The 55,452-nt window shown below is 61.6% G+C and carries 54 protein-coding genes and 4 tRNA genes (1 of these 58 only partly in view); 39 read left to right on the forward strand and 19 right to left on the reverse strand.

Features of this window, described 5'->3' with window-relative positions; all coding sequences use genetic code 11:
• Positions 1-319: 319 nt before the first annotated feature.
• From M5B99_RS13875 to greB, 3 genes are all read left to right on the forward strand, one after another.
• Complete coding sequence (locus M5B99_RS13875) at positions 320-628, forward strand: class I SAM-dependent methyltransferase (RefSeq protein WP_248804557.1); 309 nt, start codon at positions 320-322, stop codon at positions 626-628.
• Positions 629-781: 153 nt separating this feature from the next.
• Positions 782-1,078, forward strand: a complete 297-nt coding sequence (locus M5B99_RS13880) for a helix-turn-helix domain-containing protein (protein WP_248804558.1) — start codon at positions 782-784, stop codon at positions 1,076-1,078.
• Positions 1,079-1,165: 87 nt separating this feature from the next.
• The gene (gene greB, locus M5B99_RS13885; protein ID WP_248804559.1) at positions 1,166-1,639 is read left to right on the forward strand and encodes a transcription elongation factor GreB; all 474 of its coding nucleotides are present in this window, start codon (positions 1,166-1,168) and stop codon (positions 1,637-1,639) included.
• 99 nt (positions 1,640-1,738) lie between these two features.
• On the opposite strand, the gene M5B99_RS13890 is transcribed toward greB, so the two are convergent.
• Both M5B99_RS13890 and M5B99_RS13895 read right to left on the reverse strand, forming a co-directional pair.
• Positions 1,739-4,243, reverse strand: coding sequence for an ABC transporter permease (locus M5B99_RS13890; RefSeq protein ID WP_248804560.1), 2,505 nt, complete (start codon positions 4,241-4,243; stop codon positions 1,739-1,741).
• Entirely contained in the window at positions 4,243-4,926 is a 684-nt protein-coding gene (locus tag M5B99_RS13895; protein ID WP_248804561.1) for an ABC transporter ATP-binding protein, read from the reverse strand. The genes M5B99_RS13890 and M5B99_RS13895 overlap by 1 nt, the downstream gene beginning before the upstream one ends.
• A gap of 10 nt (positions 4,927-4,936) precedes the next feature.
• Between M5B99_RS13895 and M5B99_RS13900 the strand changes: the two genes are divergently transcribed.
• The 3 genes from M5B99_RS13900 (at position 4,937) to M5B99_RS13910 (ending at position 6,983) form a co-directional block, all read left to right on the forward strand.
• A complete protein-coding gene (locus tag M5B99_RS13900) occupies positions 4,937-5,542 on the forward strand; it encodes an arylesterase (protein WP_248804562.1) in 606 nt (201 codons plus the stop codon).
• Positions 5,543-5,596: 54 nt separating this feature from the next.
• The gene (locus M5B99_RS13905; protein ID WP_100940825.1) at positions 5,597-5,890 is read left to right on the forward strand and encodes a hypothetical protein; all 294 of its coding nucleotides are present in this window, start codon (positions 5,597-5,599) and stop codon (positions 5,888-5,890) included.
• A 127-nt stretch (positions 5,891-6,017) separates the two neighbouring features.
• On the forward strand, positions 6,018-6,983 hold the full coding sequence (locus M5B99_RS13910) for a L,D-transpeptidase family protein (RefSeq protein ID WP_248804563.1): 966 nt from the start codon (positions 6,018-6,020) through the stop codon (positions 6,981-6,983).
• Positions 6,984-7,117: 134 nt separating this feature from the next.
• Here the strand turns inward: M5B99_RS13910 and oprI are convergent, their stop codons facing one another.
• Positions 7,118-7,369: an outer membrane lipoprotei OprI gene (oprI, locus tag M5B99_RS13915; protein ID WP_100940823.1), complete on the reverse strand. Its 252-nt coding sequence runs from the start codon at positions 7,367-7,369 to the stop codon at positions 7,118-7,120.
• A gap of 684 nt (positions 7,370-8,053) precedes the next feature.
• Between oprI and M5B99_RS13920 the strand changes: the two genes are divergently transcribed.
• Positions 8,054-8,335 (forward strand): GNAT family N-acetyltransferase, encoded by a 282-nt coding sequence (locus M5B99_RS13920; RefSeq protein WP_100940822.1) that lies wholly within the window; start codon positions 8,054-8,056, stop codon positions 8,333-8,335.
• A 61-nt stretch (positions 8,336-8,396) separates the two neighbouring features.
• Here M5B99_RS13920 and M5B99_RS13925 read toward each other — a convergent pair whose 3' ends face one another.
• Positions 8,397-9,473 (reverse strand): 3-deoxy-7-phosphoheptulonate synthase, encoded by a 1,077-nt coding sequence (locus tag M5B99_RS13925; protein WP_248804564.1) that lies wholly within the window; start codon positions 9,471-9,473, stop codon positions 8,397-8,399.
• Positions 9,474-9,602: 129 nt separating this feature from the next.
• Positions 9,603-10,049, reverse strand: a complete 447-nt coding sequence (locus tag M5B99_RS13930; RefSeq protein ID WP_248804565.1) for a PilZ domain-containing protein — start codon at positions 10,047-10,049, stop codon at positions 9,603-9,605.
• On the opposite strand from M5B99_RS13930, the gene M5B99_RS13935 reads away from it, so the two are divergent.
• From M5B99_RS13935 to cysB, 4 genes are all read left to right on the forward strand, one after another.
• Complete coding sequence (locus M5B99_RS13935) at positions 10,048-10,434, forward strand: thioredoxin family protein (protein WP_248804566.1); 387 nt, start codon at positions 10,048-10,050, stop codon at positions 10,432-10,434. The genes M5B99_RS13930 and M5B99_RS13935 overlap by 2 nt on opposite strands.
• Complete coding sequence (locus M5B99_RS13940) at positions 10,431-11,396, forward strand: putative 2-dehydropantoate 2-reductase (RefSeq protein WP_248804567.1); 966 nt, start codon at positions 10,431-10,433, stop codon at positions 11,394-11,396. Before M5B99_RS13935 ends, M5B99_RS13940 begins: the two co-directional genes overlap by 4 nt.
• Positions 11,397-11,627: 231 nt before the next feature.
• Positions 11,628-12,128: a universal stress protein gene (locus tag M5B99_RS13945; protein WP_248804568.1), complete on the forward strand. Its 501-nt coding sequence runs from the start codon at positions 11,628-11,630 to the stop codon at positions 12,126-12,128.
• 111 nt (positions 12,129-12,239) lie between these two features.
• The gene (gene cysB, locus M5B99_RS13950) at positions 12,240-13,214 is read left to right on the forward strand and encodes an HTH-type transcriptional regulator CysB (RefSeq protein ID WP_040065465.1); all 975 of its coding nucleotides are present in this window, start codon (positions 12,240-12,242) and stop codon (positions 13,212-13,214) included.
• Positions 13,215-13,297: 83 nt separating this feature from the next.
• Here cysB and M5B99_RS30250 read toward each other — a convergent pair whose 3' ends face one another.
• The 6 genes from M5B99_RS30250 to M5B99_RS13975 form a co-directional block, all read right to left on the reverse strand.
• Positions 13,298-13,480 carry a pentapeptide repeat-containing protein gene (locus M5B99_RS30250; RefSeq protein ID WP_412548731.1) on the reverse strand — a complete coding sequence of 61 codons (183 nt, stop codon included), beginning with the start codon at positions 13,478-13,480 and terminating at the stop codon, positions 13,298-13,300.
• A gap of 55 nt (positions 13,481-13,535) precedes the next feature.
• Positions 13,536-14,270: a phosphoadenylyl-sulfate reductase gene (locus tag M5B99_RS13955; protein ID WP_248796952.1), complete on the reverse strand. Its 735-nt coding sequence runs from the start codon at positions 14,268-14,270 to the stop codon at positions 13,536-13,538.
• Positions 14,271-14,471: 201 nt separating this feature from the next.
• Positions 14,472-15,815: an aminodeoxychorismate synthase component I gene (gene pabB / locus M5B99_RS13960; protein WP_248804569.1), complete on the reverse strand. Its 1,344-nt coding sequence runs from the start codon at positions 15,813-15,815 to the stop codon at positions 14,472-14,474.
• A gap of 191 nt (positions 15,816-16,006) precedes the next feature.
• Positions 16,007-16,993, reverse strand: coding sequence for an alpha-L-glutamate ligase-like protein (locus tag M5B99_RS13965; RefSeq protein ID WP_248804570.1), 987 nt, complete (start codon positions 16,991-16,993; stop codon positions 16,007-16,009).
• Positions 16,993-18,525, reverse strand: coding sequence for an inactive transglutaminase family protein (locus M5B99_RS13970; protein WP_248804571.1), 1,533 nt, complete (start codon positions 18,523-18,525; stop codon positions 16,993-16,995). Before M5B99_RS13970 ends, M5B99_RS13965 begins: the two co-directional genes overlap by 1 nt.
• Before the next feature lie 5 nt (positions 18,526-18,530).
• Complete coding sequence (locus M5B99_RS13975; RefSeq protein WP_248804572.1) at positions 18,531-19,070, reverse strand: ATP-dependent zinc protease; 540 nt, start codon at positions 19,068-19,070, stop codon at positions 18,531-18,533.
• 304 nt (positions 19,071-19,374) lie between these two features.
• On the opposite strand from M5B99_RS13975, the gene M5B99_RS13980 reads away from it, so the two are divergent.
• The 6 genes from M5B99_RS13980 (at position 19,375) to prpD (ending at position 27,945) form a co-directional block, all read left to right on the forward strand.
• Positions 19,375-20,097, forward strand: a complete 723-nt coding sequence (locus M5B99_RS13980) for a GntR family transcriptional regulator (RefSeq protein ID WP_248804573.1) — start codon at positions 19,375-19,377, stop codon at positions 20,095-20,097.
• Complete coding sequence (gene prpB, locus M5B99_RS13985; RefSeq protein ID WP_103497645.1) at positions 20,094-20,993, forward strand: methylisocitrate lyase; 900 nt, start codon at positions 20,094-20,096, stop codon at positions 20,991-20,993. Before M5B99_RS13980 ends, prpB begins: the two co-directional genes overlap by 4 nt.
• A 126-nt stretch (positions 20,994-21,119) precedes the next feature.
• A complete protein-coding gene (gene prpC / locus M5B99_RS13990; protein ID WP_248804574.1) occupies positions 21,120-22,247 on the forward strand; it encodes a 2-methylcitrate synthase in 1,128 nt (375 codons plus the stop codon).
• A gap of 236 nt (positions 22,248-22,483) precedes the next feature.
• Positions 22,484-25,078 carry a Fe/S-dependent 2-methylisocitrate dehydratase AcnD gene (gene acnD, locus M5B99_RS13995; protein WP_248804575.1) on the forward strand — a complete coding sequence of 865 codons (2,595 nt, stop codon included), beginning with the start codon at positions 22,484-22,486 and terminating at the stop codon, positions 25,076-25,078.
• A gap of 165 nt (positions 25,079-25,243) precedes the next feature.
• The gene (gene prpF, locus M5B99_RS14000; protein WP_248804576.1) at positions 25,244-26,434 is read left to right on the forward strand and encodes a 2-methylaconitate cis-trans isomerase PrpF; all 1,191 of its coding nucleotides are present in this window, start codon (positions 25,244-25,246) and stop codon (positions 26,432-26,434) included.
• Positions 26,435-26,460: 26 nt separating this feature from the next.
• Positions 26,461-27,945, forward strand: coding sequence for a 2-methylcitrate dehydratase (gene prpD / locus M5B99_RS14005; RefSeq protein WP_248804577.1), 1,485 nt, complete (start codon positions 26,461-26,463; stop codon positions 27,943-27,945).
• 168 nt (positions 27,946-28,113) lie between these two features.
• Here the strand turns inward: prpD and M5B99_RS14010 are convergent, their stop codons facing one another.
• Complete coding sequence (locus M5B99_RS14010; RefSeq protein WP_248804578.1) at positions 28,114-28,932, reverse strand: pyruvate, water dikinase regulatory protein; 819 nt, start codon at positions 28,930-28,932, stop codon at positions 28,114-28,116.
• Positions 28,933-29,112: 180 nt separating this feature from the next.
• Here M5B99_RS14010 and ppsA point away from each other — a divergent pair, with 180 nt between their 5' ends.
• The 13 genes from ppsA (at position 29,113) to M5B99_RS14075 (ending at position 41,031) form a co-directional block, all read left to right on the forward strand.
• The gene (ppsA, locus tag M5B99_RS14015) at positions 29,113-31,488 is read left to right on the forward strand and encodes a phosphoenolpyruvate synthase (RefSeq protein ID WP_248804579.1); all 2,376 of its coding nucleotides are present in this window, start codon (positions 29,113-29,115) and stop codon (positions 31,486-31,488) included.
• A gap of 225 nt (positions 31,489-31,713) precedes the next feature.
• The gene (locus tag M5B99_RS14020) at positions 31,714-32,703 is read left to right on the forward strand and encodes an alpha/beta fold hydrolase (protein ID WP_248804580.1); all 990 of its coding nucleotides are present in this window, start codon (positions 31,714-31,716) and stop codon (positions 32,701-32,703) included.
• A gap of 153 nt (positions 32,704-32,856) precedes the next feature.
• Positions 32,857-33,348 carry a ribonuclease E activity regulator RraA gene (gene rraA, locus M5B99_RS14025; protein ID WP_248804581.1) on the forward strand — a complete coding sequence of 164 codons (492 nt, stop codon included), beginning with the start codon at positions 32,857-32,859 and terminating at the stop codon, positions 33,346-33,348.
• Positions 33,349-33,373: 25 nt separating this feature from the next.
• Positions 33,374-34,369: a zinc transporter ZntB gene (locus M5B99_RS14030; RefSeq protein WP_248804582.1), complete on the forward strand. Its 996-nt coding sequence runs from the start codon at positions 33,374-33,376 to the stop codon at positions 34,367-34,369.
• A 64-nt stretch (positions 34,370-34,433) separates the two neighbouring features.
• Complete coding sequence (locus tag M5B99_RS14035) at positions 34,434-34,679, forward strand: CrfX protein (protein WP_248804583.1); 246 nt, start codon at positions 34,434-34,436, stop codon at positions 34,677-34,679.
• A gap of 2 nt (positions 34,680-34,681) precedes the next feature.
• The gene (locus M5B99_RS14040; RefSeq protein WP_248804584.1) at positions 34,682-35,506 is read left to right on the forward strand and encodes a mechanosensitive ion channel family protein; all 825 of its coding nucleotides are present in this window, start codon (positions 34,682-34,684) and stop codon (positions 35,504-35,506) included.
• 91 nt (positions 35,507-35,597) lie between these two features.
• Positions 35,598-36,188 carry an RNA polymerase sigma factor SigX gene (gene sigX, locus M5B99_RS14045; RefSeq protein WP_100940799.1) on the forward strand — a complete coding sequence of 197 codons (591 nt, stop codon included), beginning with the start codon at positions 35,598-35,600 and terminating at the stop codon, positions 36,186-36,188.
• Positions 36,189-36,295: 107 nt separating this feature from the next.
• Positions 36,296-37,279, forward strand: a complete 984-nt coding sequence (locus tag M5B99_RS14050) for an OmpA family protein (RefSeq protein WP_248804585.1) — start codon at positions 36,296-36,298, stop codon at positions 37,277-37,279.
• Between the two features lie 122 nt (positions 37,280-37,401).
• Positions 37,402-38,211, forward strand: a complete 810-nt coding sequence (locus tag M5B99_RS14055) for a helix-turn-helix domain-containing protein (protein ID WP_318654570.1) — start codon at positions 37,402-37,404, stop codon at positions 38,209-38,211.
• Positions 38,212-38,256: 45 nt separating this feature from the next.
• A complete protein-coding gene (locus tag M5B99_RS14060; RefSeq protein ID WP_248804586.1) occupies positions 38,257-38,712 on the forward strand; it encodes a SycD/LcrH family type III secretion system chaperone in 456 nt (151 codons plus the stop codon).
• Entirely contained in the window at positions 38,709-39,002 is a 294-nt protein-coding gene (locus M5B99_RS14065; protein ID WP_248804587.1) for an acyl carrier protein, read from the forward strand. Before M5B99_RS14060 ends, M5B99_RS14065 begins: the two co-directional genes overlap by 4 nt.
• Positions 39,003-39,289: 287 nt before the next feature.
• Complete coding sequence (locus tag M5B99_RS14070; protein WP_248804588.1) at positions 39,290-39,922, forward strand: winged helix-turn-helix domain-containing protein; 633 nt, start codon at positions 39,290-39,292, stop codon at positions 39,920-39,922.
• A gap of 86 nt (positions 39,923-40,008) precedes the next feature.
• Positions 40,009-41,031, forward strand: coding sequence for a quinone-dependent dihydroorotate dehydrogenase (locus tag M5B99_RS14075; protein WP_248804589.1), 1,023 nt, complete (start codon positions 40,009-40,011; stop codon positions 41,029-41,031).
• Positions 41,032-41,147: 116 nt separating this feature from the next.
• Here the strand turns inward: M5B99_RS14075 and rmf are convergent, their stop codons facing one another.
• Positions 41,148-41,363 (reverse strand): ribosome modulation factor, encoded by a 216-nt coding sequence (gene rmf / locus M5B99_RS14080; protein ID WP_002553055.1) that lies wholly within the window; start codon positions 41,361-41,363, stop codon positions 41,148-41,150.
• A gap of 618 nt (positions 41,364-41,981) precedes the next feature.
• Here rmf and rlmKL point away from each other — a divergent pair.
• Positions 41,982-44,249 (forward strand): bifunctional 23S rRNA (guanine(2069)-N(7))-methyltransferase RlmK/23S rRNA (guanine(2445)-N(2))-methyltransferase RlmL, encoded by a 2,268-nt coding sequence (rlmKL, locus tag M5B99_RS14085; RefSeq protein ID WP_248804590.1) that lies wholly within the window; start codon positions 41,982-41,984, stop codon positions 44,247-44,249.
• A 38-nt stretch (positions 44,250-44,287) separates the two neighbouring features.
• Here rlmKL and dacB read toward each other — a convergent pair whose 3' ends face one another.
• Complete coding sequence (gene dacB, locus M5B99_RS14090; protein WP_248804591.1) at positions 44,288-45,742, reverse strand: D-alanyl-D-alanine carboxypeptidase/D-alanyl-D-alanine-endopeptidase; 1,455 nt, start codon at positions 45,740-45,742, stop codon at positions 44,288-44,290.
• 231 nt (positions 45,743-45,973) lie between these two features.
• Here dacB and M5B99_RS14095 point away from each other — a divergent pair, with 231 nt between their 5' ends.
• Positions 45,974-46,318 carry a YggL family protein gene (locus M5B99_RS14095; protein ID WP_248804592.1) on the forward strand — a complete coding sequence of 115 codons (345 nt, stop codon included), beginning with the start codon at positions 45,974-45,976 and terminating at the stop codon, positions 46,316-46,318.
• Between the two features lie 67 nt (positions 46,319-46,385).
• Here M5B99_RS14095 and M5B99_RS14100 read toward each other — a convergent pair whose 3' ends face one another.
• A complete protein-coding gene (locus tag M5B99_RS14100) occupies positions 46,386-47,144 on the reverse strand; it encodes a hypothetical protein (protein ID WP_248804593.1) in 759 nt (252 codons plus the stop codon).
• A gap of 343 nt (positions 47,145-47,487) precedes the next feature.
• Between M5B99_RS14100 and M5B99_RS14105 the strand changes: the two genes are divergently transcribed.
• The 4 genes from M5B99_RS14105 (at position 47,488) to M5B99_RS14120 (ending at position 47,901) form a co-directional block, all read left to right on the forward strand.
• Positions 47,488-47,563: transfer RNA gene (locus tag M5B99_RS14105), tRNA-Glu, on the forward strand.
• A 2-nt stretch (positions 47,564-47,565) separates the two neighbouring features.
• A tRNA-Gly gene (locus M5B99_RS14110) sits at positions 47,566-47,641 on the forward strand.
• A 105-nt stretch (positions 47,642-47,746) separates the two neighbouring features.
• Positions 47,747-47,822 (forward strand) — tRNA-Glu (locus M5B99_RS14115).
• Positions 47,823-47,825: 3 nt separating this feature from the next.
• A tRNA-Gly gene (locus tag M5B99_RS14120) sits at positions 47,826-47,901 on the forward strand.
• A gap of 306 nt (positions 47,902-48,207) precedes the next feature.
• On the opposite strand, the gene M5B99_RS30255 is transcribed toward M5B99_RS14120, so the two are convergent.
• Together M5B99_RS30255 and M5B99_RS14125 are read right to left on the reverse strand one after the other, a co-directional pair.
• Positions 48,208-48,543 (reverse strand): PoNe immunity protein domain-containing protein, encoded by a 336-nt coding sequence (locus M5B99_RS30255; protein ID WP_412548733.1) that lies wholly within the window; start codon positions 48,541-48,543, stop codon positions 48,208-48,210.
• An 830-nt stretch (positions 48,544-49,373) separates the two neighbouring features.
• Positions 49,374-50,012 carry a LysE family translocator gene (locus tag M5B99_RS14125; protein ID WP_248804594.1) on the reverse strand — a complete coding sequence of 213 codons (639 nt, stop codon included), beginning with the start codon at positions 50,010-50,012 and terminating at the stop codon, positions 49,374-49,376.
• A gap of 103 nt (positions 50,013-50,115) precedes the next feature.
• Between M5B99_RS14125 and M5B99_RS14130 the strand changes: the two genes are divergently transcribed.
• On the forward strand, positions 50,116-51,066 hold the full coding sequence (locus tag M5B99_RS14130; protein WP_248804595.1) for a LysR family transcriptional regulator: 951 nt from the start codon (positions 50,116-50,118) through the stop codon (positions 51,064-51,066).
• Positions 51,067-51,197: 131 nt separating this feature from the next.
• Here the strand turns inward: M5B99_RS14130 and M5B99_RS14135 are convergent, their stop codons facing one another.
• Positions 51,198-51,605, reverse strand: coding sequence for a PA2817 family protein (locus M5B99_RS14135; protein ID WP_248804596.1), 408 nt, complete (start codon positions 51,603-51,605; stop codon positions 51,198-51,200).
• Between the two features lie 102 nt (positions 51,606-51,707).
• The gene (locus M5B99_RS14140; protein WP_248804597.1) at positions 51,708-54,155 is read right to left on the reverse strand and encodes an acyl-CoA dehydrogenase; all 2,448 of its coding nucleotides are present in this window, start codon (positions 54,153-54,155) and stop codon (positions 51,708-51,710) included.
• 308 nt (positions 54,156-54,463) lie between these two features.
• Between M5B99_RS14140 and M5B99_RS14145 the strand changes: the two genes are divergently transcribed.
• On the forward strand, positions 54,464-55,087 hold the full coding sequence (locus M5B99_RS14145) for a glutathione S-transferase (RefSeq protein WP_248804598.1): 624 nt from the start codon (positions 54,464-54,466) through the stop codon (positions 55,085-55,087).
• 133 nt (positions 55,088-55,220) lie between these two features.
• Positions 55,221-55,452, forward strand: partial view of an ABC transporter ATP-binding protein gene (locus tag M5B99_RS14150; RefSeq protein WP_248796982.1) — the beginning only. Its footprint extends 701 nt past the window's final position; 232 of the gene's 933 nt are visible here — the first part of the coding sequence; it begins with the start codon at positions 55,221-55,223; its stop codon lies off the right edge, out of view.

Here is a 55,452-nt window from a genome sequence, read left to right on the forward strand (position 1 = left end):
CTTTCACCTTGGATATAGCGCATAAGAAAAATGCCCGTATCTTGCGATACGGGCATTTTCTTTAACCGGCCAGCAGATTGCTAGGTTTTCGCACAGTCTGGTCTTTGCGGGCTTTTTCGTTGTGGGGGATTCTTGACAGCTTGCTACCGGCTTCTCTAGGATAAATACATGCGCCGATTTAAACAGCTACTTGCGGGGCGCCAGGCCGGTCGAGAGACCGCCGACAGAAGCTTGCGACAGGCTTCGAAATACCGCTAAAGCGCTGGTTCGGTGTTGCCTCACACCTGCCCGGCAGATCGTTGAGGCGGAGACACGCACTTTGAACAACCCACGCCCCGTTGTACGTCTTGCGCCGATTACGGCGAGCCTGCCTTTACGCAACCCTAAAATCCTCCTCGGCGGTCAACATCAGCCCACGCTACTGCGTTATCTCGACGGCTGGCCGCGACGCAAGGGCCGTGCTTCGGCCTTCCTGATCCAGTTTGTCAAGGATGGCGATTCCCTGGCCCGTTTCGCGGATAACAGCTTTGATCTGGCGGTGATCCAGGCACCGGACACCGAGCACGCCGAAGCCGTGATCCGCCAACTGACCCGCGTGGCGCGGCAAGGTTTGATCACTCGGCGCTAGTGGTTGTTTCAGGGCATTCGCGCGGGGTTTAGAAACGAGCAATCTGCTGGCGTCGGTTTGCCGTTCTCTGACTACTGGTCAAAATCGACCTTTTACAGTTTTATTTGTGTAATAGTGGGTCGGTTTTGACCAATAGCCTGTGAGGGTTAAGCGATGTCACTCATGCATTCTCTGTACTCCCCAGGGCAGATCGCCCGTGAGTTGGGGAAAAATGCCGAGTCATTGCGCCTGTCCAAGAATCTTTCCCGCAAGACCTTGGCCGAGCAATCCGGGGTCTCTGAGTCCTCCATCAAGCGGTTCGAGTACACCGGCTCCATCACCCTTGAGTCGATGATTCTTCTGGCCACGGCGCTCGACGAACTGACCCCGATGCTGAGTTTGTTCAAGCCGTCGAACCCGGACTCAATCGATGAGCTGAAAAACCTCAAGCGAAAACGGGGTAACACATGAGTTCACTCACCCCCAGGTTCAAGCCCACCGAGTGACTCACCGTCACCGCTAATGGCATGAGGATGATTCATCAGTGAGAATCCGGTCTTGAGTACCAATATCATCACCCAGGCAGGCCATGAAGCTCTGAAGCAAGAGCTTGATTACCTTTGGCGAGAGAAACGTCCCGATACCACCAGAAAGGTCACCTGGGCCGCATCGCTGGGAGACCGTAGCGAAAATGCCGACTACCAGTACAACAAGAAGCTGCTTCGGGAAATCGATCGGCGAGTCCGCTACCTTCGCAAGCGTCTCGAGGATGTCCGTGTAGTCGCGTACTCACCTGAGCAGGAAGGCCGGGTTTTTTTCGGGGCTTGGGTCGAGATCGAAAACGAGGCGGGTGAAACCAAGAAGTTCAGGGTCGTGGGCTACGACGAAATCTACGGCCGCAACGACTACATCTCGATCGACTCGCCGATGGCGCGCGCGCTTTTGAAAAAAGAGGTGGGCGATGAGGTCGTTGTGCAGACCCCAAGTGGTGAAGTGTTGTGGTGGATCAACGAGGTCTTTTACGAAAAATAAGCTCGGCGCGCAGGCCGGCCGGGCGCTTGGACGTGATCGGGACGGGACGCGGAGAGTACTGATGACTCATCCGCTGTCCTGGAGTCTTGACTGACTCCATCAGCCCTCGCGCAGCACTGTCAGCGGGCTGACATTCAGTGCCCGGCGGGTGCCGAACACACCGGCGCCGCCAACCATCAGCGCGCCGATCAACGGCAGCAACAACAGCCACGGATGCAGGTGCCAGGGCAGGTCGAAGGCGAACCGGTACAGTACCCAGCTCACCAGCTCCGTGCCGAGGGCCGCGAGCAGGCCGCTGGCCGCGCCGAGCAGGCCGAACTCGATCCGCCGGGCCTTGACCAGCAGCTTGCGCTCGGCCCCCAGGGCCCGCAGCAGCGCGCCTTGGCGGATGCGTTCATCGAGCGTCGCCTGCAAGCCGGAGAACAGCACCGCCATGCCCGCCGCGAGGACGAACAGCAGCACGTACTCCACGGCAATGGTGACCTGAGCCAGGATGCTGCGCAGTTGCTCCAACAGCGCCTCCACCTGCAGGATGGTCACCGCCGGGAAGGCCCGGGACAGTTCGACGATGTCCTTGTCGTGCCCCGGTGCCAGGTAGAAGCTGGTCAGGTAGGTCGCCGGCAGGTCCTGCAGGGTGCCGGGCTGAAAGATCATGAAGAAGTTCGGCTGGAAGTTGTCCCAGTTGATGGTGCGCAGGCTGCTGACCACCGCTTCGCGGTTGACCCCGCCGACGCTGAACACCAGGTGATCACCGAGCTTGAGCTTCAGGCTCAGGGCGACCTTGGCTTCCACCGAGACGCCGGGAATGTCGCCCGTGGGCTTGTCCGGCCACCAGCTGCCTTGCGTCAGGATATTGCCCGGCGGCAGGTCGGCGGCCCAGGTCAGGCTCAAGTCGCGCTGGGTCGCGCGATCGCCGCCGGAATCCTTGCTGACGATCTCCTGCACCGGGGTGCCATTGATGCTGATCAGCCGGCCGGGCACCACCGGATAGATCGGCGCCGAGGTGGCCGCGAGCTGGATCAGGTGCTCGCGGAAACCGTCCTTGTCCGCCGGCAGGATGTTCAGGGCGAAATAGTTCGGCGCATTTTTCGGCAACTGGTTCTGCCAGGTGTCGAGCAACTCGCCACGCAGCAGGGCGATCAGCGCCATGGACAGCAGGATCAGGCCGAACGCCAGGGATTGCCCGGCCGCCGCCAGCGGGTAGCGCAGCAACTGGCCCAGGCCCAGGCGCCAGGGCAGCGAGGCCCTGGCCAGCAGCCGACGCAGGCTTTGCAGCACGAGCAGCAACAGGCCGCCGAGCAGCAGCGCGGCGATCACCCCGCCGCCCAGCAGGGCGAAGGTCAGCAACAGGTCCAGGCTCAGGCGCCACATGATCAGGCCCAGCGCGAGCAAGGCGGTGCCGTAGACCAGCCAGGTGCTGGCCGGGATCGGCAGCAGGTCGCGGCGCAGGACCCGCAGCGGCGGTACCCGGCCGAGGCCGGCCAGGGGCGGCAGGGCGAATCCGGCCAGGGCCACCAGCCCGGTACCGACACCGGCGAGCGCCGGCATCAACCCGCCCGGAGGTACGTCGGCGGGCAGCAGGTCATGCAGCAGGGCGAACAGGCCCAGTTGGGCCAGCCAGCCGAGCAGGGCGCCGCTGACACTGGCCAGCACTCCGAGCATCGCCAGTTGCAGGCTGAACAGGGTCATGGTCTCCCGGCGCGACAGGCCCAGGCAGCGCAGCAGCGCGCTGGCATCGAAGCGCCGGGCGGCGAAACGGCTGGCGCTGAGGGCCACGGCGACACCGGAGAGCAGCACCGCCACCAGGCTGGCCATGTTCAGGTAACGCTCGGCCTTGCCCAGGGCACCGCCGATCTGCTGGTTACCGTCGCGGGCATCGAGCAGGCGCTGGTTCGGTGCCAGGCCGGGCTTGATCAGCTCGCGATAGGTCGCCAGGGTGTTGGCCGAACCGCGCCACAGTTCGCGGTAGTCGACCCGGCTGCCAGGCTGGACCACACCGGTGGCGTCGAGGTCGGCGAGGTTGATCAGCACCCGTGGGGTCAGGCTGTAGAAGTTGCCGGCGCGATCCGGCTCATAGGTCAGGACCCGGGCCAGGCGCACGCTCTTCATCCCGACATCGATGTGGTCGCCGATCTTCAGGTCCAGCGCGGTCAACAGTCGCGCTTCGACCCAGGCCTCGCCCGGTGCCGGTCCGCCGCCGACGGTCTCGGCGCCGAAAGGAGCGGCGGCGCTCTTCAGTTCGCCACGTAGCGGGTAGTGTTCGTCGGTGGCCTTGATGCTCGACAGCTGGATGCCGGTGTCGGTGGCGATCACGCTGGAGAACTCGACCGCCCGCGCATGGGCAAGGCCCAGCTCGCGACCGGTCTGGAGCTGTTCCGGACGGGCGCTGGAGGTGCCGTCGAGCACCAGGTCGGCGGCGAGGAATTCGGTGGCCCGCAGCTGCATCGCGCCGTTCAGGCGGGCGCCGAAGTAACCGATGGCGGTGCTGGCCGCGACCGCCACCAGCAAGGCGAAGAACAGCACCCGCAATTCCCCGGCGCGGGCGTCGCGCAGGAGCTGGCGGGTGGCGAGGCTGAACAGGCGCAACAGCGGCAGGCGTGCCATCAAGGCTCCAGAGGGCCGACCAGATGGCCGGCGTCAAGACGGATCAGGCGCCGGCAGCGATGGGCCAGGCGTTCGTCGTGGGTCACCAGCACCAGGGTGGTGCCGCGCTCCTGGTTCAGTTCGAACAGCAGATCGCTGATGCGCTGGCCGGTGTGACTGTCGAGATTGCCGGTGGGTTCGTCGGCGAACAGTACGTCCGGCTCGGCGGCGAAGGCCCTGGCAATGGCCACCCGTTGCTGCTCGCCACCGGACAGTTGGCGTGGCGAGTGCGTCAGGCGCTGGCCCAGGCCGACCCGTTCGAGCAGGCCGCGGGCGCGTTCGCGGGCATCGCTGCGGCCATCCAGCTCCAGGGGCAGCATGACGTTTTCCAGGGCGTTGAGGCTGTCCAGCAATTGGAAGCTCTGAAACACGAAGCCGACATGTTCGGCGCGGATCCGCGCGCGCTGGTCCTCGTCCAGGGTGCTCAGGGCCCGTCCGGCGAGGATGACTTCGCCGGCGCTGGGCAGGTCGAGGCCGGCGAGCAGGCCCAGCAGGGTCGATTTGCCCGAACCCGAGGCACCGACGATGGCCAGGCTGTCGCCCTTGTTCAAGGTCAGGCTCAAAGGGTGCAGGATGGTCAGTTCACCTTCCGCGCTGGGAACCACTTTGCTAAGGTTCTGCGCGGTGAGAATACTTTCGCCCATGGAGAATCCGATGCGAGTGTGGTTTTTGAGTGCCGGTCTGGCCTTGATGTGCATGGCCCAGAACGCGGCGGCGGGTACAGTGCTGATCGTGGGCGATAGTATCAGCGCAGGTTTCGGCCTGGATACCCGCGTGGGCTGGGTCGCCCTGCTGGAAAAGCGCCTGAAGGCCGAAGGTTTCGCCGACCAGGTGGTCAATGCGTCCATCAGTGGCGACACCAGTGCCGGTGGCCAGGCGCGGCTGCCGGCGCTGCTTGCAGAGCATAAACCGCAGGTGGTGGTGCTCGAATTGGGCGGCAATGATGGCCTGCGTGGGCAGTTGCCGACGCAATTGAAACAAAATCTTGCATCAATGATCGACAAGTCCCAGGCCGTGGGTGCAAAAGTCCTGCTGCTCGGGATGCAGATTCCGCCCAATTATGGCCCGCGTTACACCCAGGCCTTTGCCAAGGTCTACGGTGAGCTGGCCGCGGAAAAAAACATCGCGCTGGTGCCGTTTTTCCTCGAGGGCATCGGCGGACACCCCGAGTTGATGCAGGCCGATGGGATTCATCCGGCGCCCGCGGGCCAGGGGATGTTGCTCGATAACGTCTGGCCGAGGTTGAAACCGCTGCTTTGAGCTTTTCTAGCGGCCGGCTTTCGGCTAAGGTGGCGCCCCGATTTGGAGCCCCCGATGCAGCGTCCCGCCTGGTCCTTGTTTGCCTACCAACTGATCGAACCCGACGAGCAGCTCGATCTGTTCGCCTGTCAGGAAGTACGCGTGCACCTGGTCACCCGGCAGTTGGAACTCGGCGGTTCGGCCGATCGCACGCTGTGCGGTACCCTGTTGCCGGCCCAGCCGCGTTGGTCGGGGGTGGACCGCTCGATTTTCCAGGACCAGCGCCTGTGTCCCCTGTGCCGGGCGATTCTCGAATCGCAGAAGCGCGGCACGCCGCCGATCTGGCCGGAGCTGCGCTTCGAGCTCTGAGCCCGGCAACCTGTACCGGACCTGTCTCGTTACGATTGTCCCGGCGGGTCGTCTCCCTGGCTGGCGCGGTGTCGGTGTACAATCGCTGTCTATTTACTTACGTCGATCTATGCGAAGGATGTCCCGGATGTTGTCGCGCTTTCCTGCCGTTGCCCGTTGCCTGTCTGTTGCCGCCCTCTGTGTGGCGGGTCCCGTTTCGGCATTGGAACTGCCGTTGCCTCCTCCTGGCGAGGATATTGTCGGCCAGGTCCAGGTGATCAAGGCCAAGTACGAAGATACCTTCGCCGACCTCGGAACCACCTACGACCTGGGTTATTCGGAGATGGTCGCGGCCAACCCGGGCGTCGATGCCTGGTTGCCGGGCGCGGGGACCGATATCGTCCTGCCGACCCGCTTCATCCTGCCGCCGGGACCGCGCGAAGGCATCGTGATCAACCTGGCAGAGTACCGCCTGTACTACTTCCCCAAGGGTCGCAACGTGGTCTACACCTTCCCGTTGGGGATCGGTCGTGAAGGCTGGGGCTCGCCGGTCGCCCACACCACCATTACCGCCAAGATCCCCAATCCGACCTGGACTCCGCCGGCTTCGATCAAGGCCGAGCACGCCGCCGAAGGTGATCCCCTGCCCAACGTGGTCCCGGCCGGTCCCGACAATCCGCTGGGCCCGTTCAAGTTCACCCTGGGTACGCCGGGGTATCTGATCCATGGTTCGAACATGAAGTTCGGTATCGGCACCCGTACCAGCCACGGTTGCTTCCGCATGTACAACAACAACGTGCTGGAAATGGCCGGCATGGTGCCGGTAGGCACGTCGGTGCGGATTATCAACGAGGCCTACAAGTTCGGCGTGAGCGGCGGCAAGGTGTTCCTCGAAGCCCATACGCCGCTGGACGACAATGGCAACCCTTCGGTGGTCGACAAGCACACCGCGGTGATCAATGCCTTGCTCAAGCGTGAAGACCTGGCGAACAACCTGCGGGTCAACTGGGACCAGGTGCGTGACGTGGTGGCGGCCGAAGACGGCCTGCCGACGGAAATCGCCATGCCGGGGGCACCGTCGATGGTCTCCAACGCGCCCGATCTGCAGCAGTAAGGGCGTTGTAAACGACCCGTCCAGGCCTTGAGGTCCGGGCGGGTTTTTTTATGCCGGCGCGCCGGCCACTTTCTGCCAGGCAAAAAAAAGCCGATCCAGTGATGGATCGGCTTGATAACAACCCCGAAGGGTTATTACTTCTTGCTTGCTTTTTCGAGCATACGCAGAGCGCGCTCGTTAGCTTCGTCAGCAGTCTGTTGTGCTTTTTGAGCAGCAGCCAGAGCTTCATCAGCTTTGCGGTAAGCTTCGTCAGCACGAGCCTGGGCACGAGCAGAAGCGTCTTCAGTAGCTGTCAGACGAGCTTCGGTTTCTTTGGAAGCGCTGCTGCAACCAGTGGCCAGAACGGCGGCCAGGGCCAGAGCAGAGAATTTCAGAACGTTGTTCATCGTGTTCCCCTTCAAGGACTTTCTATTAATAACCATCTCCCCAGAGTGGGGATATAGTCGGCATACATACTACCCATTACTTGTAGTAAGTAAACTGACGTAGCGCAAGAAGCAAAAAAAATTTTTGGAAGAGAATGTTTTCAGCTAACTTTTCATCATCCTGTATGAAAAATGTGCAGCAACCGGGCGCGATTCGGGCGCTTTGGGCAAGTCCGATCTGCACTAGTGTGCCAGTCACGGAGACTGTCCGCTGCTCATACAAGCGTCGCGCTAGTCGCGGCGAATGACTCTTTTCTTCTACCGTCGGCAGGGCGGGGAGGCATCTTTGCCAATTGAAAAGTGACTTTAAGAAGCACTGTTCGTCTTACAACATAACATTCCGGCGATCTGCAGCCGCCGTTCAGGTTTTTCAGCGAAAGGGCCCAGGCGGCCGGGCTACCATGAGCCGGCCGGAGCATATGACGAGCGTGTCTTGAGCAGGGCAGGCAGGACGCCTACTATCTGTCAGGTGCCCACTTGTTCAAGAGCTGTCGGCTCTTCTCGTTGTCCAACCAGGCACGGGGTGGCGTAGGATATTTGTGATTATTTGGCTGCTGTAGCGATTTTTCGTAGGAAGCCAGGTGGTCCCTTCGCCGGAAAAACATGTAAGGTAGGGTCAGAACCCAAGACCCGCGAGGAGTAGCGATGAGCGAGGCGTTGTCCATCCACCATGACCAGGCAGGTCATCAATTCGAGACCAATGTGGACGGTCATCGTGCCTACCTGACCTATATGGACCTGGGTAAGCAGACCCTGGATATCTACCGTACCTTCGTGCCCAACGCCTTGCGCGGCCGAGGCATCGCGGCGGCGCTGACCGAGCACGCGCTGGCCTATGCCGATCAGATGGGCTACACGGTGATTCCTTCCTGCTCCTATGTCGAGCGTTACATGGAACGCCATCAGCGGCACGCCGCGAAGATCTGAGTCCATGACGCACACAAAAACGCCGGGCGATGCCCGGCGTTTTTGCGTCTGCCTGTCGCGATCAGTCGCGCTGGCGCTTGGGCAACACGTCCTTGAGCTTGGCATGCATGCTGCGCAGGGTTTTTTCGGTGGTGTTCCAGTCGATGCAGGCATCGGTGATCGACACGCCGTATTGCAGGTCGGCGAGGTCTTTCGGAATTGCCTGGCAGCCCCAGTTCAGGTGGCTTTCGACCATCAGGCCGATGATCGACTGGTTGCCTTCGAGGATCTGGTTGGCGACGTTCTCCATCACCAGCGGTTGCAGGGCCGGGTCCTTGTTGGAGTTGGCATGGCTGCAATCGACCATGATGTTGGCCTTGATCTTGGCCTTGGCCAGCGCCTGTTCACAGACCGCGACACTGACCGAGTCGTAGTTCGGCTTGCCGTTGCCGCCGCGCAGGACCACATGACCGTAGGCGTTGCCCTTGGTGGTGACGATGGACACGCCGCCTTCCTGGTTGATGCCGAGGAAACGATGTGGACTGGACACCGACTGCAAGGCGTTGATCGCCACGGTCAGGCCGCCGTCGGTGCCGTTCTTGAAGCCCACGGCCGAGGACAGGCCCGAAGCCATTTCGCGGTGGGTCTGGGATTCGGTGGTGCGCGCGCCGATGGCCGACCAGCTGATCAGGTCCTGCAGGTACTGCGGCGAGATCGGGTCGAGGGCTTCGGTGGCGGTGGGCAGGCCCATTTCCGCCAGGTCCAGCAGCAACTGGCGACCGATGTGCAGGCCGTCCTGGATCTTGAAGGAGTCATCCAGGTAAGGGTCGTTGATCAGGCCCTTCCAGCCGACGGTGGTGCGCGGCTTCTCGAAATACACGCGCATCACCAGGTAGAGGCTGTCGGACACTTCGGCGGCCAGGACTTTCAGGCGCTCGGCGTATTCGTGGGCCGCCTTGATGTCGTGGATCGAGCACGGCCCGATCACGACGAACAGGCGATGATCCGTGCCATCGAGAATATTGCGGATCACCTCGCGACCTTTGGTCACAGTGCGCAGGGCGGTCTCGCTCAGGGGAATTTCACGCTTGAGCTGATCGGGAGTGATCAGCGTCTCGTTGGAGGCGACGTTAAGGTCGTTGATCGGTAAATCAGCCATCGTGTTACTCGTCAGGTCACGGGTGCCGGCCGCCAGCGATCCCCGCGCGGCGGAGCGCAGCAGATTTAAGCGCGTCGGGGAGCCGAACCTTAGCGCGTTAGACGGGGCGCGGGCAATGGCCTGGCCGGTTTAATCGAGCAAAGCGCGCACATAAGGGTGCTCCAGGCTGGCCCGGGAGAAGTCGCCGGCGTGTTCCCGGACCCATTCCAGGGCGATGACTTCGATGTTTTGTCGATCTTCGCTTTGTCGCCCGCGGGTTCGCTGGTAGCGTTCGATCTGGCAGACCTGCTCGCCCATGCGGGCGCCGAACAGGGTTTGCTCGTCGACAAAGGCAATGCCCACCCGGTAGCCGTGCTTGCGTTTCAGGCACCAGGCGACATAGCCGGGATAGCAGGCGGCTTCGCCCAGGCTCGGAATACGCATTTGCAGCGCCGAGCCCTTGCGCCAGCCGCGCGCCGAGAGACAGGAGACGCCGCCCAGGCTGATGCTGTCGAGCCGGTGGCGGGAGATGCAGGAATGCTCGAGCAGGGTCAATGTGACGGGAATGTCATCGGGATGAGGAAGAAAGCGCACCATGAACAACGGCTCCCTGCGTCGATCAGTGGAAAAACTTTCCAACAGTATAGTGAAGGGCCTGGAGTTGACGGATTTTGATATCGACCGGAGTCTATTGGACTTGCCAGGCGTTTCATTACTGATATTCACCAGTGTCGGCTGTGCCTCCTGCCGTTTCGCCCGGGAGGTATTGCCGACCCTGGCCTTGCCGGTCGAGCGCTTGTGCTGGATCGATGCGGGTGACAACGGCGGAGCGGTACAGCGTTACGGGGTGTTTCATCTGCCCGCGCTGTTTGTGGTCAAGGACGGTGGCTTTCATGGAGCAGTGCAGTCACGCCTGGCTGTGAACGAGCTTGCCGACGCGGTTCGGCAGGCCTTGAGTCTTGTACCAGAGGAGTTGCCATGACAGGTTCAGTGAGCAGGCCGCGTATCGGCATTATCGGCACCGGTGCGATCGGTGGGTATTACGGTGTAATGCTGGCGCGGGCCGGCTTCGACGTGCATTTCCTGCTGCGCAGCGAATTTTCGGCAGTAGCCGAAGACGGTCTGCGGGTCGACAGTGCGGTGCACGGCCCCCTGCATTTGAAGGACGTGCAGGCCTATTCCCAGGCCGCCGACATGCCGCCCTGCGACTGGTTGCTGGTGGGGGCCAAGACCACCAGCAACACCAGTCTCGCGCCGTTGATCGCCCAGGCCGCGGCCCCGGGGGCGAAGGTGCTGGTGCTGCAGAACGGCCTCGACGTAGAGGATGAGCTGCGTACGCTGCTGCCCGAGTCCCTGCATCTGTTGGGCGGGCTGTGTTTCATCTGCGTGCACCGTGCCGGCCCCGGGGCCATCGTGCACCAGGCCCTCGGCGCGGTGAACATCGGTTATCACAGCGGCCCGTTGCTGCATGACGCCACGGCCCGCCAGGCCCTGGTCGAAGCGGGCGCCGCCTTGTTCCACGGCGCGGGCATCGAGTCCCAGGCCATGGTCAACCTGCAGCAGGCGCGCTGGCAGAAGCTGGTGTGGAACGTGCCTTACAACGGTCTGTCGGTGTTGCTGCGCGCCAGCACCACGCCACTGATGAGCGATGACAGCAGTCGCGAACTGGTCCAGGCGCTGATGGCCGAGGTGGTCCGGGGCGCCCAGGCCTGTGGTCATGAGCTGCCGGCCGGTTATGCCGAGCATCTGTTCAAGGTGACGGAAAAGATGCCGGACTACTGGCCGAGCATGTACCACGACTTCGTCCACAAGCGGGCGCTGGAGCTGGACGCCGTCTATGTCCGGCCGCTGGCCGCGGCGAGTGCCGCCGGTTGCGAATTGCCGAAGATCCGGGCGCTGTACCAGGCCCTGGCGTTTATCGACGCGAACAATCGTCAGGGCTGAATACGGTTCTGTAGGAGCCGGCCTGCTGGCGATAGCGGTTTACCCGGCAACAAGAATGTCGACGGTCAGATCGCAATCGCCAGCAGGCCGGCTACAGGTTTTGTGGGGGATTCAACCGCGTGTTCCTTCAGGGATGAGCAACGGGGCCGGCCCGACCAGCCGCGCTCCGAGGTCTTCGGGGCGCTGCTAAGCTCAACTGAACTCCGCCATTCTGGCAGTCGAGGAGGCCCCATGATCCATTCGATGCTGTACGCCACCGACCTCGGTCTGTATGCGCCTTATGTCATGCAGCATGCCCTGGGGTTGGCGCGGACGTTCAAGGCCGATTTGTACGTGGTGCACGCGGTCGAGCCCATGGGGTTGTTCGCCGAGTCAGTGTTGCAGAGCTACCTGGACGAGCAGGCATTGAACGAATTTCACCGCCAGGGTCTGAACACTGTGATGGCGACCATCGAGCAGCGGGTGCTCGACAGCTTTCGCGAGGAGTGCGCCGACGGGCTGCAGGACCTGAGCATGATCCAGTCGATCAAGGTCCTTCAGGGCGACCCTTCGCAGGTCATTCTCGAGCAGGCCCGGGCCCTCTCGGTGGACCTGTTGATCGTTGGCAGCCACAGCCATGGCTGCGGCGGCGAGGGGCATTTGGGGCGTACCGCCGCGCGGGTCCTGCAGTTGGCCCAAGTGCCGGTTTACCTGGTGCCGCTGTTGCAACGCCGTCGCTATGGCGATATCTGAGCCGGAAAGTCTGGGTTCTGATAAAAAAGTTCTAGATTTATTCTTAAAACCATTCATATAGTTATATATCGCCGCTGCTACTGTGGCGTTTACCTGCTTTGAGGGATGCATATGAAGCTTCAGCAACTGCGCTACATCTGGGAAGTGGCGCACCACGACCTCAACGTTTCCGCCACCGCCCAAAGCCTTTACACCTCTCAGCCGGGTATCAGCAAACAGATCCGCCTGCTCGAAGACGAGCTGGGTGTCGAAGTCTTCGCCCGCAGCGGCAAGCACCTGACCCGCGTCACGCCCGCCGGTGAGCGTATCATCACTACGGCCGGCGAGATCTTGCGCAAGGTCGAGAGCATCAAGCAGATTGCCCAGGAATTCTCCAACGAGAAGAAAGGCACCCTGTCGATCGCCACCACCCATACCCAGGCGCGTTATGCCTTGCCGCCGGTGATCAGCAGCTTTATCAAACAATACCCGGACGTGGCCCTGCACATGCACCAGGGCTCGCCGATGCAGATCGCCGAGATGGCCGCCGACGGTACCGTGGATTTCGCCATTGCCACCGAAGCCCTGGAGCTGTTCGGCGACCTGGTGATGATGCCGTGCTATCGTTGGAACCGTTGCGTGGTCGTGCCTCAAGGGCATCCGTTGACCAAGCTGCCGAAGCTGACCCTGGAAACCCTGGCGGAATATCCGATCGTCACCTACGTGTTCGGTTTCACCGGTCGTTCCAAGCTGGACGAAGCTTTCAGCCATCGCGGCCTGACCCCCAAGGTGGTGTTCACCGCGGCGGACGCCGACGTGATCAAGACCTATGTGCGGCTGGGCCTGGGTGTCGGCATTGTCGCCAAGATGGCGGTGGACCCGGTGCTCGACAAGGACCTGGTGGTGCTCGATGCCAGCGAGTTGTTCGAATCCAGCGTGACCAAGATCGGTTTCCGCCGCGGGACCTTCCTGCGCGGCTTCATGTGCGACTTCATCGAGAAGTTCGCCCCGCACCTGACCCGTGAAGTCATGGCCAAGGCCATCCAGTGCCATAACAAGCAGGAGCTGGAAGAGCTGTTCGACGGTGTCGAGCTGCCGGTGCACTGAGTTCCCCCGGACATGAAAAAGCCCCGACTGGTTCGGGGCTTTTTTGTGCGCGCTGTCAGGCACGTGTTCTCTCGAACGGTACTTCAACTGTGGGAGCGGAGCTTGCCCGCGAATAGGCCCTTGAGGTCGTCAAAAGCTTCGCGGGCAAGCTCCGCTCCCACAAGCTCCGCTCCCACAAGCTCCGCTCCCACAAGCTCCGCTCCCACAAGCTCCGCTCCCACAAGCTCCGCTCCCACAAGCTCCGCTCCCACAAGCTCCGCTCCCACAAGCTCGGGTCCCTTGTTCAGGATCTGCGATCAGCCTGCCGGCCTTCAGGCAGCTTCAGATCTTGGCGATCAGGTTGCCCGAGTGCAGGCCGCATTCCTTCTGCGTGGCTTCTTCCCACCACCAGCGGCCTTCGCGCTCGTGCTGGTTCGGCAGCACCGGACGGGTGCAGGGCTCGCAGCCGATGCTGATAAAGCCGCGTTCGTGCAGGCTGTTGTAGGGCAGTTCGAGCATGCGGATATAACCCCAGATCTCTTCGCTGCTCATCTGCGCCAGCGGGTTGAACTTGTACAGGGTGCGTTCCGGGGTGGAGAAGGCGCTGTCGATTTCCAGTGCCGCCACCTGGCTGCGGGTGCCCGGGCTCTGGTCGCGACGCTGGCCGGTGGCCCAGGCGCTGACACCGGACAACTTGCGGCGCAGCGGGGCGATCTTGCGGATACCGCAGCATTCGCCGTGGTTGTCCTTGTAGAAGCTGAACAGGCCCTTGGCTTTGACGAACGGCTCGAGCTCATTGTGATCCGGGGAGATCAGCTCGATGTCGATCTTGTAATGCTCGCGCACCTGATCGATGAAGCGGTAGGTCTCCGGGTGCAGGCGCCCGGTGTCGAGGCTGAAGACCTTGACGTTCTTGTTCAGTTTCCAGGCCATGTCCACCAGCACGACGTCTTCCGCGCCGCTGAAAGATATCCACAGGTCGTCGCCAAACTGGGCGAAGGCCAGCTTGAGGATGTCCTGGGCGGACTTGTTGGCGTATGTCGCGGCGAGTTCAGCGACGTCGAACGGTTGGCTCATCAGGCGGTTCCTACAGTCAGTGGCGCTTGGCGCTCGAATAGGCGAATAGTAACAAAATCCTTCGGCGACGGCCCCCTGTCCGTACGCGCGCCCTTGTGGGAGCCGGCTTGCCAGCGATAGCGGCCGAATAGTCGATTTACTGGCCTCATCGCCGGCAAGCCGGCTCCCACAGGTGTGGTGGCGTTCTGAGAGGGCGACGTTTCACAGGCCTTGCAGGGTGTCGAGCAAGACCTTCACCTTGGTGATGGACTCCTGGTATTCAGCTCGCCAGTCGGAGTCGGCGACGATGCCGCCGCCGCCCCAGCAACTGACCTGGCCATCCTTGACCAGCAGGCTGCGGATGGCAATGGAGCTGTCCATCTCGCCGCGCACATCCAGGTACAGCAGCGAACCGCAATACAGTGCCCGGCGGGTCGGCTCCAGCTCGTCGATGATCTGCATGGCGCGGATCTTTGGTGCGCCGGTGATCGAGCCGCCGGGGAAGCTGCCGGCAATCAGGTCGAGGGCGTCGCGGTCGGCGGCCAGGGTCCCGGTCACGCTGCTCACCAGATGGTGCACGTTGGGGTAACTCTCCAGGCTGAACAGTTCCGGGACCCGCACCGAACCGATACGGCAGGTGCGCCCCAGGTCGTTGCGCAGCAGGTCGACAATCATCAGGTTCTCCGCGCGGTCCTTGCTGCTGGCCAGCAGTTCGGCGGCATTGGCGGCGTCTTCGGCCGCGTCGCGGCCCCGCGGGCGGGTGCCCTTGATCGGTCGTGTCTCGACCTGGCCCTGGCTGACCTTGACGAAGCGCTCCGGCGACAGGCTCAGCACCGCACCGTGCTCGGGCAGGCTCTGGAAGCCGGAGAAGGGCGTCGGGCAGGCGGCGCGCAAGGCGCAATAGGCGACCCACGGGTCGCCCTGGCAGGCGGCCCGGAAGCGTTGGGCAAAGTTGACCTGATAGCAGTCGCCAGCCTGGATATAGTACTGGATGCGTTCGAAGGCCTGATGGTAGGCCTCGGCGCTGAGGTCCGCGGTCATCGGCCCCTTGAGCCGGAACTCGCTGCTGTCCGGGCCGGCCGGCTGGCTGAACAGTTGGATCAGCCGCTCGCGTTCGGCGGCTGCGACGCTGGGATGGAACACCAGCTGGCTGCTGCCTTGCTGGTGATCGCTGATCAAGGCCCAGGCGTACAGGCCGAAACGCGCGTCGGGCAGTTGCAGGTCATCCCGTGCCTGCTCGGGCAGGTTTTCCAGATGGCGGCCGAAGTCATAGCTCAGGTAGCCGATCAGGCCGCCGGCAAACGGCAGTTCGCAAGCCGCCGGCAGTTGCGCTTCACCCAGGCGCGCCAGGTTGTCCCGCAGGCGTTGCAGGAACGCCGCGCCACGTTCGTCCGGCAGCATCGCCAGTTGCTCCAGCGGCCAGGCGCTGAGCAGGTCGTAACGTCCGCGTTCGGCCTCGGGACGGCCGCTGTCGAGCAATACGGCACCGGGCGCATGGCGAACCGCCGCGAAGTAATGGGCGGGATTGGCGTGATAAGGCAGCGGATGTACGGAGCAGGTCAACATGGGGGGCGGTTCAGCCATGGGAGCGCGGTGCGCGATTGTAGTCCCCCGTAGGCGTTGCTCCTAGGGGCATGTCGCGGGATCGTGTAGGAGCCGGCTCGCTGGCGATGGCGCTCGCAGGATCAGCGCAAGGCTCACCGGCCTCATCGCCAGCAAGCCGGCTGCTACAGGGGAAATGTTGTGAAGAGAGTGGATCAGTCGCCGATCGTCGGCACATGTCCGAACAGTTCCTGGACAAAACGCACCCGTTGCTGCGGTGTCTCGGTGAGGCCCTCGGCAGCCAGTTCCGCCAGGTGTGCCTCCACGGCATGCGTGCGGTGGGTCAGGCCGCAGTCGTTGGCGATCTGGATGTTCAGGCCGGGGCGGGCGTTGAGTTCGAGGATCAGCGGACCCTTGTCCTGGTCCAGGACCATGTCCACGCCGATATAACCCAGGCCGCAGAGCTCATGGCAACCGGCCGCCAGTTGCATGAAGCCGTCCCAGTTCGGTAATTGCACGCCGTCCACCGGGTGGGTGGTGTCCGGGTGCTTGCGGATGATGTTGTTCAGCCAGGTGCCGCGCAGGGTAATCCCGGTCGCCAGGTCCACGCCGACGCCAATGGCGCCTTGGTGCAGGTTGGCCTTGCCATGGGACTGGCGGGTCGGCAGGCGCAACATGGCCATCACCGGATAGCCCATCAGCACGATGACGCGGATGTCCGGCACGCCTTCGTAGCTGATGCTCTTGAAGATCGGGTCGGGGGTCACCCGGTATTCGATCAGTGCGCGGTCGCGGTGCCCGCCCAGGGAATACAGGCCGGTGAGGATGCTGGAAATCTGGTGCTCGATTTCCCCGTGGCTGATCAGCCGCCCGGAGATCGAGCGATAGTGGCCCTCGAAACGGTCGGCGATCACCAGGATCCCGTCGCCGCCAGCGCCCTGGGCCGGTTTGATGACGAAATCACGGCGACCGTCGATGATCGCTTCAAGTCGGTCGATTTCCTTTTCCGTGGAAATCACCCCGTACATTTCCGGCACATGGATGCCGGCGGCGATGGCCCGTTCCTTGGTGATGATCTTGTCGTCGACTATGGGGTAGAGGCTGCGCTTGTTGTACTTGAGCACATAGTCCGCGTTGCGTCGGTTGATGCCCATGATGCCCCGGGCTTCCAGGGCCTTCCAGGTTTTCCACAGGCCGAACATCAGGCGTTTTCCTTGAGGAACGCCTTGAAACGCACCAGCTCGGTCAGGCGGTAACCGCGGTAACGTCCCATCGCCAGCATGAAGCCCACCAGGATCAGCAGGATCGCCGGGAAGGTGAAAACGAAGTAGATCAGTTCCGGCACGGTCATGATCAGGTGCGCCAGGGACGCCGCGAACAACGTGCCGATGGCGACTTTCAGGGCATGGTTGGCGCCGCGCTCTTCCCAGGTGATGGACAGGCGCTCGATGGTCATGGTCAGGATCACCATCGGGAACAGTGCCACCGACAGGCCGCGCTCCAGGCCGAGCTTGTGGCTGAACAGGCTGATGGCGGCGATCAGCACCACGACGAAGGTCAATACCACCGACAGCCGTGGCAGCATCTGCAGTTTCAGGTGTTCCAGGTAGGAGCGTAGCGACAGCCCGAGGGCGGTAATGATGGTGAACAGGACGATGCCGAAGCCCAGTTGGGTTTCGCGGAAGGCCAGGGCGATCAGCACCGGGGTAAAGGTACCAAGGGTCTGCAGGCCGATCAGGTTGCGCAGGATCAGGATCACCAGTACGCCGATGGGGATCATCACCATGATCATGAAGGTCTGCTGGGTTTGCAGCGGCAGGCCGTAGAGCGAATATTCGAGGAAGTTGGCGTCGGAGTTCTCGTCGGTCAGCTTGGCCAGGCGGATCGCGTTCATCTCGCTGTTGTTCAGACTGAAGGTGACGCCGGCTTTCTTGCCGCCCTCGACACTGATCAGGTTGTCGGCGCCGGTCCACCAGAGCAGGCGGTCGGACGGCAGGCCTTGTTCACCGGTGTCCGGGTTGAAGTACAGCCAGTCGTTGCCGTTGAAGCTGCGCAGCCAGAGTTCCGGAGTCTGCGGTTGATCGGCCACCAGGCGCAGGGTGTGGGCGCGTTCCATCGGCACATGGGCGATGGACAGCAGCAGCTCGATGATCTGCGCCTTGTGCGGGGTCGACGGATCGCCCGCCAGCAGCAGCTTGACGTTGTCATCGTTGAGGTTGTTGACTCGCTTGATGGTTTCGCCAATGAAGGACTCGACATCCGCCGAGTGCTGGCGGATCGGCGCGAGCAAGGCGTCGGCGGCGATTTTCTCCGGACCCCCGATCGCCATGCTGTCGCGGAAGGTCGGGCCCTTGACCTTGGGTTTCTCGCCGGTGTAGCGCTTGGTCAGCACCAGGCGGTAATACAGGGTCTGCTTGCCACTGACCTTGCGTGCCGACCAGGTCACCTTGCGATTGCCGTCCGCGCGGTTGACGCTGACCCCGTAGTTGTTGGAAATGAAGCTCTCGTTGAGGCTGACGTAGTCGCGGCTCAGGGGCGGCACGAACATCTGGATCTTCACCGGTTCCTTGTTGCTGGCGACGAACTCGACCTTGGCGTCGATATTCCACAAGTCGTCCGTGGCATCCTCGGTGACGGGAATCCCCAGCACGAAAATCTGATAGGCCGTGACCGAAGCACCCAGCAACACCAGTACGGTGATCAGGATTTTCAGGTGGAGGGTGAGAGAACGCATTCGGATTACTCGGCGGTTTGAGCGTCGTGGTTGCAGGCGGGTTTGCCGGCAGCGTATTTAAGACTGGGGTCGACCAGCGCATCGAAGCGCTTGAGGGCTTCGGAGCCGATCAGCAGCGGGTATTGGAAGCTGCTGCGGTCGGTCAAGTTCACTTCTATGCTGCGCAAGGCGCTGCCCATGCAGATTTCCAGGGTGATCACCGGGCGCGCGGTATAGGCGTTGCCCTCATCCGGGTCATAGTCGCCGGCGCGGCGCTTGATCTTGCTGACGCGGGCCAGGGGCAGTTCGATCGGGTGCGAATGGGCGGCGTCGATCGCCAGGTAGAAGCGCACCCAGCTTTCGCCGTTGCGTTTGAACCGGTGGATGTCGCGGGCACTGAGGGAGGCGGTCTTGGCGCCGGTGTCGAGCTTGGCCGGCACTTGCAGGTCGATCCCGGCCAGTTGCGCGTACTCGTTCAGGCCGTACACCGTCTTCTCTGTCGCAAGGCTCGTGCCTGGCAGGCAAAACAGGCAGAGAAGCAGTAGGGGGAAAGGCTTGGGTCTCATAAATCCTGGCGCGTATCGGGCAATCTTGATTCAAGGGGACTGGCAATATCGCGCAAGCATCCTCGTACGTCTGTCAGAGAAATATGACAGGCAGCGCATCGACGGAAGCGCGCGGCATTCTAGCATGCTGGACTTGTCGCGCCAGCGCCGGGCGCCTGCCTCGTCGGATAGCCCGAGGTTTTTCCCATGCCGCGTGCAGTGCACGACGCTTCTTAGACTATTGTCGACAATATCAATTAATTCTTTGACTGATTTGCTGGTATTGGCTAATTTTAGCGCCATTGAAGGATGAGGTGTCGACAATATGCTGCATGAGCTGGAGCCGCCCGTGATTATCCAGGACGATTCGGAGACTTTGTCCGAGAACGTCTTCCGGCGCATTCAGGCCGCGATCGTCAAGGGCGAGATCGCCCCCGGCAGCAAGATTTCCGAGCCGGAACTGGCGCGTACCTACGGCATCAGCCGTGGCCCGCTGCGCGAGGCCATTCACCGTCTGGAGGGCCAGCGCCTGCTGGTACGCGTGCCCCATGTCGGAGCGCGGGTGGTGTCCCTCAGCCAGGCCGAATTGATCGAGCTCTACGAAATCCGCGAGTCCCTCGAAGGCATGGCCTGTCGCCTGGCGGCCGAGCGCATGACGGCCGAGGAAATCGAAGAGCTGAGAGAGGTTCTCAATACCCATGAGCGCGACGCGGCGTTCCAGGCCGGGGTCGGCTATTACCAGCAGGAAGGCGATTTCGACTTCCACTACCGGATCATCCAGGGCGCCGGCAACCGCACCCTGACCCAAATGCTCTGCGGCGAGCTGTACCAGTTGGTGCGCATGTACCGCATCCAGTTTTCCGTCACGCCGAATCGGCCACGCCAGGCGTTCGCCGAGCACCACCGGATTCTTGATGCCATCGCCGAACGCGATGGCGAATTGGCCGAACTGCTGATGCGCCGCCATATCGGCGCGTCGAAACGCAATATTGCGCGTCATTATCAGGACGCCGTCCAACCGACAGCTACGAAGCGAGGTGAGTCATGAGTCAGGGTTCCAACAAGAGCACGCCCGGTCAGCGTTTCCGCGATGCGGTCGCCAGCGAACAGCCTTTGCAGGTGGTCGGTGCGATCAACGCCAACCACGCCTTGCTGGCCAAGCGCGCCGGCTTCAAGGCGATCTACCTGTCCGGCGGTGGTGTGGCGGCCGGTTCCCTCGGGGTGCCGGACCTGGGCATCACCGGCCTGGATGACGTGCTCACTGACGTGCGACGGATCACCGATGTCTGCGACCTGCCGCTGCTGGTGGATGTCGACACTGGCTTCGGCGCCTCGGCGTTCAACGTGGCGCGCACGGTCAAGTCGATGATCAAGTTCGGCGCGGCGGCGATCCATATCGAGGACCAGGTCGGCGCCAAGCGCTGTGGCCACCGTCCGAACAAGGAAATCGTCACCCTGCAGGAAATGGTCGACCGCATCAAGGCGGCGGTGGATGCCCGCACCGACGACAGCTTCGTGATCATGGCACGGACCGATGCCCTGGCCGTGGAAGGTCTGGAGTCGGCCCTGGAGCGAGCCGCCGCCTGCATCGAGGCCGGCGCCGACATGGTCTTTCCGGAGGCCATCACCGAATTGGAGATGTACAAGCTGTTCGCCAGCCGCGTGAAGGCCCCGATCCTGGCCAACATCACCGAGTTCGGAGCGACGCCGCTGTTCACCACCGAACAACTGAAGTCCGCCGATGTGTCCCTGGTGCTGTATCCGCTGTCGGCGTTCCGCGCGATGAACAAGGCGGCGGAAAACGTCTACACCGCGATTCGCCGCGACGGCACCCAGGCCAACGTGATCGACACCATGCAGACCCGCATGGAGCTTTACGATCGTATCGATTACCACACCTTCGAACAGAAGCTCGATGCGTTGTTTGCGCAGAAGAAGGGCTGATCGTTTTTTGTGGGAGCGGAGCTTGTCGGATCGCCGCTCCCACGGTTTGGGTGTGCACCCTCTTGAGGCGAACGCCCATTGATTGAATTGCCGAGTCCCTGACAACATCAAGAATTGGAGAGAGCAATGGCTGAAGCAAAAGTACTGAGCGGTGCCGGCCTGCGTGGCCAGGTCGCCGGGCAAACCGCCTTGTCCACTGTCGGTCAGGCCGGTGCCGGTCTGACTTATCGTGGCTACGATGTGCGTGAATTGGCCGCCGAGGCGCGTTTCGAAGAAGTCGCCTACCTGCTGCTGTACGGCGATCTGCCGACGGCCACCGAGCTGGCGGCCTACATGGGCAAGCTGCAGACCCTGCGTGACCTGCCCCAGGCGCTGAAAGAAGTGCTGGAGCGGATTCCCGCCGACGCCCATCCGATGGACGTGATGCGCACCGGTTGCTCCTTCCTCGGCAATATCGAACCCGAGGGCGACTTCGCCCGCCAGCATGAAGCCACCGACCGGCTGCTGGCCGCGTTCCCGGCGATCATGTGCTACTGGTATCGTTTCAGCCACGAAGGCCTGCGCATCGACTGCGTGACCGACGAGGCCTCCACCGGCGGGCACTTCCTGCACCTGTTGCATGGCAAGGCGCCGAGCGAACTGCACCGCAAGGTCATGGACGTGTCGCTGATCCTCTACGCGGAGCACGAGTTCAACGCCTCGACCTTTACCGCGCGGGTTTGTGCTTCGACCCTGTCTGATCTGTTCTCCTGTGTCACCGCGGCCATCGGTTCCCTGCGTGGCCCGCTGCACGGCGGCGCCAACGAGGCGGCGATGGAAATGATCGAGCGTTTCAGCTCACCGCAGGAGGCCGTCGAAGGCACCCTCGGCATGCTGGCGCGCAAGGACAAGATCATGGGGTTCGGCCACGCGATCTACAAAGACAACGATCCGCGTAATGAAGTGATCAAGGGCTGGTCGAAGAAGCTCGCCGATGAAGTCGGTGACACCGTGCTGTTCCCGGTCTCCGAAGCCATCGACAAGACCATGTGGGAGCAGAAGAAACTCTTCCCCAACGCCGACTTCTACCATGCCTCGGCTTACCACTTCATGGGCATCCCGACCAAGCTGTTCACGCCGATCTTCGTCTGCTCGCGTCTGACCGGCTGGGCCGCCCACGTGTTCGAGCAGCGTGGCAACAACCGCATTATCCGTCCGAGCGCCGAGTACATCGGCGTCGAGCAGCGCAAGTTCGTGCCAATCGAACGTCGCTGAATCCTGGCTGTGGGAACCTTGTTTGTCCGTGAAGATTTTTGGCGCTCCCAGGGGGCCTTTCGCGGGCAAGCTCCCACAGTATTTGAGTCGAGCCTGAACCTGTGTACAGCATGGACGTTGTGGGAGCGGAGCTTGCCCGCGAATGGGGCCTCAAGGTCGCCGCAAGTTTCGCTGGCAAATGCAATTCCTACAGGTTCTGCGTCCACTCTTGACCCTACCGTGACCGAGTCCTGACGATGAACACTCAATACCGTAAATCGCTACCCGGCAGCCACCTGGATTTCTTCGACGCCCGCGCGGCGGTCGAGGCCATTCAACCCGGCGCCTACGCGACCCTGCCTTACACTTCCCGGGTGCTCGCCGAGAACCTGGTGCGGCGCTGCGACCCGGCGACGCTGAGCGATTCCCTGAAGCAACTGATCGAGCGCAAGCGCGACCTGGACTTCCCCTGGTTCCCGGCCCGTGTGGTCTGCCACGACATTCTCGGCCAGACCGCCCTGGTCGACCTGGCCGGCCTGCGCGATGCCATCGCTTCCCAGGGCGGCGATCCGGCCCAGGTCAACCCGGTGGTGCCGACCCAACTGATCGTCGACCACTCGCTGGCCGTGGAGTGCGGCGGTTTCGACCCGGACGCCTTCACCAAGAACCGCGCCATCGAAGACCGTCGCAACGAAGACCGTTTCCACTTTATCGACTGGACCAAGAAGGCCTTCAAGAACGTCGATGTGATCCCGCCCGGCAACGGCATCATGCACCAGATCAACCTGGAGAAAATGTCGCCGGTGATTCAGGTGCGCGACGGTGTGGCTTTCCCCGACACCTGTGTCGGCACCGACAGCCACACCCCCCACGTCGATGCCCTGGGGGTGATCGCCATCGGTGTCGGCGGTCTTGAAGCCGAGAGTGTGATGCTCGGCCGTGCATCCTGGATGCGCCTGCCGGAAAGCGTCGGCGTCGAACTGACCGGCAAACTGCAACCGGGCATCACCGCCACCGACATGGTGTTGGCGCTGACCGAGTTCCTGCGTCAACAGAAAGTGGTCGGTGCCTGGCTGGAGTTCTTCGGCGAAGGTGCCTCGGCCCTCACCCTCGGCGACCGCGCGACCATTTCCAACATGGCCCCGGAGTACGGCGCCACCGCGGCGATGTTCTATATCGACCAGCAGACCATCGACTACCTGAAACTCACCGGGCGTGAAGACGAGCAGGTCAAGCTGGTGGAAACCTACGCCCGCCACACCGGGCTCTGGGCCGACAGCCTGAAAGGCGCGGATTACGAGCGTGGCTTGAGCTTCGATCTGTCCTCGGTGGTGCGCAACATGGCCGGCCCGAGCAACCCCCATGCCCGCGTCGCCACCAGCGACCTGGCGGCCAAGGGCATTGCCGGCCAGTGGGACGATGTGCCGGGGCAGATGCCCGACGGCGCGGTGATCATCGCCGCCATCACCAGTTGCACCAATACCAGCAACCCGCGCAATGTCATCGCCGCCGGCCTGATGGCGCGCAACGCCAACAAGCTCGGCCTGACCCGCAAGCCATGGGTCAAGTCGTCCCTGGCGCCGGGCTCCAAGACCGTGGCGCTGTACCTCGACGAAGCCGGACTGACCCAGGAACTGGAGCAACTGGGCTTTGGCGTCGTGGCTTTTGCCTGTACCACCTGCAACGGCATGTCCGGTGCGCTGGACCCGGCGATCCAGCAGGAAATCATCGACCGCGACCTCTACGCCACGGCCGTGCTGTCCGGTAACCGCAACTTCGACGGGCGTATCCATCCGTACGCCAAGCAAGCCTTCCTCGCGTCGCCGCCGCTGGTGGTGGCCTACGCGATCGCCGGGACCATCCGTTTCGATATCGAGAAGGACGTGCTCGGCCTCGACGCCAATGGCAAGGAAATCCGCCTCAAGGACATCTGGCCGAGTGACGAAGAGATCGACGCGGTGGTCAAGGCCTCGGTGAAGCCGGAGCAGTTCCGCAAGGTCTACATCCCGATGTTCGCCATTCACGCCGACACCGGTCCCAAGGTCGCGCCGCTCTACGACTGGCGGCCGATGAGCACCTATATCCGTCGTCCGCCGTATTGGGAAGGCGCCCTGGCCGGTGCACGGCCGCTCAAGGGCATGCGCCCGCTGGCGGTGCTGCCGGACAACATCACCACCGATCACCTGTCGCCATCCAACGCCATCATGCTCGACAGCGCGGCCGGTGAGTACCTGGCGAAAATGGGCCTGCCGGAAGAGGACTTCAACTCCTACGCGACCCATCGGGGTGACCACCTCACCGCGCAGCGCGCGACCTTCGCCAACCCGAAACTGTTCAACGAAATGGTCGTGGAAAACGGCAAGGTCAAGCAGGGTTCCCTGGCGCGGGTCGAACCGGAAGGCCAGGTGATGCGCATGTGGGAAGCCATCGAGACCTACATGGAGCGCAAGCAGCCGCTGATCATCATTGCCGGCGCCGACTATGGCCAGGGTTCGTCCCGTGACTGGGCGGCCAAGGGCGTGCGCCTGGCGGGGGTCGAGGCGATTGCCGCCGAAGGCTTCGAACGTATCCACCGCACCAACCTGGTGGGCATGGGCGTGTTGCCGCTGGAGTTCCAGCCGGGGACCGATCGCAAGACCCTTGGTATCGACGGTACCGAGACCTTCGATGTGATCGGCGCGCGCACCCCGCGCAACACCCTGACCCTGGTCATCAATCGTCGCAACGGTGAACGTCTCGAAGTGCCGGTGACCTGCCGCCTGGACACCGCCGAAGAGGTCTCGATCTACGAGGCCGGTGGTGTGTTGCAGCGTTTTGCCCAGGACTTCCTGCAATCGGCCACGGCCGGTTGAAGGTCTGGCCGGGGCGACAAGCGAAGCCCCGGCCTTGTTCATGACAGGCCGGTCTGCCAGTGACGGCGGCGCAGGATTCAGCGCCGCCATCGCCAGTAAGCCGGCATCTAGACATTGGCGTTTCGCCGCGAAATCGCATCGCGTCCAGACCCAGCAGGAGACTTCATGGCCCACGTAGCGCAAATCAAGATCCCCGCCACCTATATGCGTGGCGGCACCAGCAAAGGGGTGTTTTTCAACCTCAACGACCTGCCTGAGGCGGCGCAATTGCCCGGTGCGGTGCGGGACGCGTTGTTGTTGCGGGTGATCGGCAGCCCCGATCCCTATGAGAAGCAGATCGACGGCATGGGTGGGGCGACCTCCAGTACCAGCAAGACGGTGATCCTGTCCAAGAGCATCAAGGCCGATCACGATGTCGACTATCTGTTCGGCCAGGTGTCCATCGACAAGCCGTTTATCGACTGGAGCGGCAACTGCGGCAACCTGTCGGCGGCGGTCGGTTCGTTTGCCATCAGCGCCGGCCTGGTGGATGCCGGGCGGATCCCGCGCAATGGCGTGGCGGTGGTGCGGATCTGGCAGGTGAATATCGGCAAGACCATCATCGCCCATGTGCCGGTCACCGAGGGGCAGGTGCAGGAAACCGGTGATTTCGAACTCGACGGTGTGACCTTTCCGGCCGCCGAAGTGCAGCTGGAGTTCATGGACCCGGCGGCCGAGGAAGAGGGCGCCGGCGGTTCGATGTTCCCCACCGGCAATCTGGTGGACGACCTGGAAGTGCCGGGTGTGGGCACCTTCAAGGCGACCATGATCAATGCCGGGATCCCGACGATTTTCGTCAATGCGGCGGATATCGGCTATACCGGTACCGAGTTGCAGGGCGATATCAACGGCGATCCCAAGGCCCTGGCGATGTTCGAGACGATCCGTGCCTACGGTGCGGTGCGCATGGGCCTGATCCAGCGCATCGATGAAGCGGCCAGCCGTCAGCACACGCCGAAGGTGGCGTTTGTCGCGGCACCGGCGAGCTACACCGCGTCGAGCGGCAAGCCGGTGGCGGCGGCTGATCTGGACCTGCTGGTGCGGGCCTTGTCCATGGGCAAGCTGCACCACGCCATGATGGGCACGGCGGCGGTGGCCATCGGCACGGCGGCGGCGATTCCCGGCACGCTGGTGAACCTGGCGGCGGGCGGCGGCGCGCGCAGTGCGGTGCGTTTCGGCCATCCGTCGGGTGCCTTGCGGGTCGGTGCCGAGGCGACCCGGGTCAATGGCGAGTGGACCGTGGTCAAGGCGATCATGAGCCGCAGTGCGCGGGTGCTGATGGAAGGCTGGGTACGTGTCCCGGGCGATGCTTTTTGAGCTGGACCACCTAGAGTGAGTCGAAGATGAGTGCCAACGTCGATCTGAACATCCGTCCCGATTACGACCGGGTCCTGCAGGACATCGCCGACTACGTACTCGATTACTCGATCGAGTCCGCGGAGGCGCTGGATACCGCGCGCAACTGCCTGATGGACACTTTGGGCTGCGGCCTGCTGGCCCTGCGCTTTCCCGAGTGCACCAAGCATCTCGGGCCGCTGGTCGAGGGCACTGTGGTGCCGTTCGGCTCGCGCGTGCCGGGGACGAGTTTTCGCCTCGATCCGGTCAAGGCCGCCTGGGATATCGGCTGCATCGTCCGCTGGCTCGACTACAACGACACCTGGTTGGCGGCCGAGTGGGGCCATCCCTCGGATAACCTTGGCGGGATTCTCGCGGTGGCCGATCATCTGTCGCAGAGGCGCATGGCCAACGGCGAGGCGCCGCTGAGCATGCGGGTGGTGCTGGAAGCGATGATCATGGCTCATGAGATCCAGGGCGTGATCGCCCTGGAAAACTCCTTCAATCGGGTCGGCCTCGATCACGTGCTGCTGGTGAAAGTCGCTTCCACGGCGGTGACCGCCAAACTGATGGGCGCCAGCCGGGAGCAACTGCTGGCGGCGCTGTCCCATGCCTTTGTCGATGGCCAGGCGTTGCGCACCTATCGTCATGCGCCGAATGCCGGTTCGCGCAAGTCCTGGGCGGCGGGCGACGCGACCAGTCGTGGCGTGCGCCTGGCGGATATCGCCCTGCGCGGGGAGATGGGCATTCCAGGGGTGTTGAGCGCGCCGCAATGGGGCTTCTACGACGTGCTGTTCAGCCACACCAACAAAGACCTGGCGCTCAAGCCCGAAGACAAGCGCACCTTCAGCCTTTCCCAGCCGTATGGCAGCTATGTCATGGAAAATGTGCTGTTCAAGATCAGTTTCCCGGCCGAGTTCCATGCCCAGACGGCCTGCGAGGCGGCGGTGACGCTGCACCCGCTGGTCAGGAACCGCCTGGGCGAGATCGACCGGATCGTGATTAGCACCCATGAGTCAGCGATTCGGATTATTTCCAAGGTCGGCAAGCTGGCCAACGCGGCTGACCGTGACCACTGCCTGCAGTACATGACGGCGGTGCCGCTGGCTTTCGGCGATCTGGTGGCCGAGCACTATGAAGATGATTTTCACGCGAGCCATCCGATCATTGATGTGTTGCGCGAGAAAATGGTGATCGTTGAGGATCCGCGTTACACCCGTGAATACCTGGAGGCGGACAAGCGCTCGATTGCCAATGCGGTGCAGGTGTTCTTCAAGGATGGTACGAGTACCGAGCAGGTGGCGGTGGAGTACCCGATCGGCCATCGGCGTCGTCGGGCCGATGGCATTCCGTTGCTGGAGGACAAGTTCAAGACCAACCTGGCGACGCGCTTCACCGCCCAGCGCAGCGCCGAGATCCTCGCCTTGTGCAAGGATCCGGCGCGCCTGGAGGCGACGCCGGTGCATCGGTTTGTCGATCTGTTTGTGATTTAGGTGGTCTGTGCCGGCCTCTTCGCGGGCAAGCTCCGCTCCCACATTAGGTTCTCGGTTGTACGCAAAATTCCGGCATGACTCGGACAGTGTGGGAGCGGGGCTTGTCGGAACGCCGCACCGTCGCGAAGACGTCGGTCCCAACGATGCGGGACTTGCGGTCTAATAGTGTTACTTGAAGCGCCGCTCCACGCCTTTCTCCACGAGGATCTTCGCGGAAATCTCTTCCACCGAGAAGTGCGTGGAGTTGATATGGGCTATGTTCTCTCGGCGGAACAGGTTTTCCACTTCGCGCACTTCGAACTCGCACTGGGCGTAGCTGGAGTAGCGGCTGTTGGGCTTGCGTTCGTTGCGGATCGCGGTGAGGCGGTCCGGGTCGATGGTCAGGCCGAACAGCTTGTGCTGGTGGGCGCGCAGGGCGGCCGGCAGTTGCAGGCGTTCCATGTCGTCCTCGGTCAGCGGGTAGTTGGCCGCGCGGATGCCGAATTGCATGGCCATGTACAGGCAGGTCGGGGTCTTGCCGCAGCGCGACACGCCCACCAGGATCAGGTCGGCCTTGTCGTAATAGTGGGTGCGGGCGCCGTCGTCGTTGTCCAGGGCGAAGTTCACCGCCTCGATGCGCTCCATGTAGTTGGAGTTGCCGCCGATGGAGTGGGACTTGCCCACCGAGTAGGACGAATGCTCGCTCAGTTCCTGTTCCAGCGGGGCGAGAAAGGTGGAAAAGATGTCGATCATGAAACCATTGGACGTGGCAAGGATCTCACGAATGTCCTGGTTGACGATGGTATCGAAGATGATCGGGCGAAATCCGTCCTTTTCGGCGGCGATATTGATTTGTTGTACCATGGCCCGGGCCTTGTCGACATTGTCGATGTACGGACGGGTGAATTTGGCGAAGGTCACGTTTTCGAACTGCGCCAGCAGGCTTTGACCCAGGGTTTCGGCGGTGATGCCGGTGCCATCGGAGATAAAGAAAGCAGATCGTTTCATTTGCGCCTTGGGCCTTAAGCTGGTGACGATTCTTGGATATGATAGGCGCGGTTTGCCGGCCTTGAGTGGCCTGCATTCTCACTTATTTTCCAGGTCCAGGCCACATAGCGGATTCACCTGCCACAGAGCAGCCCGCTCCTGAGCTTTTCCAATACAGTTACAGTTAGTGGAGAGATCACCTTGGTAGAGTACGTAGTTTCCCTCGATAAGCTCGGCGTCCATGATGTGGAGCACGTAGGGGGCAAGAACGCATCCCTGGGCGAGATGATCAGTAACCTCGCGGGTGCCGGTGTATCGGTCCCCGGCGGCTTTGCCACTACGGCTCAGGCGTATCGTGATTTTCTCGAACTCAGTGGCCTGAACGACCAGATCCATGCGGCACTGGATGCGCTGGATGTCGATGACGTCAACGCCCTGGCCCGAACCGGCGCGCAGATCCGCCAGTGGATCATGGAAGCCGAGTTCCCCGAGAAGCTCAACGCCGAGATCCGTACCGCCTTCGCCACCCTGTCCGCGGGCAACCCGGACATGGCCGTGGCCGTGCGTTCCTCGGCCACCGCCGAAGACCTGCCGGACGCGTCCTTCGCCGGCCAGCAGGAAACCTTCCTGAATATCCGCGGCGTGGAAAACGTGATCCGCGCGGCCAAGGAAGTCTTCGCCTCGCTGTTCAACGACCGCGCCATTTCCTACCGCGTGCACCAGGGCTTCGACCACAAGCTGGTGGCCCTGTCCGCGGGTGTGCAGCGCATGGTGCGTTCGGAAACCGGCACCGCCGGCGTGATGTTCACCCTCGACACCGAGTCGGGCTTCCGTGACGTGGTGTTCATCACCGGCGCCTACGGCCTGGGTGAGACCGTCGTGCAAGGCGCGGTGAACCCGGATGAGTTCTATGTGCACAAGGGCACCCTCGAAGCCGGTCGTCCGGCCATCCTGCGCCGCAACCTGGGCAGCAAGGCGATCAAGATGATCTACGGCGACGAAGCCAAGGCCGGCCGTTCGGTCAAGACCGTCGATGTCGACAAGGCCGAGCGCGCGCGTTTCTGCCTCAGCGATGCCGAAGTCAGCGAACTGGCCAAGCAGGCGATGATCATCGAGAAGCACTACAAGTGTCCGATGGACATCGAGTGGGCCAAGGACGGTGACGACGGCAAGCTGTACATCGTCCAGGCGCGTCCTGAAACCGTGAAGAGCCGCACCCAGGCCAACGTCATGGAGCGCTACCTGCTCAAGGAAACCGGTACTGTGCTGGTGGAAGGCCGTGCCATCGGCCAGCGCATCGGCGCCGGCAAGGTGCGGATCATCAAGGACGTGTCCGAGATGGACAAGGTCCAGCCGGGCGACGTGCTGGTCTCCGACATGACCGACCCGGATTGGGAACCGGTGATGAAGCGCGCCAGCGCCATCGTCACCAACCGTGGCGGGCGTACCTGTCACGCGGCGATCATCGCCCGTGAGCTGGGGATCCCGGCGGTGGTCGGTTGCGGCAACGCCACTCAGCTGCTCAAAGATGGCCAGGGCGTGACCGTTTCCTGCGCCGAAGGCGACACCGGCTACATCTTCGAAGGCGAATTGGGCTTCGATATCAAGAAAAACTCCGTCGATGCCATGCCGGAGCTGCCGTTCAAGATCATGATGAACGTCGGCAACCCGGACCGCGCCTTTGACTTCGCGCAGTTGCCGAACGCCGGCGTGGGCCTGGCCCGCCTGGAATTCATCATCAACCGCATGATCGGCGTGCACCCCAAGGCGCTGCTGAACTATGCCGGGCTGCCGCAGGAGATCAAGGACAGCGTCGACAAGCGCATCGCCGGTTACGACGATCCGGTCGGTTTCTATGTCGAGAAGCTGGTGGAAGGCATCAGCACCCTGGCGGCGGCGTTCTGGCCGAAGAAGGTTATCGTGCGCCTGTCGGACTTCAAGTCCAACGAATACGCCAACCTGATCGGCGGCAAGCTCTACGAACCGGAAGAAGAAAACCCGATGCTGGGTTTCCGCGGTGCATCGCGTTACATCAGCGAGTCGTTCCGTGACTGCTTCGAACTCGAATGCCGTGCCCTCAAGCGCGTGCGCAACGAGATGGGCCTGACCAACGTCGAGATCATGGTGCCGTTCGTCCGTACCCTCGGTGAAGCCAGTCAGGTGGTCGACCTGCTCGCCGCCAACGGCCTGGCCCGTGGCGATAACGGCCTGCGGGTGATCATGATGTGCGAGTTGCCGTCCAACGCGATCCTCGCCGACGAGTTCCTCGAGTACTTCGACGGTTTCTCCATCGGTTCCAACGACCTGACCCAACTGACCCTGGGCCTGGATCGCGATTCCGGGATCATCGCGCACCTGTTCGACGAGCGTAACCCGGCGGTGAAGAAGCTGTTGTCCAACGCCATCCAGGCCTGTAACAAGGCCGGCAAGTACATCGGCATCTGCGGCCAGGGGCCTTCCGATCACCCGGACCTGGCGCTCTGGTTGATGGAGCAGGGCATTGAAAGCGTGTCGTTGAACCCGGATTCGGTGTTGGAAACCTGGTTCTTCCTGGCCGAAGGGCAGGCCCAGGCCTGATAGAGCGCGGCACCTTTCCCCTGTGGGAGCGGCCGGTAGCGATGGTGATGTAACATTCATCACCGCTATCGCTGGCTTGCCGGCGATAGCGTCCGTGAGGGCGCTAAAAGCTTCGAGGCCAGTCTCCTACCGACTTATGTCGTAAATAGAATCTGTGTGCGACGTTGTAAAATCTTATTTTCAGGGCGAGTCCACTTGGGTCGCCCTTTTTTGTGCAAGAGCCTTATGCAAAGCAGCAGCAATCTTTTTCCGGTGGCTTTGATCAGCGCCGAGCGTCGTGGCGATCTCTGTGAAGACGTCTATCGTTTGAAACCGGGCAACAGCCCCGACGGCACGGTCGAACTGGCGGTCACCCGCCTGGGGCTCGCCGACGAGCCCCAGGCGCGTGGCGTACCGGTCATCCTGCTGCATGGCAGCTTTTCCAATCGGCGTTTCTGGTATTCCGCCAAGGGCATTGGCCTGGGCGCCTATCTGGCGCGTGCCGGGTTCGACGTGTGGATCCCGGAAATGCGCGGTCACGGGTTGTCGGCGCGTAACCATGGCTATCGACGCAATCGCGTGGCCGATTACGCCCGCTATGACCTGCCGGCCATCGCCGCGTTCGTGCGTGAGCAAAGTGGGCAGATTCCCCACTGGATCGGTCATTCCCTCGGTGGCACCACCCTGGCGGCCGCCCTCGGCGGCCAATACCTGGGCGCCCCCGCGGTGGCGTCGGCGGCATTGTTCGGCTGCCAGGTCAGTCGCACCTACTGGCCGTTGAAGATTCCGCCGGTGGAGTGGGGCGGTCGCTTGCTGCTCCGGCGTTTTGCCCACCTGTCCGGTTCGCGACTCAAGCGCGGCCCGGAGGACGAGCCCATCGGCCTGGCCCTGGAAAGCCTGCGCTGGTATGGCCTGTTCGGACGTTTCCGGGATGCCGAGCGGGACTGGTGGGGGGGGCTGGCCGAAGTGGATGTGCCGGTGCTGGCCGTCACCGCGACCGGCGATCACCAGGATCCGGCCTGGGCCTGTCGCAAGTTGTTCGAGCAGATCGGCTCGCCGCACAAACATTTTCTCTGCCTGGGACGCGAGCAGGGTTTCAGCTCGGATTTCGGCCATGTCGAGATGTTGGTGAGCAAGCCGGCACAGGCCGAAGTCTGGCCAAAGGTGGTGGATTGGCTGCGCGATCAGCAGGCGTTCCTGCTTCGTGAGTCAGCCATCGTTCAGGAAACGCCCTGACAAGGGCATTCCGCTGACGGGCGGTAAAGGCTAAGATATGACGCATTGAGCGGTTTGGGTCATTGTCTAAACATTCGACCGGGGCAAGCGTTTCATCTTGTAGCGCGACCTGCGTAGTCTGGCATTCTCGATTCCACCTACAGGAGTTTACCCATGAACCATTACATCACCCCCGACCTGTGCGACGCCTATCCGGAGTTGGTACAGGTGCTTGAGCCGATGTTCAGCAATTTCGGCGGCCGCGATTCCTTTGGCGGTGAAATCGTCACCATCAAGTGCTTCGAGGACAATTCCCTGGTCAAGGACCAGGTCGAGCTCGATGGCCAGGGCAAGGTGCTGGTCGTCGATGGTGGTGGTTCCCTGCGGCGAGCCCTGCTCGGCGACATGCTGGCCGAGAAGGCGGCGAGGAACGGCTGGGAAGGCTTGGTGATCTATGGCTGCATCCGTGATGTCGACGTGATCGCCCAGACCGACCTCGGGGTGCAGGCCCTGGCCAGTCATCCGATGAAAACCGACAAGCGTGGCATTGGTGACCTCAATGTCCCGGTCACCTTTGCCGGCGTGACCTTTCGCCCGGGCGAGTACATCTACGCGGACAACAACGGCGTGATCATTGCGCCGAGCCCGCTGAAGATGCCCGAGTAAATTTTTGCAGCACAATGGAGTAAGGATGTTCGAGGAAGAAAACGCGCAGTGGGGGCTGGTTCATGCCCTGGTTCTGGATGGTAGGGGCGGTGCGCGCTCGATTGCTCGGACGGAGCTCGATGGTCTGCAGTTGCGGCCCGAGGAAAGCCTCTGGCTGCACTGGGATCGCAGCCATCCGCAGACCCATGCCTGGTTGCGCACCTCCAGCGGTCTGAGTGAATTCAACTGTGACCTGTTGCTGGAAGAAAATACCCGGCCACGCCTGTTGCCGTTGCCCGAAAGCGAACTGCTGCTGTTTCTGCGCGGGGTCAACCTCAACCCCGGTGCCGAGCCCGAAGACATGGTCTCGGTGCGGGTCTTTGCCGCCCATCAGCGGGTGATTTCCCTGCGCCTGCGGCCGTTGCGCGCCACCGATGAGTTGCTGGTGCAGCTGGAGCAGGGCAAGGGGCCGAAAAACGCCGCCGAACTGATTCTCTACATCGCGCAATACCTCACCCTGAAGGTGCAGGATCTGGTCAGCGACCTCTCGGAAGTGGTCGATGACGAAGAAGAAAAGATAGATGCCGACGAACGGTATAGTCCCGAACATGGCGCCATCGTGCAGATACGTCGTCGAGCTGCCGGGCTGAAACGTTTCCTGGCGCCACAGCGGGATATTTTCGGCCAGTTGAGCCGGATCAAGCTGCCCTGGTTCGCCGATGAAGAGGCCGGTTACTGGAACGAATTGAACAACAGCCTGACCCGTTACCTGGAAGAGCTCGAATTGACTCGCGAGCGCGTGGGGCTTGTGCTTGAGGCCGAGGACCGGCGTCTGAACGTGCGCATGAACAAGACCATGTACCGTTTCGGGATCATCACCGGGATCTTCCTGCCGATGAGCTTTCTGACCGGGTTGCTGGGGATCAACGTCGGCGGTATCCCGTGGTCCGGCGACCCCTACGGTTTCGTGATCGCATGTCTGCTGATCGTCGCCGTTGCCGTCGGACAATGGTGGCTTTTCCGACGTTTGCGCTGGGTTTGAAACATGTTTCATGTGACCTGCAAAAAACTGATCGCGTCTTTCACAGATATACCGAGAGGTGCGTATGCACGATCCGTTCGAACAATCTCTGCGTGACATGCTCAAGGCCTTGCCGTCCACCCGTGACGACGACGCCTGCCTGGGGCGTGTCCTGAAAACCGCCAATCGGCAGGTCGGCGCCGGTGATCTCTTCAGTCTGATGGGCCGTTGGCTGCAGGCGTTGATGATCGCCCTGAACAATGGATCGGCCCACGTTTCACCGGTTTCCCGTCGTACCCCTATTGCTCGCTCCACGGATAAGGCTGACTGAATATGGAACTTGATCTCTGGACCCAGAGCCTTGTTACGGCAATGACTGCCTTGTGGACCAAAATCGCGAACTTCATTCCCAATCTGTTCGGGGCGCTGGTGGTGGTGCTGCTGGGCTTCGTCGTGGCCAAGCTGCTTGACACTCTGCTGTCCAAGCTGCTGGCCAAATTGGGGTTGGATCGCCTGATGGGCGGTACCGGACTGACCAAGCTGCTCGGTCGTGCCGGTCTCCAGGTACCGATCTCGACGCTGATCGGCAAGATCGTCTATTGGTTTATTTTGCTGATTTTCCTGGTTTCAGCGGCCGAATCCCTTGGACTTGAGCGAGTTTCAGCTACGCTCGACATGCTGGCTCTGTATTTGCCGAAGGTGTTCGGCGCGGCCCTGGTGCTGCTGGTGGGGGTTTTGCTGGCGCAGTTGGTCAGCGGGCTGGTGCGCGGAGCGGCCGAAGGGGTCGGTCTGGATTACGCCTCGGGCCTGGGGCGGGTTGCCCAGGGCTTGGTGATTATCATCAGTATTTCGGTGGCGATCAGTCAGCTGGAGGTCAAGACCGACCTGCTGAACCATGTGATCGTCATCGTGCTCATTACCGTTGGTCTGGCCGTTGCGCTGGCCATGGGGCTGGGTAGCCGGGACATCGCCGGGCAGATCCTGGCGGGAATTTATGTGCGTGAGTTGTATCAGGTTGGGCAACAAGTGCGTGTGGGAGAGGTCGAAGGACAGATTGAAGAAATTGGCACGGTCAAGACCACATTGCTGACCGATGAGGGGGAGCTGGTCTCTCTCTCCAATCGGATCCTGCTGGAGCAGCATGTGAGCAGCCGCTAACCCGGCAAACCCTGCTAATCTATGCCGCCGCAAAAATGCCCGCAGCCATGGGCTGCGGCGGACATTGACCTGACTGTCGGCCCGACTCGTTTTGAATAAAGCCCAATCGCTCTCCATGCGCTACGACCCCCGTGAACTCACTGATGAGGAGTTGGTGGCGCGTGCGCATTCGGAGCTGTTCCATGTGACCCGCGCCTATGAAGAGTTGATGCGGCGCTATCAACGAACCTTGTTCAGCGTTTGTTCAAGATATTTAGGGAACGAACGCGATGCGGACGATGTCTGTCAAGAAGTGATGTTGAAGGTGCTGTATGGCCTCAAGAACTTTGAGGGTAAATCGAAGTTCAAGACATGGCTATATAGCATCACGTACAACGAATGTATTACGCAGTATCGCAAAGAGCGCCGAAAGCGGCGCTTGATGGATGCGTTGAGTCTCGACCCCCTCGAGGAAGCGTCGGAAGAGAAGACGCCGAAACCTGAGGAGAAGGGCGGACTGGATCGATGGTTAGTGCATGTGAACCCGATTGACCGGGAAATTCTGGTGCTACGATTTGTCGCAGAGCTGGAGTTTCAGGAGATCGCGGACATCATGCATATGGGCTTGAGCGCCACGAAAATGCGCTATAAGCGGGCCCTTGACAAATTGCGTGAGAAATTTGCGGGTATCGCTGAAACTTAGTTCAGCGCAAATGTCTCTTACGTGTAGGCAAGTTCTGCTACACTTGCCGCCGAGTTGTCCCCCGGTTTGTGGGACTGCTTTACAATCACCAGATGGGGATTTAACGGATGAAACTGAAAAACACCTTGGGCTTGGCCATTGGTTCTCTCATTGCCGCTACTTCGTTCGGCGCACTGGCACAAGGCCAAGGCGCGGTCGAAGGTGAAGCGTTCTGGGGCAAGACCTGGAACCACAGCGTCGATTCCTACCAGAACGGTCGCACTCCTGGCGTCTCGATCGGCTACTTCCTGACCGACGACGTTTCGGTGAACCTGACCTACCGTAAGGACGACTACACTCGTTCGAGCACCGACACTGGCAACCAGCGTATCCGCGGTGACCATTTCGGCCTGAAATCCCAGTACCACTTCGGTCAAGTCGGCGACATGTTCCGTCCTTATGTTGAAGGCGGCGTGTCCCACGGCAGCATGACCAACGTAGCTGCTGATGGCCACACTGGCCGTGACGGTTCGACCTACCTGACCACCGGTGCCGGTGTGAAGATGTACATCACCGACAACCTGTACGCTCGTGCCGGCGGTGAAGCTGACTACAAACTGGACAACGGTCGTTGGGACTACCAGGCTCTGATCGGCCTGGGCGTCAACTTCGGCGGCAGCGGCGGCAAAGTAGCTCCTGCTCCAGCTCCAGCTCCAGTGGAAGCGGCTCCAGCTCCAGTAGCTGAATCCGCTCCAGCTCCAGAAGTTGTCAAGGTTGAGCTGGACGTCAAGTTCGACTTCAACAAGGCCGTGGTCAAGCCTGGCAGCAAGGGCGACGTTAAGAACCTGGCTGACTTCATGAAGCAGTACCCACGTACTACTACCACCGTTGAAGGTCACACTGACAGCGTCGGTCCAGCTGCTTACAACCAGAAACTGTCCCAGCGTCGTGCTGACGCTGTGAAACAAGTTCTGGTCCAGGACGGCGTAGCTCCTAACCGTATCCAGTCGGTTGGCTACGGCAAATCCCGCCCAGTGGCTGACAACGCCACTGAAGCTGGTCGCGCGATCAACCGTCGCGTAGAAGCTAAAGTAGAAGCCCAAGCTCAGTAATTAGCTTGCGCTAAGAAAAAGCCCGGCTCAGGCCGGGCTTTTTTTCGCCTGCGATTTGAGTGCCGCGCCGCTATCGACCTGCGGCGGGGTGATTTCGGACAGCCCTTCATCAGATTTTCATCATGATTGGCTGGCGCCACCCGGCCATCATCGCACCGCTCAATAAGAACGAGACGGGGCGCAGCGTGCAGATTGATCAACTATCCGCGACCAGGTGTCCGGGCTATTTATGTGGCGAACAAGTCATACAGGTACAGGCGGGGGAGGCCGGCGTGTGCCTGGCCCATGACGAGGCGAACGTGTCCTGGTGCCTGCCGGGGCACTGGCAGGGTTTGCTGGTGGCGCGGGGCATGTTGCGGGTGATTGGCGGTGACCTGCTCAGCGAGCGCCCCGTGGAGGCGAGCCTGGTCAAGCTGCAGGTATTTATCGATCAGGGCATGAGCTTCGAGCGGGCGCGCTCGGCCGCCGCGCCCTGGGCGGTACTGCCCCTGGCCTCCGGGGTATCGGCCAGCAGGACTTTGCTGGAACCCTGGTACATCGGGTGCGCCTTGCGCGCCGATCCAGCCTATCAACGCTTTGCCGAAGTCCTGCGGCAAAGTCCGAACTACTGGCTGGTGCGTTTTCTTCTCGAGCAGGGCACCGCCAGCGAGAAGCTGATTGGCCTGGCCAAGCGCTATGGCGTGTCGGTCTCGCATTTTCGCCGCTTGTGCCATCAGGCCCTGGGCTGTGCGGCCAAGCCTGAGTTGCGTGACTGGCGCACGGCCAAGGCTCTGCTGAGCATGATCGGCAGCGAGTGTTCGCTGACCGATGTGGCGCTGGAGTTCGGTTATGCCTCTTCATCGCACTTTTCCAAAGAGGTCCGCGAACTGCTGGGCGTGGCCCCCAGTCGCCTCTGCGATATTCAGGCATCCATGGGTTCGATGATCTCGTGACAGTCAAGGCGTCAGTCACTGGCGTGTTCCTCGGGGGGTGTGGCGATGAGTAGCCCGAAAGAGGCGCTCAAGGAGATGAGCGAAACCGGTAACGAACAGGTGCAGGGGCTTTATGCCCACGCTTGTCAGTTCCAGGAGCAAGGACGCCTGGAGGAAGCGGAAAAACTCTTTCGTTTCCTGTGTATCTACGATTTTTACAACAGCCATTACTGGATGGGGTTGGCGGCGGTCTATCAGGTCTCCGGGCACTACCGCAAGGCGATCGAGCTGTACGCGGTAGCGTTTGCCCAGAACCGTGGCGACTACCGGCCGATGTTCTATACCGGCGAGTGCCAACTGGCGCTCGGCGCGCGCGCCAAGGCCCGGGATTGTTTTGACTATGTGCTCAGGCAGGCGGTTCACGGCGAACTGCCGCAACGCTCGCGAGCCTATCTAGAGGATCTGCAGTCGGACCCCATGCCGGCATGTTCCGGCACGCTTTGCGGGAAAATGAACCTATGAGCTACCTGGTTCCGGGGGAGTGTGACTACTTTATCGAGCAGCAGGTGATGGTGTTGCTGGCCGGGCATTTTTCAATGCCGCGCAGAAAGATCCGCTTCGAGTCGAAACTGTTCGAAGACCTGGGGGTCGGTGATACGGACCTTGTCGAGCTGGTTGAGCGGCTCAATGCGGCGTTTCATATCGCGCTGTCGGTCAGCGAGGTCGCGCGTTGGCGGACCGTGGCTGATCTGTGTCGTCTTGTAGGAAACGCCCGGGGAGAGGGCGAGGGGCGACGAAAACTCCTGCTTTGAGGTGCAGTTTGTATGAGGGAATCGGCCTTGGGTGCGTAGGTTTTTTCTGGCCTGCGGTCTTGTTGAATATTCCTTTTCCATGCGGGAAATGTCCTACCGACATGGCTCGATGCGAATTCCTATAGTCGTGACGTTCCTCGTGAATAAGCCCTTTTCCCGGGTTTATTTTTGAATGGTCGTACATCTCTGTAGAGGATTGCGTCGAGGTTATGGACAGCGCCACTGGAAAGACTCCGCGACAAACCTTCGTCTTTGGCCAATGGATATTGCAAAGCGATGGGAATCTGGTGAGATGCGGTCGGGATGTCCACCTGCCGCCCAAGGAGTTGCAGGTGTTGCGCCTGTTGCTGGGTTCGGCTGGGCGGCTAGTGACCAAGGATCGTCTGCTCGACAGCGTCTGGCCGGGCATGGACGCGGCCGAGGAATCGCTGACGCGCTGTATCTATGTGCTGCGCAAGTTGCTCGAGGAAAGCAAGGGCTACATTGCTACCGTCTACGGCAAGGGCTATCGCTTTACCGGCCCGGTGGTGCCGTTGCTACCCGTGCTGATCGAGCCGGCGGCCGTCTCGGCATTGGCGGCGGCGCCTGTTCGGTGCCTCGATGAAGGGCTGGCAGGGCGCGCGCAGGAGGCCGTGATCCGGCAACTGACGAATCTGTTGGGCGACAGGCTGAGCGTCTTGCCGGCGGAGTTGATGGCGGCCTGCTGCGAACCCTGGAGCGCGCTGCAACTGGCCGATACCTGGCTGGCCTTGTCGATGTTGGGGCTGTGTGATCGCGGCGCCGGGGTCGAACAGGCGCGGGCAGCGGTCGCCCGGGTCCTGGAGTTGGAAGCCGGCAATCACCAGGCGCTGGCCCGCCTGGCCCTGGTGACCAGCCTGCAAGGCTGCGCCGAGACGACCGCGTTGCCGCCTTGCGGATAAGCCGGGCTCGTGGTGTGCCTATGGTTTTTGCCGGGTCCCGGCTATAATCGCCGGCCTCTATCGCCGCCATTGAGTCAAGCCCGCCCATGTATAACCTGGCCCGCCAGCTGTTGTTCAAGTTCTCTCCGGAAGTCTCCCACGATTTGTCCCTGGACCTGATCGGCGCCGGCGGCCGCCTGGGGCTTAACAGCCTGTTGTGCAAGGCCCCGGCGTCGAGCCCGGTGACGGTCATGGGCCTGGATTTTCCCAACCCGGTGGGCCTGGCCGCGGGGCTGGACAAGAACGGCGCGGCCATCGATGGTTTTGCCCAACTGGGCTTCGGCTTCGTTGAAATCGGCACGGTGACGCCACGGCCGCAGCCGGGCAACCCGAAACCACGGATTTTCCGCCTGCCGCAAGCCGAAGCGATCATCAACCGCATGGGCTTCAACAACCTGGGGGTGGACAACCTGGTGTCACGGGTTCGCGCGGCGCGCTACAGCGGCATCCTTGGCATCAATATCGGCAAGAACTTCGACACGCCGGTGGAGCGCGCCGTCGATGACTACCTGATCTGCCTGGACAAGGTCTATGCCCATGCCAGCTATGTGACGGTCAACGTCAGCTCGCCGAACACCCCGGGCTTGCGCAGCCTGCAATTTGGCGATTCGCTCAAGCAACTGCTCGAGGCCCTGCGCGTGCGTCAGGCGCAGTTGGCCCAGCAGCATGGCAAATACGTGCCGTTGGCGATCAAGATCGCCCCGGACATGACCGATGAAGAAACCGTGCTGGTGGCCCAGGCGCTGCTGGAGTCGGGCATGGATGCGGTGATTGCCACCAACACCACCCTGAGTCGCGTCGGTGTCGAAGGCCTGGCCCATGGCGACGAGGCCGGTGGCCTGTCCGGTGCGCCGGTGCGCGAGAAGAGTACCCATACCGTCAAGGTGCTGGCTGCTGAGCTGGCCGGGCGGTTGCCGATCATCGCGGCCGGGGGGATCACCGAGGGCGAGCACGCGGCTGAGAAAATCGCCGCCGGGGCGAGCCTGGTGCAGCTGTATTCAGGGTTCATCTACAAGGGCCCGGCGCTGATTCGCCAGTCGGTGGATGCCATTGCGGCGTTGCGGCGCTAAACCTGCGGCATTAAAAAGGGCTCCGTAGGAGCCCCTGGGCCGAAGCCCGCCGCCCGGATGGGGCGTGCATGGTAAGTCGGTTGTTGCTCAAATTGTCATGTCGGAATGTGCCCTGATCAGCCGACAGCGTGAAGTTCGTTGAGTCTGTGGATTCCCGCAGTGCCGGTCATACCGTCCCAGTTGTCGCCGCGTCCTTCTCGCCAGCCATTGATCCAGGCTTGGCGTACCGACGGTAGAGTAAAGGGGCAAAGCTCGCGGGATTTGCCATGAACGCCGTATTGATATCCGCGTAAAAATGCTCTTTCCAACGGATCACGCTTAAGTCTTCTCATAGGGTGTTGCCCTCACTGGTTGACTGTTATATGTCCCGTCGACCTCTCGGCGAGGTCGGGCAGAATGCATCTGCCGTTGGTGCTCGCTGCCGGCGTGGCGAGCTCCGCCCTGGTGCGAAAAAGCCCTTGGGCGATTTCGCTGGTAGGGCGGGGTGTTGACGCCATTGCGACGTCAACCTGTGGTGAGTTCTAACCAATGCGCAGGGACGTGTGAATGATCGTTTTGTCATAAGGACGTAACGATAATGGTGTTAAGGCCATAAGGTATGATGGCCGTTGGCTCGAGTAGCAGGAGAAAATCCAGCTATGATCAGCCCTTAGATGAATGATGAGTTTCATTCTCTACTGCGAATGCCGACCTGTTGTGCTCAGGTATTATTCGACGAAGGGTCACGATGTGACTTTTTGTTACGAGAGTTTTTGTTAAAAAAGGTTTTTATTACGAGAGTTGAGCTGTCCAGGCATCAGAGTTCTTTCAACCCCCGGGTTGCAGGATCTGCCTGGGTGGACAGGCGCAATGGTGCGCCACACGAGCGCTCTTCAAGAAAAGCGCTTGATCGAAACCGAGCGGGCGATGCGTTTGCCCGTTCCTTGAAGGCTTGAAGCCCTGGAATTCCCATGTCGGATCGTTACGAACTCTTCCTCACTTGCCCTAAGGGCCTTGAAGGCCTGCTCATTGAGGAAGCCGTCGGGCTTGGCCTTGAGGAGGCGCGCGAGCACACCTCGGCCATTCGTGGCATGGCCGATATGGAGACCGCCTATCGCCTGTGTCTCTGGTCGCGACTGGCCAACCGCGTGCTGCTGGTGCTCAAGCGCTTTCCCATGAAGGACGCCGAGGACCTCTACCACGGCGTGCTTGACGTCGACTGGCAGGACCATATGGTCAGCGACGGGACCCTCGCCGTTGAGTTCAGCGGCCATGGCTCGGGCATCGACAACACCCATTTCGGCGCCTTGAAGGTCAAGGATGCGATTGTCGACAAGCTGCGCACCCCGACCGGCGAGCGCCCGTCCATCGACAAGATCAGTCCGGACCTGCGCATTCACCTGCGCCTGGACCGTGGCGAAGCGATCCTCTCCCTCGACCTGTCCGGTCACAGCCTGCATCAGCGTGGCTATCGTCTGCAGCAGGGCGCCGCGCCGCTGAAGGAAAACCTCGCCGCGGCGATCCTGATCCGTGCCGGCTGGCCTCGGATTGCCGCCGAAGGCGGGGCCCTGGCCGACCCGATGTGCGGTGTCGGGACCTTCCTGGTGGAAGCCGGGATGATCGCCGCCGATATGGCGCCCAACCTCAATCGTGTGCACTGGGGCTTCGATGCCTGGCTCGGTCACGTCCCGGCGCTGTGGAAAAAACTTCACGAAGAAGCCAGCGTCCGCGCCGAAGCCGGCTTGGCCAAGCCGCCACTGTGGATTCGTGGTTATGAAGCCGATCCACGACTGATCCAGCCCGCGCGCAACAACATCGAGCGCGCCGGCTTGAGCGAATGGATCAAGGTCTACCAGGGCGAAGTGGCGACCTTCGAGCCGCGCCCGGACCAGAACCAGAAAGGCCTGGTGATCTGCAACCCGCCCTATGGCGAACGCCTGGGCGATGAAGCCAGCCTGCTCTACCTCTACCAGAACCTCGGCGAGCGCCTGCGCCAGTCCTGCCTGAATTGGGAGGCGGCGGTGTTCACCGGTGCCCCGGACCTGGGCAAGCGCATGGGTATCCGCAGCCACAAGCAGTATTCGTTCTGGAACGGCGCCTTGCCGTGCAAGCTGTTGCTGATCAAGGTCGTGCCGGATCAGTTCGTCACCGGCGAACGGCGCACCCCGGAACAGCGCCAGATCGAACGCGAACAGGCCGAGGTCCTGGCGCAGGAAGTGGCTGAGGCACCGAAGTTCAACAAGAACGGTAATCCGATCAAGCCGGCACCGGCTCCCGCACCGGTGGTCGAGCAGGCCCGCCTGAGCGAAGGCGGGCAGATGTTCGCCAACCGGTTGCAGAAAAATCTCAAGCAGTTGGGCAAGTGGGCTCGACGCGAAGGCGTGGACTGCTATCGGGTGTATGACGCCGATATGCCGGAGTACTCGCTGGCCATCGACCTGTACCACGACTGGGTACATGTCCAGGAATACGCCGCGCCCAAGTCCATCGACCCGGAAAAGGCCCAGGCCCGCCTGTTCGATGCCCTGGCGGCGATTCCCCAGGCGTTGAACGTTGACAAGAGTCGCGTGATCATCAAACGCCGCGAGCGCCAGAGCGGTACCAAGCAATACGAGCGCCAGAGCGCCCAGGGCAAGTTCACCGAGGTCAACGAAGGTGGCGTGAAGTTGTTGGTCAACCTGACCGACTATCTCGATACCGGTCTGTTTCTCGACCACCGGCCGATGCGCCTGCGGATCCAGAAAGAGGCGGCCGGCAAGCGCTTCCTCAACCTGTTCTGCTACACCGCGACCGCCAGTGTGCATGCGGCCAAGGGCGGTGCGCGCACCACCACCAGCGTCGATCTGTCGAAAACCTACCTGGACTGGGCGCGGCGCAACCTGTCGCTCAATGGCTTCTCGGACAAGAACCGTCTGGAGCAGGGGGATGTGATGGCCTGGCTGGAGAGCAGTCGCGATGAGTTCGACCTGATCTTCATCGACCCGCCGACCTTCTCCAACTCCAAGCGCATGGAAGGCGTGTTCGACGTCCAGCGTGACCACGTGCAGTTGCTCGACCTGGCCGTGGCCCGCCTGGCTCCGGGCGGGGTGCTGTATTTCTCCAACAACTTCCGCAAGTTCCAGTTGGACGAGCACCTGGCGACACGTTATGCCGTCGAGGAAATCAGTGCCCAGACCCTGGACCCGGATTTCGCCCGTAACAGCAAGATCCACCGCGCCTGGAAAATCAGCGCCCGCTGATCACAACGGATCCCGGGCCCTGATGTTCAGGGCCCGGGTTATTCGTCCGTGCCGGCCACGTTGGGGTGGCGGTACAAGTCCAGCAATACCTGATCGAGCACCGACGAGGCACCCCAGGGTTTCGGGTCGTTGAGAATCGCCACCACCGCCCAGGTGGTGCCGTTGTCGTCGCGGCTGAAGCCGGCAATGGCGCGCACGGTGTTCAGGGTCCCGGTCTTAATATGCGCCTCGCCACGTATGGCCGTCTGCTTCAGGCGTTTGCGCATGGTGCCGTCGGTGCCGACGATCGGCAGCGAACTGATGAACTCCGCGGCATAGGGGCTCTTCCAGGCCGATTGCAGCATGCTCGCCATTTCCCGTGCGCTGACCCGCTCGGCACGGGACAGGCCCGAACCGTTCTCCATCACCAGGTGCGGCGCGATAATGCCTTTCTTCGCCAACCACTGGCGCACCACCCGCTGCGCCGCCTTGGCGTCATCGCCATCGGCGTCGTTGCGAAACTGCGCGCCCAGGCTCAGGAACAGTTGCTGGGCCATGGTGTTGTTACTGTACTTATTGATGTCGCGAATGATTTCCGTCAGGTCCGGCGAGTAGGCCCGGGCCAGCAGGCGGGCGCTCTTGGGCACCACGTCGGAGCGGTCCTTGCCATGGATGCTGCCGCCCAGTTCCTGCCAGATGGCGCGCACGGTGCCGGCGGCGTAGGTCGGGTGGTCGAGCAGCGACAGGTAGGTCTGCGAACTGCAGCCCTCGGCCAGTTGGCCGCTGACGGTGACCACGGTGGTGCCGTCGTCCTGGGTTACCGGGTTGTAGCGCACATCGCCGGCACACTGCTTGGCATTGACCACCTTGACCTGGTTGTCGATGCGGATGCTGGCGATCGGCGGTTCCACCGAGACCAGCACCTTGCCCGAGTCATTGCGGGCGACGAAGCGCAGCGCCTTGAGGTTGACCATCAGGGCGTCGGGCTTGACCAGGAATGGTTTGTTCTCGTCGTTGCCGTCGTCGTTGAATTCCGGCAGTTGCGGCTGGATGAAGAAGCTGCGGTCGAGGACCAGGTCACCGGTCACCTGGTTCACGCCGTTGGCGCGCAGGTCACGCATCAACAGCCAGAGCTTTTCCATGTTCAGCTTCGGGTCGCCGCCGCCCTTGAGGTACAGGTTGCCCTGCAGGACGCCGTTGCTCAGGGTGCCGTCGGTGTAGAACTCGGTTTTCCACTGGTGGTTGGGGCCGAGCATTTCCAGGGCGGCATAGGTGGTGATCAGTTTCATGGTCGAAGCCGGGTTCACTGATACGTCGGCGTTGACCGCGGTGGGCACGCCGGGGCCGTCGAGTGGCACCAGCATCAGGGACAGGGCGTCGTTTTGCAGCTTGCTGGCTCTGAGCGCCTGCTGGACCTTGGGAGGGAAGGTGGTATTGACGGGCGCCGCGTGGATGGGGACGGCCAGGGGCAGGAGAAGACCGGCGAGCAGCAGCGGACGTAAAGATTTGATCATATGAAATGGAACCCTACCGACGAGGGGAAAATACGAGGGCATGTCGACAAAAATCCCTCAATGGTCGTGAAAGTGTCGGCATTATGCCCCAAGGCAGTGAAGCTGGGGCCTTGGGCCGGCAGTGTATCGGCGATTTTTTTCCGCGGATCGACCAGGCGTCACCACAGACTCGGGCAATTGCAGCCTTAAACTGATAAAGTGCCGCCCGTTATTACTTTTGAGGATTGTTTCATGGCGACTAACCGTTCCCAGCGTCTGCGCAAAAAGCTGTGCGTCGATGAATTTCAGGAGTTGGGTTTCGAGCTGAACCTGGATTTCAAAGAAGACCTGAGTGAAGAGGCTATCGACGTTTTCCTCGACGCATTCCTGAAAGAAGCAATGGAAGCCAACGGTCTGGGCTATGTCGGCGGCGATGACTACGGTCTGGTTTGCCTGCAGAAGCGTGGCTCGGTCAGCGTTGAACAGCGCGCTAACGTTGAAGCCTGGCTCAAGACCCGCAGCGAACTGACTTCCGTTGAAGTCAGCCCGCTGATGGACGTCTGGTACCCGGAAAAGCCGATCAATCCGGTTGCCTGATTTCCCGGTAGGCAGATAAAAAAACGGACAAGCCTGGCTTGTCCGTTTTTTTATGCCTGGGATTCCATCAGTCGTAGATGGCTTTCTTCTTCCAGTCGGCGTCGGCTTCGACATCCTTCAGGCCCTGGGTCAGTTCGTTGACGTCTTCTTCTGTCGGCTTGATATTGGTGAGCACCATGGAGTTGGCACGGGCCAGCAGCTTTTCCATGAAGATCAGCTGTTCGTTGTAGACCGCCGGTTCAGGCTGCTTGCGCAGGTATTGCACGCCGCGTTCGAAGGCCAGGCGCGCCTGCCCGGGTTGTTCCTGTTGCAGGGCATGCTGGCCGAGGTTGTTGAAGAATTCGATATGCAGCAGCACGAGGATATGCCGCACTTCACGGATCCAGTGCTTGGCTTCGGTGGCGGGGAGGAAACCGTCCTGGGCCGCGCGAGTGATCTGGCCGTGGAGGGCTTCTAATAGGAAGCGTACGTCCTTGGCCTTGGCTTCGGTCTGGATCGGGCTGGGCGGATTGTTGACCGGGATCGATTCCCCCTGGCTGACCAGCGCCGTGAGCTCGCTTATCCGAGCCTTGAACTTGCTGCTGGTCCTTTCCATGTTCAACAGCCGCTGGTTCACGTTGAGTTCCAGGCGTGTCAGCAGCAGCTTGAGGGCCGGGGTCATCAATTGGCCGGGGAAGGTCTCGGTGATTTCGCCGCAGCGGCGCAGACGGTCATTGAGCTCGACCTTGAGTCGGGCCTTCTCCAGTTTGCGACTTTCCGCCATATGGTTGAGGAAGCCGATGGCGATCAGGAGAAAGATCCCGGCTGCGACCAGCAGGGTGATCATGAGTGGTGTCACCGTTAAGACCTCTTCAAGGTGTAATGCTAACGAGTGTAGTGGCTTGGCGTTATCGCCGATAGCGTTGAGCGACGCGTTGCAGGGCGTCAGGGATAGAGCACATCGCCACTATTTCCCGAGATCACTATAACGTCTTGTCGGGCGCCAGAATATAGGCGCCAAGGTGCAGACGCGAGGACCGCCGGCAAAGCTCCGAAAAGGGTGGCGAAGTCATTGATTTAAATAAATTTATCCTTGGGGGTTGACGACCCCTCGATCCATCCATAGAATGCGCGCCACTTGCAGCGTAAAGCACACAGCGAAGCGCGGCAGGGAGTGAATGTTGTAGTGTGTCCCCTTCGTCTAGTGGCCTAGGACACCGCCCTTTCACGGCGGTAACAGGGGTTCGAGTCCCCTAGGGGACGCCAATGCGGGAATAGCTCAGTTGGTAGAGCACGACCTTGCCAAGGTCGGGGTCGCGAGTTCGAGTCTCGTTTCCCGCTCCATTTTTAAACAGCACTGCTTTCGGGCGGGGCTGAGTGAAACCAGAACCGATCTCTTCGGAGTCGGCTTTGGGCACTGGAATACACACCATGTGTTTCAGTCAGCGTGTCCCCTTCGTCTAGTGGCCTAGGACACCGCCCTTTCACGGCGGTAACAGGGGTTCGAGTCCCCTAGGGGACGCCATTTGCGGGAATAGCTCAGTTGGTAGAGCACGACCTTGCCAAGGTCGGGGTCGCGAGTTCGAGTCTCGTTTCCCGCTCCATATTCAATGAAAACGCCGCTCAGTGATGAGCGGCGTTTTTGTTTGTGCGTTTTAAGTCACAACAGGTCGCACCCTGGCCGGGTCGGATAGAAGTGATCGCGCGCGTGAAAATCTCAAATAAATATAAAAAACTGTCATTTCTGACAGTGGTCAGGTATTTCGATAAAACAAAAGATACAAGCTCCTGTCAATCACAAAGGAGTTCTGATCATGGTCGATACAAACAAGCCATATGACACACCAAAAGAACCACCTAGCCCGTTTGGTGGTGATAACTCCACTCCGGAGAAGGTTGTGGGTGGAACGTCAGTCCAGTCGAGCAACACGAGGGCGGGGGCTCTGTATCAGTAGGTTCTTTAAAAGACGCCAATGCACGGTCGCGAGCCTTGTCGATTTGCGTTTTGGGATAGTGATGGGTGTCGTGATGGACGTGTCATCGATCTTCCACAACAGGGCGACCAAGGCGGCCTCAAAGGTCCAGTAACCGAAGTGGTCACCTCGTGCGCGGCTATGGCGCTCATGCCAGTAGCAACCCCGTGACCCGTCATACCACTGTTTGAGGTACTGCAACAGCCGCTGCTGTTGCTCGGAACGCCGAAGGTCAAGGCTTTCCAGCAAGCTGGCATAGGGCTGTGGGTGAATCGGCGGCTTGTCCGCGTCTGGCCGACCCGCTCAAAGAGTCGATGAAGCAGGGCGTCGTGGCCGCGTTCATCGTCCTGGTTGATCCAGTGCGGTAACTGCTCGACTCGCTGCGAATAGCCGAATAGGACCGCCAATGCCAATAGCCACAGGATGTACTGGTACTCGTCACGTACCCAGGGACGCAACTGCGCGTCGACTGCCGGGTAGAGGCGGCAGCGGGATACCGAAACGCGCGGGGGCTTTGATCTCGGCCAGGGCATGGATGAGCATGGGCTCGGGGCTGCCTAACGGCCGGCGAGTGTCGAGGGTTGGCGCCTTGGTACGTAAGCGATTTCATCAAGAAGCTGCATGATGCAGACCTGCTTCTTGACGATCCCAGCAAGGCGAAACCTGGCACTTACTTCCTGCAGGAGGGTGATATCTGGATGAGGCGCGCGCAGGTGGTCTATGTCTTGGCGCCAGATAATACATCAGGGCGAGGAGAAGAGGTATTTCGCGCCCTATTGGACAGAGCGTACACAGACACTGAGGGGCTTTTCAACTTATGGCTTGATTACTCAGTCGCTGATGTCATGTGCTATCTGGGCGAGCAGTGTCAACTATACAAACATGAACTTGATTGCCGGATTGACAGCGCGGGAATGTGTTCCGAGTGTCGAAGTTGAGCTCTGCGAACCCGTACGGGAGTTGATGACCATTGCATTGGCCCATGATATCGGGCCCGCAGTAATGCTTCAGTTCGCGGAGCTGATTCGTGCGGGTCATGATGTTGGTTTTGCGGTCGAGGAGATTGGTAGCGCCCTTCGATCATGAGCGAAGCGTTCCTAGGTTTATAAGGACAGCATAAGGCGCCCGGCAAACAGAATCAGCACCACGCCCATGGTGCGTTCGAACCAGTGGCCCATCTTCAGGAACGCCTGGCGGACCCGGTCGCTGGAAAACAGCAGGCTGACCAGGATGAACCACAGTGCGTTGACGCTGCACATCCACAGGCCGTAGAGCGCCTGGATTTCCAGCGGGGTCGAGGCGTTGACCACCGTGGTGAAGATCGCCAGGAAGAATAGGGTGGCCTTGGGGTTGGTGGCATTGGTCAGGAAGCCGACCATAAAGGCCTTGGCCGGGCTCTGTCGCGGAAGTTCATCGGCGGTCTGGCCGAAATCCGCGCGCGCCGCCCGGGCTTTGCTGCGCAGCAGGTTGATGCCCAGGTAGAGGATGTAACCGCCGCCGATCACCTTGGCCACGTTCAGCAGCCAGGGCGCGCTGTGCATCAGCGCGCCGACGCCGAGCAGGGTGTAGAGCACATGCACCGAGATTCCGGCGCCGATGCCGAGGGCGGTGACCACGCCGATCAGCCGGCCGAAGCGCACGCTCTGACGGATGGTCACGGCGAAATCCGGGCCAGGGGCGACCACGGCGAGAAAGTGAATCCCCGCCAGGGCGAGGAACTCGTTCAGATAGTGGGGATTCATAGTGATTCCGGGGTGAATGATCGTCGGGTCGGGTGGGTGTCGCCAGTATAAAAAGACTGTTAGCCTGTGATAATCCGATCAAAAATCAATGGACCTGTGCGTTATGAGCATAAATCCGCCGCTGGCGTTGCTGAGCGAAATGGCGATTTTCGTCAAGGTGGTCGAGACCGGCAGCTTTTCGGAAGCGGCGCGCCAGCTCGGTTCATCGCCGTCGGCGGTGAGTCGCTCGATTTCCCGCTTGGAAAAGGCCCTGGCGACCCGGCTGCTGCAGCGCACCACCCGTAAATTGCGGCTGAGCGACAGTGGTGAGGAGACTTTCAAGCGTTGCCGGGAGATGGTCAGCGCAGCCCGTTCGGTGATGGAGATCAGCGGTCAGTACACCCAGGAGGCCCAAGGGCTGGTGCGGGTCAGCGTGCCCAAGGCGGTGGGGCGTTTTGTCGTGCACCCGCATATGCCGGAGTTTCTGCGGTGTTATCCCCAGGTGGATATACAGATGATTCTCGAAGATCGGCCGGTCGATCTGATCGAGGACAATGTCGACCTGATCCTGCGTATTACCGACCATCCGCCGGTCGGGCTGGTGGGGCGGCAGTTGATGCCGATCGAACATCTGCTCTGCGCGACGCCCCAGTACCTGGCCGAACACGGCACGCCGCAGCACCCCCATGACTTGCTGGAGCACAGTTGCATCTATCTGGGGGACACGCCCAATGACGCGCGCTGGAAGTTCAGGCAGGGCGGCAAGTCGGTGACCGTCGGGGTACGCGGGCGCTATGCGGCCAACCACACCGGGGTGCGGCTGGATGCGGTGTTGCAGCATATCGGCATTGGCAGCCTGCCGTATTTCACGGCGCGGCATGCCCTGGAGCAGGGCTTGATCGTCCAGGTGCTGCCGGCCTGGACTTTCCTGGCGTCCTATCACGGCGGCCTTTGGCTGCTGTATACGCCGACGCCCTACCTGTCGCCGAAGTTGCGGGTGTTTATCGACTACCTGGTGGAGCGCCTGGCCCGGGAGCCGACATTGCGCAAGGCGTTGTCGGCATGGGACGCGTGACTGCCGCACAAAACTTGTAGATGCCGGCTTGCCGGCGATGGCGTCGGGATAGACAAGGCAAGGCTCAAGGGCCTCATCGCCGCAAGCTGGCTCCCACAAAGGCCGCGCTCAGCCTGGGGGAGCGCTTTGTATCAGTGCTTGCTGTCCTGGGTCGAGAGCGCCAGCAACTGCTTTTCCTGGTTCCAGTCGAACGGCTCGTCGTTCAGTTCGGCTTCATAGCGGCGTTCTTCCAGCGCCTGGTACAGCTCCAGTTCGTCATCCGGCATGTAATGCAGGCAGTCACCGCCAAAGAACCACAGCAGGTCGCGTGGCACCAGGTGGGCAATCTGCGGATAACGCTGGATTACCTGGCACAGCAGGTCCTGGCCCAGGTACTGGCTTTCCACCGGTTCGACCGGCAGTTGCGCGCGCAACTCGTCGAAACGTTCGAGGAACAGTGCATGACTTTCTTCGGGGACCTGCTCGGCTTCGCCAACGGCGACCAGAATGCTGCGCAGGTGGTCGAGCAGGACCAGGTGATCGGCAACGAGGTTGGACATGACAGGGGGCCTCAAGGGTAAAACGGGCGCGAGAGTATAAGGCTCTCGGCGCCCGTTGTCGTGTCAGGCTATCTACCCAGCCGACCTGGCGGTGCTGGGCCCCTAGCGAACCTTGCCTTTACCTGGGCGCAGTTGTTCCTTGCTGAAATCGTCCACGTTGATGACCTTGCGCCGCGCCGCTTCCGCCTGGCGCAGGGTTTCGGCTTCGGCGGGCTGCAATACACCGGCCTCCAGGGCCGCATCGATGGCCGACTCCTCGGCACCTGGCTTGACCTGGCCACTCTTGAGCGCGCTGTGCAGTTTTTTCTGTAGCCCATGGCTGGCAGCCAACAGGTCGTAGGCGTGTTGCAGGGCGCCGACCGGATCGTTCGCCGATTGCGGGCGGTAGCAGCCTTCGAGCACGGCTTCCAGCGCCGGATCACCTTTGGCCCGACCGAGCACGGCGGCGACTTCGGCATCCAATGCGTCGGAAGGGCCGGTATGCCGACGCCCGAACGGAAACACCAGCACTCGCAACAAGCAGCCGAGGATGCGGTTCGGGAAATTTTTCAGCAATTCGTCCAGGGCCCGTTCCGACTGCCCGAGGCTCTCTTCCATGGCCCAGGCGAATAGCGGTTGCAGATAGTCCGGGGAGTCCAGGTCGTGGTAACGCTTGAGCGCCGCCGACGCCAGGTACAGGTGGCTGAGTACATCCCCCAGGCGTGCCGACAGCCGTTCGCGGCGCTTCAGTTCGCCGCCCAGCAGCATCATGCACAGGTCCGCCAGCAGGGCGAAGGCCGCCGCCTGGCGATTCAGCGCGCGGAAATAGCCCTGGCTCAGGCGATTGCCCGGCGTTGCTTCGAAATGCCCGAGCCCGAGGTTCAGGACCAGGGTGCTGGCGGCATTGCCGACGGCAAAGCCGATGTGATCAAGCAGCAGCTTGTCGAACTCCAGCAGTGCCTGGTCGTGATCCTCGCGGGCGGCCAGAGCCATTTCCTTGAGGACGAAGGGGTGGCAGCGAATCGCGCCCTGGCCGAAGATCATCAGGTTGCGCGACAGGATATTCGCCCCTTCCACCGTGATGAAGATCGGCGCGCCTTGCCAGCTGCGGCCCAGGTAGTTGTTCGGGCCCATGATGATGCCCTTGCCGCCGTGCACGTCCATGGCGTGGCCGATGCACTCGCGACCGCGTTCGGTCAGGTGATACTTGAGAATCGCCGAGAGCACCGAGGGTTTCTCGCCGAGGTCGATGGCATTGGCCGTGAGCATTCGCGCACTGTCCATCAGCCAGGCGTTGCCGCCGATACGGGCGAGGGCTTCCTGGATACCTTCGAAGGCGGCCAGCGGGACGTTGAACTGTTCGCGGACCTGGCTGTACTGGCCGGTCACCAGGCTGGTGAACTTGGCCGCGCCGGTGCCCACCGCCGGCAGGGAGATCGAGCGGCCCACCGACAGGCAGTTCATCAGCATCATCCAGCCTTTGCCGAGCATGTCCTGGCCGCCAATCAGGAGCGACAGCGGGATGAACACGTCCTTGCCCGAGTTCGGGCCGTTCATGAAGGCGGCGCCGAGGGGCAGGTGACGCCGGCCGATCTCGACCCCCGGGGTGTCGGTGGGAATCAGCGCGAGGCTGATGCCCAGGTCTTCCTCTTCGCCCAGCAGATGCTCCGGGTCATGGGCCTTGAAGGCCAGCCCGAGCAAAGTCGCCACCGGGCCCAGGGTGATGTAGCGTTTTTCCCAGTTCAGGCGTAGGCCGAGGACTTCCTCGCCTTGCCATTGGCCCTTGCAGATAACCCCGGTGTCCGGCATGGAACCGGCATCGGAGCCGGCCAGCGGACCGGTCAGGGCAAAACACGGGATATCGTCGCCACGGGCCAGGCGGGGCAGGTAGTGGTTGCGTTGCTCGTCGGTACCGTAATGCAGCAGCAATTCGGCCGGGCCGAGGGAATTGGGCACCATCACGGTGGAGGCGAGGTCGCCGCTACGGGTCGCCAGTTTCATCGCCACCTGGGAGTGGGCATAGGCGGAAAAGCCCTTGCCGCCGAACTCCTTGGGGATGATCAGGGCAAAGAAACCGTGCTCTTTGATATGCGCCCAGGCTTCGGGCGGCAGGTCCATGGCCTGGCCGATCTGCCAGTCGCTGACCATGGCGCAGAGCGCTTCGGTCGGACCGTCGATAAACGCCTGTTCCTCCTCGGTCAACCGCGCCTTGGGGTAGGCCAGCAGCTTGTTCCAGTCCGGACGTCCGCTGAACAGCTCGCCATCCCACCAGACGGTGCCGGCGTCGATGGCATCGCGCTCGGTCTCGGACATCGGCGGCAGGACTTTACGGAACCAGGCGAACAGTGGGGCGGTGAACAGTTTGCGGCGCAGATCGGGCAGCAGCAGCGCCGCCGCGACAACCGCGAGCAACACCCACAGCACCAGCATCAGGCTGCCCGGCGCATGGCCGAACCGGCCCATCGCAACGAGGTAGACGGCGACTATGCCGAGTACGGGAAGCGGAGCGACTCGGCGATGCGCCAGCCAGGCGACGCCGATCACCAGTACCAGTATCCACAACAGCAGCATATTCAATCCTCCTTAAAGACAGCGCCAAGGTACCGATTGAGCTTAGTCGGCATCCGGTAAACAGGGCATGGGGCTGTGTGTCGAAATCTGTAGGCACATGTTTACAAGTGCAATGGCCCGGGCAACCTGGTCCAAAAGTGAGCAGGCTATCGATAGTGACCGTCCTCTCTCGGTGGAGTTCGCCGATTTCGTCACGGCCCGCGTTGCGACGGGCTTCATCCACTCTGCTACTTTCCTCGTGTGCAAGGATTTGAGCCCGGGGCGTTCACGCGTAGACTGCGTCGGCATTTATCCATAGAGAGGCTGTCATGCTGAAGATCTGGGGTAGGAAAAATTCGTCGAACGTCAGGAAAGCCTTGTGGTGTGCCGAGGAACTTGGCCTGCCTTACGCGTCTCTGGATGCCGGCGGAGCGTTCGGTGTGGTGGATACACCCGAATATCGTGCGAAAAACCCTAACAAGCTGGTGCCGATGATCGAGGACGGTGATTTTGTCCTCTGGGAATCGAACAGCATCGTGCGCTACCTGACCGCCAAGCATGCCGCCGGGTCCAACTGGTTCTCCAATGATCTGCAGGCGCGGGCCAAGGCGGACAAGTGGATGGACTGGACCACCTCGTCCTTTGCCGCGCCGTTTCGCGCAGTGTTCTGGGGCGTATTGCGCACTCCTGCCGAGCAGCAGGATTGGGCCGCGATCAACGCTTCGTTGAACATTTGCGCCGACCTGCTGCAACGGGTCGATGCGGCGCTGGCCGAGCAGCCCTACCTGTCGGGCGAGGAGATCGGCATGGGTGATATTCCCCTCGGCAGCTTTATCTATGCCTGGTTTGAAATGCCGATCGAGCGTCCATCGATGCCCCATTTGAGTGCCTGGTACGAACGCTTGAAACAACGCCCGGCCTATCAGCGTGCGGTTATGACCGCGTTGACTTAATAGCCACTATTAACGTCGGTTGCTGTACTTGTGCGGCGAGCCCAAGCACCATGGTCCCGGTTCGCCGCCGTTGTATTCAAAACGGCGTGGCCTTATTTAGTTCCTTCTTCCCTTCTTGGTGCATGAATCCGATATGAGTTCCGCTCTGTCCATCCGGCAGCTAACCAAAACCTACGGCAACGGTTTCCAGGCCCTGAGTGGTATCGATCTGGACGTCGCCGAAGGTGATTTCTTCGCCTTGCTCGGCCCTAACGGTGCCGGTAAATCCACCACCATCGGCATCCTCTCGACCCTGGTGAACAAGACCAGCGGCACGGTGAAGGTGTTCGGGCACGACCTCGATCGCGAACCCGCCGCGCTCAAGC

Source organism: Pseudomonas sp. MWU13-2100, from assembly GCF_023242365.1.
Taxonomy (GTDB): domain Bacteria; phylum Pseudomonadota; class Gammaproteobacteria; order Pseudomonadales; family Pseudomonadaceae; genus Aquipseudomonas.

Excerpts from the sequence above, each read along its gene's own strand:
- M5B99_RS13930 (WP_248804565.1), bottom strand. The coding sequence starts at position 10,049 with ATGGTGCGCTTTCTTCCTCATCCCGATGACATTCCCGTCACATTGACC.
- M5B99_RS14145 (WP_248804598.1), top strand. The coding sequence starts at position 54,464 with ATGCTGAAGATCTGGGGTAGGAAAAATTCGTCGAACGTCAGGAAAGCC.
- prpC (WP_248804574.1), top strand. The coding sequence starts at position 21,120 with ATGGCTGAAGCAAAAGTACTGAGCGGTGCCGGCCTGCGTGGCCAGGTC.
- M5B99_RS14130 (WP_248804595.1), top strand. The coding sequence starts at position 50,116 with ATGAGCATAAATCCGCCGCTGGCGTTGCTGAGCGAAATGGCGATTTTC.
- M5B99_RS13975 (WP_248804572.1), bottom strand. The coding sequence starts at position 19,070 with ATGAGACCCAAGCCTTTCCCCCTACTGCTTCTCTGCCTGTTTTGCCTG.
- rlmKL (WP_248804590.1), top strand. The coding sequence starts at position 41,982 with ATGTCGGATCGTTACGAACTCTTCCTCACTTGCCCTAAGGGCCTTGAA.
- M5B99_RS14010 (WP_248804578.1), bottom strand. The coding sequence starts at position 28,932 with ATGAAACGATCTGCTTTCTTTATCTCCGATGGCACCGGCATCACCGCC.
- M5B99_RS13920 (WP_100940822.1), top strand. The coding sequence starts at position 8,054 with ATGAGCGAGGCGTTGTCCATCCACCATGACCAGGCAGGTCATCAATTC.
- pabB (WP_248804569.1), bottom strand. The coding sequence starts at position 15,815 with ATGTTGACCTGCTCCGTACATCCGCTGCCTTATCACGCCAATCCCGCC.
- M5B99_RS14140 (WP_248804597.1), bottom strand. The coding sequence starts at position 54,155 with ATGCTGCTGTTGTGGATACTGGTACTGGTGATCGGCGTCGCCTGGCTG.
- prpB (WP_103497645.1), top strand. The coding sequence starts at position 20,094 with ATGAGTCAGGGTTCCAACAAGAGCACGCCCGGTCAGCGTTTCCGCGAT.
- M5B99_RS14055 (WP_318654570.1), top strand. The coding sequence starts at position 37,402 with ATGATTGGCTGGCGCCACCCGGCCATCATCGCACCGCTCAATAAGAAC.
- M5B99_RS14125 (WP_248804594.1), bottom strand. The coding sequence starts at position 50,012 with ATGAATCCCCACTATCTGAACGAGTTCCTCGCCCTGGCGGGGATTCAC.
- rraA (WP_248804581.1), top strand. The coding sequence starts at position 32,857 with ATGAACCATTACATCACCCCCGACCTGTGCGACGCCTATCCGGAGTTG.
- M5B99_RS13980 (WP_248804573.1), top strand. The coding sequence starts at position 19,375 with ATGCTGCATGAGCTGGAGCCGCCCGTGATTATCCAGGACGATTCGGAG.
- dacB (WP_248804591.1), bottom strand. The coding sequence starts at position 45,742 with ATGATCAAATCTTTACGTCCGCTGCTGCTCGCCGGTCTTCTCCTGCCC.
- M5B99_RS14040 (WP_248804584.1), top strand. The coding sequence starts at position 34,682 with ATGGAACTTGATCTCTGGACCCAGAGCCTTGTTACGGCAATGACTGCC.
- M5B99_RS13935 (WP_248804566.1), top strand. The coding sequence starts at position 10,048 with ATGAACAACGGCTCCCTGCGTCGATCAGTGGAAAAACTTTCCAACAGT.
- M5B99_RS13900 (WP_248804562.1), top strand. The coding sequence starts at position 4,937 with ATGCGAGTGTGGTTTTTGAGTGCCGGTCTGGCCTTGATGTGCATGGCC.
- M5B99_RS14100 (WP_248804593.1), bottom strand. The coding sequence starts at position 47,144 with ATGATCACCCTGCTGGTCGCAGCCGGGATCTTTCTCCTGATCGCCATC.
- M5B99_RS14050 (WP_248804585.1), top strand. The coding sequence starts at position 36,296 with ATGAAACTGAAAAACACCTTGGGCTTGGCCATTGGTTCTCTCATTGCC.
- M5B99_RS13965 (WP_248804570.1), bottom strand. The coding sequence starts at position 16,993 with ATGTTCGGCCTGTGGAAAACCTGGAAGGCCCTGGAAGCCCGGGGCATC.
- M5B99_RS14095 (WP_248804592.1), top strand. The coding sequence starts at position 45,974 with ATGGCGACTAACCGTTCCCAGCGTCTGCGCAAAAAGCTGTGCGTCGAT.
- M5B99_RS14030 (WP_248804582.1), top strand. The coding sequence starts at position 33,374 with ATGTTCGAGGAAGAAAACGCGCAGTGGGGGCTGGTTCATGCCCTGGTT.
- M5B99_RS13910 (WP_248804563.1), top strand. The coding sequence starts at position 6,018 with ATGTTGTCGCGCTTTCCTGCCGTTGCCCGTTGCCTGTCTGTTGCCGCC.
- M5B99_RS13925 (WP_248804564.1), bottom strand. The coding sequence starts at position 9,473 with ATGGCTGATTTACCGATCAACGACCTTAACGTCGCCTCCAACGAGACG.
- acnD (WP_248804575.1), top strand. The coding sequence starts at position 22,484 with ATGAACACTCAATACCGTAAATCGCTACCCGGCAGCCACCTGGATTTC.
- M5B99_RS14060 (WP_248804586.1), top strand. The coding sequence starts at position 38,257 with ATGAGTAGCCCGAAAGAGGCGCTCAAGGAGATGAGCGAAACCGGTAAC.
- M5B99_RS13880 (WP_248804558.1), top strand. The coding sequence starts at position 782 with ATGTCACTCATGCATTCTCTGTACTCCCCAGGGCAGATCGCCCGTGAG.
- M5B99_RS13970 (WP_248804571.1), bottom strand. The coding sequence starts at position 18,525 with ATGCGTTCTCTCACCCTCCACCTGAAAATCCTGATCACCGTACTGGTG.
- prpD (WP_248804577.1), top strand. The coding sequence starts at position 26,461 with ATGAGTGCCAACGTCGATCTGAACATCCGTCCCGATTACGACCGGGTC.
- M5B99_RS13890 (WP_248804560.1), bottom strand. The coding sequence starts at position 4,243 with ATGGCACGCCTGCCGCTGTTGCGCCTGTTCAGCCTCGCCACCCGCCAG.
- oprI (WP_100940823.1), bottom strand. The coding sequence starts at position 7,369 with ATGAACAACGTTCTGAAATTCTCTGCTCTGGCCCTGGCCGCCGTTCTG.
- M5B99_RS13945 (WP_248804568.1), top strand. The coding sequence starts at position 11,628 with ATGATCCATTCGATGCTGTACGCCACCGACCTCGGTCTGTATGCGCCT.
- rmf (WP_002553055.1), bottom strand. The coding sequence starts at position 41,363 with ATGAGAAGACTTAAGCGTGATCCGTTGGAAAGAGCATTTTTACGCGGA.
- M5B99_RS14065 (WP_248804587.1), top strand. The coding sequence starts at position 38,709 with ATGAGCTACCTGGTTCCGGGGGAGTGTGACTACTTTATCGAGCAGCAG.
- M5B99_RS13905 (WP_100940825.1), top strand. The coding sequence starts at position 5,597 with ATGCAGCGTCCCGCCTGGTCCTTGTTTGCCTACCAACTGATCGAACCC.
- cysB (WP_040065465.1), top strand. The coding sequence starts at position 12,240 with ATGAAGCTTCAGCAACTGCGCTACATCTGGGAAGTGGCGCACCACGAC.
- M5B99_RS14020 (WP_248804580.1), top strand. The coding sequence starts at position 31,714 with ATGCAAAGCAGCAGCAATCTTTTTCCGGTGGCTTTGATCAGCGCCGAG.
- M5B99_RS14135 (WP_248804596.1), bottom strand. The coding sequence starts at position 51,605 with ATGTCCAACCTCGTTGCCGATCACCTGGTCCTGCTCGACCACCTGCGC.
- M5B99_RS13955 (WP_248796952.1), bottom strand. The coding sequence starts at position 14,270 with ATGAGCCAACCGTTCGACGTCGCTGAACTCGCCGCGACATACGCCAAC.
- M5B99_RS13940 (WP_248804567.1), top strand. The coding sequence starts at position 10,431 with ATGACAGGTTCAGTGAGCAGGCCGCGTATCGGCATTATCGGCACCGGT.
- M5B99_RS14075 (WP_248804589.1), top strand. The coding sequence starts at position 40,009 with ATGTATAACCTGGCCCGCCAGCTGTTGTTCAAGTTCTCTCCGGAAGTC.
- M5B99_RS13895 (WP_248804561.1), bottom strand. The coding sequence starts at position 4,926 with ATGGGCGAAAGTATTCTCACCGCGCAGAACCTTAGCAAAGTGGTTCCC.
- M5B99_RS14035 (WP_248804583.1), top strand. The coding sequence starts at position 34,434 with ATGCACGATCCGTTCGAACAATCTCTGCGTGACATGCTCAAGGCCTTG.
- prpF (WP_248804576.1), top strand. The coding sequence starts at position 25,244 with ATGGCCCACGTAGCGCAAATCAAGATCCCCGCCACCTATATGCGTGGC.